This window comes from Pseudomonas sp. ADAK13 (assembly GCF_012935715.1).
Classification (GTDB): domain Bacteria; phylum Pseudomonadota; class Gammaproteobacteria; order Pseudomonadales; family Pseudomonadaceae; genus Aquipseudomonas.
On sequence record NZ_CP052860.1, the window covers coordinates 4,793,597 to 4,848,630 of the forward strand.

General features: G+C 57.3%; 55 protein-coding genes, 1 tRNA gene and 1 pseudogene (1 of these 57 cut by a window edge). 31 read left to right on the forward strand and 26 right to left on the reverse strand.

Annotated features, from left to right (window positions below; translation table 11 throughout):
• The first annotated feature begins 18 nt into the window (after nucleotides 1-18).
• The 7 genes from HKK54_RS22150 to HKK54_RS22180 all read left to right on the forward strand — a co-directional run bounded on the left by HKK54_RS22150 (nucleotide 19) and on the right by HKK54_RS22180 (nucleotide 9,629).
• The gene (locus HKK54_RS22150) at nucleotides 19-2,118 is read left to right on the forward strand and encodes an acetate--CoA ligase family protein (protein ID WP_169387819.1); all 2,100 of its coding nucleotides are present in this window, start codon (nucleotides 19-21) and stop codon (nucleotides 2,116-2,118) included.
• Nucleotides 2,119-2,129: 11 nt separating this feature from the next.
• Nucleotides 2,130-3,740, forward strand: coding sequence for a 5-guanidino-2-oxopentanoate decarboxylase (locus tag HKK54_RS22155; protein ID WP_169387820.1), 1,611 nt, complete (start codon nucleotides 2,130-2,132; stop codon nucleotides 3,738-3,740).
• Nucleotides 3,741-3,752: 12 nt separating this feature from the next.
• Nucleotides 3,753-5,339, forward strand: coding sequence for an ABC transporter substrate-binding protein (locus HKK54_RS22160; protein ID WP_169387821.1), 1,587 nt, complete (start codon nucleotides 3,753-3,755; stop codon nucleotides 5,337-5,339).
• A gap of 157 nt (nucleotides 5,340-5,496) precedes the next feature.
• On the forward strand, nucleotides 5,497-6,456 hold the full coding sequence (locus HKK54_RS22165) for an ABC transporter permease (protein WP_169387822.1): 960 nt from the start codon (nucleotides 5,497-5,499) through the stop codon (nucleotides 6,454-6,456).
• Between the two features lie 3 nt (nucleotides 6,457-6,459).
• Nucleotides 6,460-7,287: an ABC transporter permease gene (locus HKK54_RS22170; RefSeq protein ID WP_169387823.1), complete on the forward strand. Its 828-nt coding sequence runs from the start codon at nucleotides 6,460-6,462 to the stop codon at nucleotides 7,285-7,287.
• Nucleotides 7,288-7,289: 2 nt separating this feature from the next.
• Nucleotides 7,290-8,909: an ABC transporter ATP-binding protein gene (locus HKK54_RS22175; protein WP_169387824.1), complete on the forward strand. Its 1,620-nt coding sequence runs from the start codon at nucleotides 7,290-7,292 to the stop codon at nucleotides 8,907-8,909.
• 9 nt (nucleotides 8,910-8,918) lie between these two features.
• A complete protein-coding gene (locus HKK54_RS22180) occupies nucleotides 8,919-9,629 on the forward strand; it encodes an NAD(P)H-dependent oxidoreductase (protein ID WP_169387825.1) in 711 nt (236 codons plus the stop codon).
• A 107-nt stretch (nucleotides 9,630-9,736) separates the two neighbouring features.
• Here the strand turns inward: HKK54_RS22180 and HKK54_RS22185 are convergent, their stop codons facing one another.
• The gene (locus HKK54_RS22185; protein WP_169387826.1) at nucleotides 9,737-10,819 is read right to left on the reverse strand and encodes a 3-deoxy-7-phosphoheptulonate synthase; all 1,083 of its coding nucleotides are present in this window, start codon (nucleotides 10,817-10,819) and stop codon (nucleotides 9,737-9,739) included.
• A 619-nt stretch (nucleotides 10,820-11,438) separates the two neighbouring features.
• On the opposite strand from HKK54_RS22185, the gene HKK54_RS22190 reads away from it, so the two are divergent.
• Nucleotides 11,439-12,191, forward strand: coding sequence for a carbon-nitrogen hydrolase family protein (locus HKK54_RS22190; RefSeq protein WP_169387827.1), 753 nt, complete (start codon nucleotides 11,439-11,441; stop codon nucleotides 12,189-12,191).
• A gap of 13 nt (nucleotides 12,192-12,204) precedes the next feature.
• Entirely contained in the window at nucleotides 12,205-12,639 is a 435-nt protein-coding gene (locus tag HKK54_RS22195) for a GNAT family N-acetyltransferase (protein ID WP_169387828.1), read from the forward strand.
• 64 nt (nucleotides 12,640-12,703) lie between these two features.
• On the opposite strand, the gene HKK54_RS22200 is transcribed toward HKK54_RS22195, so the two are convergent.
• Nucleotides 12,704-12,946 carry a DNA-binding protein gene (locus HKK54_RS22200; protein ID WP_010173691.1) on the reverse strand — a complete coding sequence of 81 codons (243 nt, stop codon included), beginning with the start codon at nucleotides 12,944-12,946 and terminating at the stop codon, nucleotides 12,704-12,706.
• Nucleotides 12,947-13,027: 81 nt separating this feature from the next.
• Here HKK54_RS22200 and HKK54_RS22205 point away from each other — a divergent pair, with 81 nt between their 5' ends.
• From HKK54_RS22205 to HKK54_RS22230, 6 genes are all read left to right on the forward strand, one after another.
• On the forward strand, nucleotides 13,028-13,393 hold the full coding sequence (locus HKK54_RS22205; RefSeq protein ID WP_010173689.1) for a helix-turn-helix domain-containing protein: 366 nt from the start codon (nucleotides 13,028-13,030) through the stop codon (nucleotides 13,391-13,393).
• Between the two features lie 151 nt (nucleotides 13,394-13,544).
• On the forward strand, nucleotides 13,545-14,186 hold the full coding sequence (gene gacA / locus HKK54_RS22210; protein WP_008436066.1) for a response regulator transcription factor GacA: 642 nt from the start codon (nucleotides 13,545-13,547) through the stop codon (nucleotides 14,184-14,186).
• Between the two features lies 1 nt (nucleotide 14,187).
• Complete coding sequence (uvrC, locus tag HKK54_RS22215; RefSeq protein ID WP_029616035.1) at nucleotides 14,188-16,026, forward strand: excinuclease ABC subunit UvrC; 1,839 nt, start codon at nucleotides 14,188-14,190, stop codon at nucleotides 16,024-16,026.
• 32 nt (nucleotides 16,027-16,058) lie between these two features.
• The gene (gene pgsA, locus HKK54_RS22220) at nucleotides 16,059-16,619 is read left to right on the forward strand and encodes a CDP-diacylglycerol--glycerol-3-phosphate 3-phosphatidyltransferase (RefSeq protein ID WP_003208929.1); all 561 of its coding nucleotides are present in this window, start codon (nucleotides 16,059-16,061) and stop codon (nucleotides 16,617-16,619) included.
• A gap of 63 nt (nucleotides 16,620-16,682) precedes the next feature.
• Nucleotides 16,683-16,758 (forward strand) — tRNA-Gly (locus HKK54_RS22225).
• Between the two features lie 234 nt (nucleotides 16,759-16,992).
• Entirely contained in the window at nucleotides 16,993-18,834 is a 1,842-nt protein-coding gene (locus tag HKK54_RS22230) for a tyrosine-type recombinase/integrase (RefSeq protein WP_169387829.1), read from the forward strand.
• 68 nt (nucleotides 18,835-18,902) lie between these two features.
• Here the strand turns inward: HKK54_RS22230 and HKK54_RS22235 are convergent, their stop codons facing one another.
• The 5 genes from HKK54_RS22235 to mobH form a co-directional block, all read right to left on the reverse strand.
• Nucleotides 18,903-20,825, reverse strand: a complete 1,923-nt coding sequence (locus tag HKK54_RS22235) for an AAA family ATPase (RefSeq protein ID WP_169387830.1) — start codon at nucleotides 20,823-20,825, stop codon at nucleotides 18,903-18,905.
• Entirely contained in the window at nucleotides 20,812-21,321 is a 510-nt protein-coding gene (locus HKK54_RS22240; protein ID WP_169387831.1) for an ABC-three component system middle component 5, read from the reverse strand. Before HKK54_RS22240 ends, HKK54_RS22235 begins: the two co-directional genes overlap by 14 nt.
• A 1-nt stretch (nucleotide 21,322) precedes the next feature.
• Nucleotides 21,323-21,892 (reverse strand): ABC-three component system protein, encoded by a 570-nt coding sequence (locus HKK54_RS22245; protein WP_169387832.1) that lies wholly within the window; start codon nucleotides 21,890-21,892, stop codon nucleotides 21,323-21,325.
• Entirely contained in the window at nucleotides 21,889-22,182 is a 294-nt protein-coding gene (locus tag HKK54_RS22250; RefSeq protein WP_169387833.1) for a hypothetical protein, read from the reverse strand. The genes HKK54_RS22245 and HKK54_RS22250 overlap by 4 nt, the downstream gene beginning before the upstream one ends.
• Before the next feature lie 369 nt (nucleotides 22,183-22,551).
• Nucleotides 22,552-24,270 carry a MobH family relaxase gene (gene mobH, locus HKK54_RS22255; RefSeq protein WP_169387834.1) on the reverse strand — a complete coding sequence of 573 codons (1,719 nt, stop codon included), beginning with the start codon at nucleotides 24,268-24,270 and terminating at the stop codon, nucleotides 22,552-22,554.
• A gap of 229 nt (nucleotides 24,271-24,499) precedes the next feature.
• Here mobH and HKK54_RS22260 point away from each other — a divergent pair, with 229 nt between their 5' ends.
• Entirely contained in the window at nucleotides 24,500-24,694 is a 195-nt protein-coding gene (locus tag HKK54_RS22260) for a DUF7740 domain-containing protein (RefSeq protein WP_034115548.1), read from the forward strand.
• Nucleotides 24,695-24,845: 151 nt separating this feature from the next.
• On the opposite strand, the gene HKK54_RS22265 is transcribed toward HKK54_RS22260, so the two are convergent.
• Together HKK54_RS22265 and HKK54_RS22270 are read right to left on the reverse strand one after the other, a co-directional pair.
• Nucleotides 24,846-25,805 (reverse strand): ArdC family protein, encoded by a 960-nt coding sequence (locus tag HKK54_RS22265; protein ID WP_169387835.1) that lies wholly within the window; start codon nucleotides 25,803-25,805, stop codon nucleotides 24,846-24,848.
• 131 nt (nucleotides 25,806-25,936) lie between these two features.
• A complete protein-coding gene (locus HKK54_RS22270) occupies nucleotides 25,937-26,266 on the reverse strand; it encodes a hypothetical protein (RefSeq protein ID WP_169387836.1) in 330 nt (109 codons plus the stop codon).
• Between the two features lie 456 nt (nucleotides 26,267-26,722).
• Here HKK54_RS22270 and HKK54_RS22275 point away from each other — a divergent pair, with 456 nt between their 5' ends.
• On the forward strand, nucleotides 26,723-27,088 hold the full coding sequence (locus tag HKK54_RS22275) for a DUF3742 family protein (protein WP_169387837.1): 366 nt from the start codon (nucleotides 26,723-26,725) through the stop codon (nucleotides 27,086-27,088).
• Between the two features lie 7 nt (nucleotides 27,089-27,095).
• Here the strand turns inward: HKK54_RS22275 and HKK54_RS22280 are convergent, their stop codons facing one another.
• The 5 genes from HKK54_RS22280 to HKK54_RS22300 form a co-directional block, all read right to left on the reverse strand.
• Complete coding sequence (locus HKK54_RS22280) at nucleotides 27,096-28,652, reverse strand: conjugal transfer protein TraG N-terminal domain-containing protein (RefSeq protein ID WP_169387838.1); 1,557 nt, start codon at nucleotides 28,650-28,652, stop codon at nucleotides 27,096-27,098.
• Nucleotides 28,653-28,662: 10 nt separating this feature from the next.
• Entirely contained in the window at nucleotides 28,663-28,971 is a 309-nt protein-coding gene (locus HKK54_RS22285; protein ID WP_169387839.1) for a hypothetical protein, read from the reverse strand.
• A gap of 3 nt (nucleotides 28,972-28,974) precedes the next feature.
• Entirely contained in the window at nucleotides 28,975-30,357 is a 1,383-nt protein-coding gene (locus HKK54_RS22290; RefSeq protein ID WP_169387840.1) for an integrating conjugative element protein, read from the reverse strand.
• Nucleotides 30,354-31,310: a TIGR03756 family integrating conjugative element protein gene (locus HKK54_RS22295; RefSeq protein WP_169387841.1), complete on the reverse strand. Its 957-nt coding sequence runs from the start codon at nucleotides 31,308-31,310 to the stop codon at nucleotides 30,354-30,356. Before HKK54_RS22295 ends, HKK54_RS22290 begins: the two co-directional genes overlap by 4 nt.
• Before the next feature lie 105 nt (nucleotides 31,311-31,415).
• Nucleotides 31,416-31,670, reverse strand: a complete 255-nt coding sequence (locus HKK54_RS22300) for a helix-turn-helix domain-containing protein (RefSeq protein WP_020300913.1) — start codon at nucleotides 31,668-31,670, stop codon at nucleotides 31,416-31,418.
• A gap of 169 nt (nucleotides 31,671-31,839) precedes the next feature.
• Here HKK54_RS22300 and HKK54_RS22305 point away from each other — a divergent pair, with 169 nt between their 5' ends.
• The 3 genes from HKK54_RS22305 to HKK54_RS22315 all read left to right on the forward strand — a co-directional run bounded on the left by HKK54_RS22305 (nucleotide 31,840) and on the right by HKK54_RS22315 (nucleotide 33,442).
• Nucleotides 31,840-32,097 carry a LasR-specific antiactivator QslA gene (locus HKK54_RS22305; RefSeq protein WP_096116162.1) on the forward strand — a complete coding sequence of 86 codons (258 nt, stop codon included), beginning with the start codon at nucleotides 31,840-31,842 and terminating at the stop codon, nucleotides 32,095-32,097.
• A gap of 365 nt (nucleotides 32,098-32,462) precedes the next feature.
• Complete coding sequence (locus tag HKK54_RS22310; protein ID WP_093432225.1) at nucleotides 32,463-32,711, forward strand: hypothetical protein; 249 nt, start codon at nucleotides 32,463-32,465, stop codon at nucleotides 32,709-32,711.
• Nucleotides 32,708-33,442 (forward strand): zeta toxin family protein, encoded by a 735-nt coding sequence (locus tag HKK54_RS22315; RefSeq protein ID WP_169387842.1) that lies wholly within the window; start codon nucleotides 32,708-32,710, stop codon nucleotides 33,440-33,442. Before HKK54_RS22310 ends, HKK54_RS22315 begins: the two co-directional genes overlap by 4 nt.
• A gap of 38 nt (nucleotides 33,443-33,480) precedes the next feature.
• Here HKK54_RS22315 and HKK54_RS22320 read toward each other — a convergent pair whose 3' ends face one another.
• The 10 genes from HKK54_RS22320 to HKK54_RS22365 all read right to left on the reverse strand — a co-directional run bounded on the left by HKK54_RS22320 (nucleotide 33,481) and on the right by HKK54_RS22365 (nucleotide 43,314).
• Nucleotides 33,481-36,234 carry a conjugative transfer ATPase gene (locus HKK54_RS22320; RefSeq protein ID WP_169387843.1) on the reverse strand — a complete coding sequence of 918 codons (2,754 nt, stop codon included), beginning with the start codon at nucleotides 36,232-36,234 and terminating at the stop codon, nucleotides 33,481-33,483.
• On the reverse strand, nucleotides 36,234-36,650 hold the full coding sequence (locus tag HKK54_RS22325; protein ID WP_169387844.1) for a TIGR03751 family conjugal transfer lipoprotein: 417 nt from the start codon (nucleotides 36,648-36,650) through the stop codon (nucleotides 36,234-36,236). Before HKK54_RS22325 ends, HKK54_RS22320 begins: the two co-directional genes overlap by 1 nt.
• A complete protein-coding gene (locus HKK54_RS22330; RefSeq protein ID WP_169387845.1) occupies nucleotides 36,613-38,130 on the reverse strand; it encodes a TIGR03752 family integrating conjugative element protein in 1,518 nt (505 codons plus the stop codon). Before HKK54_RS22330 ends, HKK54_RS22325 begins: the two co-directional genes overlap by 38 nt.
• Nucleotides 38,120-38,932 carry a TIGR03749 family integrating conjugative element protein gene (locus HKK54_RS22335; RefSeq protein ID WP_169387846.1) on the reverse strand — a complete coding sequence of 271 codons (813 nt, stop codon included), beginning with the start codon at nucleotides 38,930-38,932 and terminating at the stop codon, nucleotides 38,120-38,122. The genes HKK54_RS22330 and HKK54_RS22335 overlap by 11 nt, the downstream gene beginning before the upstream one ends.
• Nucleotides 38,929-39,570: a PFL_4703 family integrating conjugative element protein gene (locus tag HKK54_RS22340; protein WP_169387847.1), complete on the reverse strand. Its 642-nt coding sequence runs from the start codon at nucleotides 39,568-39,570 to the stop codon at nucleotides 38,929-38,931. The genes HKK54_RS22335 and HKK54_RS22340 overlap by 4 nt, the downstream gene beginning before the upstream one ends.
• A complete protein-coding gene (locus HKK54_RS22345) occupies nucleotides 39,567-39,980 on the reverse strand; it encodes a TIGR03750 family conjugal transfer protein (RefSeq protein ID WP_169387848.1) in 414 nt (137 codons plus the stop codon). Before HKK54_RS22345 ends, HKK54_RS22340 begins: the two co-directional genes overlap by 4 nt.
• Before the next feature lie 7 nt (nucleotides 39,981-39,987).
• Nucleotides 39,988-40,359 carry a TIGR03745 family integrating conjugative element membrane protein gene (locus tag HKK54_RS22350; protein WP_060738069.1) on the reverse strand — a complete coding sequence of 124 codons (372 nt, stop codon included), beginning with the start codon at nucleotides 40,357-40,359 and terminating at the stop codon, nucleotides 39,988-39,990.
• Between the two features lie 17 nt (nucleotides 40,360-40,376).
• Complete coding sequence (locus HKK54_RS22355) at nucleotides 40,377-40,616, reverse strand: TIGR03758 family integrating conjugative element protein (RefSeq protein ID WP_169387849.1); 240 nt, start codon at nucleotides 40,614-40,616, stop codon at nucleotides 40,377-40,379.
• Complete coding sequence (locus tag HKK54_RS22360) at nucleotides 40,613-40,948, reverse strand: integrative conjugative element protein, RAQPRD family (RefSeq protein WP_169387850.1); 336 nt, start codon at nucleotides 40,946-40,948, stop codon at nucleotides 40,613-40,615. The genes HKK54_RS22355 and HKK54_RS22360 overlap by 4 nt, the downstream gene beginning before the upstream one ends.
• A gap of 857 nt (nucleotides 40,949-41,805) precedes the next feature.
• Nucleotides 41,806-43,314, reverse strand: coding sequence for an FAD-dependent oxidoreductase (locus HKK54_RS22365; protein ID WP_169387851.1), 1,509 nt, complete (start codon nucleotides 43,312-43,314; stop codon nucleotides 41,806-41,808).
• A gap of 58 nt (nucleotides 43,315-43,372) precedes the next feature.
• Between HKK54_RS22365 and HKK54_RS22370 the strand changes: the two genes are divergently transcribed.
• The 11 genes from HKK54_RS22370 (at nucleotide 43,373) to HKK54_RS22420 (ending at nucleotide 54,262) form a co-directional block, all read left to right on the forward strand.
• Nucleotides 43,373-44,005: a TetR/AcrR family transcriptional regulator gene (locus HKK54_RS22370; RefSeq protein WP_169387852.1), complete on the forward strand. Its 633-nt coding sequence runs from the start codon at nucleotides 43,373-43,375 to the stop codon at nucleotides 44,003-44,005.
• A gap of 147 nt (nucleotides 44,006-44,152) precedes the next feature.
• Complete coding sequence (locus tag HKK54_RS22375; RefSeq protein WP_169387853.1) at nucleotides 44,153-44,755, forward strand: TetR/AcrR family transcriptional regulator; 603 nt, start codon at nucleotides 44,153-44,155, stop codon at nucleotides 44,753-44,755.
• A gap of 386 nt (nucleotides 44,756-45,141) precedes the next feature.
• The gene (locus HKK54_RS22380; protein ID WP_169387854.1) at nucleotides 45,142-45,882 is read left to right on the forward strand and encodes a TorF family putative porin; all 741 of its coding nucleotides are present in this window, start codon (nucleotides 45,142-45,144) and stop codon (nucleotides 45,880-45,882) included.
• Between the two features lie 39 nt (nucleotides 45,883-45,921).
• Nucleotides 45,922-47,136, forward strand: coding sequence for a serine hydrolase domain-containing protein (locus HKK54_RS22385; RefSeq protein WP_169387855.1), 1,215 nt, complete (start codon nucleotides 45,922-45,924; stop codon nucleotides 47,134-47,136).
• A gap of 81 nt (nucleotides 47,137-47,217) precedes the next feature.
• On the forward strand, nucleotides 47,218-47,907 hold the full coding sequence (locus HKK54_RS22390; protein WP_169387856.1) for a response regulator transcription factor: 690 nt from the start codon (nucleotides 47,218-47,220) through the stop codon (nucleotides 47,905-47,907).
• A gap of 50 nt (nucleotides 47,908-47,957) precedes the next feature.
• Nucleotides 47,958-49,112 carry a sensor histidine kinase gene (locus tag HKK54_RS22395; RefSeq protein WP_169387857.1) on the forward strand — a complete coding sequence of 385 codons (1,155 nt, stop codon included), beginning with the start codon at nucleotides 47,958-47,960 and terminating at the stop codon, nucleotides 49,110-49,112.
• A 205-nt stretch (nucleotides 49,113-49,317) separates the two neighbouring features.
• Nucleotides 49,318-49,842: an acyloxyacyl hydrolase gene (locus HKK54_RS22400; protein ID WP_169387858.1), complete on the forward strand. Its 525-nt coding sequence runs from the start codon at nucleotides 49,318-49,320 to the stop codon at nucleotides 49,840-49,842.
• Between the two features lie 224 nt (nucleotides 49,843-50,066).
• The gene (locus HKK54_RS22405) at nucleotides 50,067-50,906 is read left to right on the forward strand and encodes a MipA/OmpV family protein (protein WP_169387859.1); all 840 of its coding nucleotides are present in this window, start codon (nucleotides 50,067-50,069) and stop codon (nucleotides 50,904-50,906) included.
• Between the two features lie 15 nt (nucleotides 50,907-50,921).
• The gene (locus HKK54_RS22410; protein ID WP_169387860.1) at nucleotides 50,922-52,136 is read left to right on the forward strand and encodes a serine hydrolase domain-containing protein; all 1,215 of its coding nucleotides are present in this window, start codon (nucleotides 50,922-50,924) and stop codon (nucleotides 52,134-52,136) included.
• Between the two features lie 331 nt (nucleotides 52,137-52,467).
• Nucleotides 52,468-53,301 (forward strand): oxidoreductase, encoded by an 834-nt coding sequence (locus HKK54_RS22415; RefSeq protein WP_169387861.1) that lies wholly within the window; start codon nucleotides 52,468-52,470, stop codon nucleotides 53,299-53,301.
• 22 nt (nucleotides 53,302-53,323) lie between these two features.
• Nucleotides 53,324-54,262: an AraC family transcriptional regulator gene (locus HKK54_RS22420; protein ID WP_169387862.1), complete on the forward strand. Its 939-nt coding sequence runs from the start codon at nucleotides 53,324-53,326 to the stop codon at nucleotides 54,260-54,262.
• Nucleotides 54,263-54,468: 206 nt separating this feature from the next.
• Here HKK54_RS22420 and HKK54_RS22425 read toward each other — a convergent pair.
• Nucleotides 54,469-54,719, reverse strand: a pseudogene (locus HKK54_RS22425) (DUF2840 domain-containing protein); the annotation flags it as partial.
• A gap of 168 nt (nucleotides 54,720-54,887) precedes the next feature.
• Nucleotides 54,888-55,034, reverse strand: partial view of a class I SAM-dependent methyltransferase gene (locus HKK54_RS22430; protein ID WP_169389328.1) — the end only. The gene runs 474 nt beyond the window's last position; only the last 147 of its 621 coding nucleotides appear in the window; the start codon falls outside the window, past its right edge; it ends in the stop codon at nucleotides 54,888-54,890.

The following is a 55,034-nucleotide window of genomic DNA, read 5'->3' on the forward strand; positions in this document are numbered from 1 at the left end:
TCGGGTGGGAGAACGCTTATGTCCCAGGCTATTCGCGACAATCTCAAGCGCCTGCTGGCGCCCCGTCACCTGGCGTTCGTGGGTGGGCGCAGCATGGCCCGCGCCCTCAAGCGCTGCGCCGAGGGTGGTTTTGACGGCCATATGTGGCTGGTCAACCCGCAACATGACAGCCTCGATGGCATTCCCTGCGTGCGCCGTGTGGCCGATTTGCCGTGTGGCCCGGACGCGGTGTTCATCGCCACCAATCGCGAGCTGACGTTGACCTGTGTCGCCGAACTGGCGGCCATCGGCACCGGTGGCGCCATCTGCTACGCCTCCGGGTTTGCCGAAACCGGCGCCGAGGGCCAGGCCTTGCAGCAACAACTGCTCAAGGCGGCGGGCGAGATGGCACTGCTCGGCCCCAATTGCTACGGCTTGCTGGATTACCTGCACAGCTCCGCACTGTGGCCGGTGGCCCATGGCGGCAAACCGGTAGAGAAGGGCGTTGCGGTGCTGACCCAGAGCGGCAACTTTGCCTACAACCTGTCCATGAGCGACCGTTCGTTGCCGGTGGCCTATATGGCGTCGGTGGGCAACCAGGCGCAATTGGGTGTCGCCGAGTTAATGGATGTGCTGCTGGATGAGCCGCGTGTGACGGCCATCGGCTTGCACCTGGAAGGCTTGAAGAATGTGCCTGGCTTCGCCCGCGCAGCTCACAAGGCGCTGGAAAAAGGCATTCCGATCATCGCCCTGAAAACCGGCGTGTCGCAGATCGGCGCGGAGCTGGCCCTGAGTCATACCAGTTCGTTGTCGGGTTCCGATGCGCTCTACGACAGCCTGTTTGCGCGCCTGGGTGTGATCCGGGTGAGCGGGCCGGTAAGTTTTGTCGAAACCCTGAAAGCGGCGGCCTGCGGCAATTTGCCGGCGGGCAACAGCCTGATCGCCCTGGCCTGTTCCGGTGGCGATGCCGGGTTGATTGCCGACTACGCCGAACGCAACGACCTGAGCCTGCCGAAACTCGATGAAGGCCAGCGTTCGGAGCTGGCGCAGGTGCTGCCCAGTTACGCCAACCTGGTCAACCCGCTGGATTTCACCACGGCCATCTGGGGCAACCGCGACGCCCTCAACAGCATGCTCGACACGGCACTGCGCACCGACGCGGATGCGGCGATGCTGGTGCTCGACTACCCGGCCGAATTTACCGGCGAGCGCAAGGAGTGCGACCTGTTGCTGGAGCTGTTTTGCAGCGCGCTGGCCCGTCACGGCAAGACCGGGTTTGTCACCTCGGCATTCCCCGAGTTGCTGCCGGCCCACGCTCGCGAGCGCCTGCATGCCCAGGGTGTTGCGGCGTTGCAAGGCGTGGAAGACGCGCTGGCGGCCTGGGGCCGGATTGCCGACTACCAGAACAATCGTCGGGCACTCCTGGCGCGGGGTGAGTCGATACTGGTCCCGCTGTGTCCTCAGGCGCTTGAAGCAGACGGGCAGTCGCTCAACGAGTGGGATTCGAAACAGGCTTTACGTGCGTTCGGGCTGACCACGCCGGCAGGTATCTTGAGTACACCGGAGCGAGCTATTGCCGATGCCGGCGTGCTGGGTTACCCCTTGGTGCTCAAGGCCGTCAGCGCCGACCTGCCACATAAAACCGAAGCCGGCGCGGTGGCGCTCAACCTGCGCGACGGCCTCGCCTTGAGCGCCGCGCTAATCCAGATGCGCGAGCAAATCGCGGCCTATGCGCCGGACGTACCCTTCGATCACCTGCTGCTGGAATCCATGGCCACGCCACCATTGGCCGAACTGATTGTGGGTATCAAGCGCGAGAACGACTTCGGCCTGGCGCTGGTGATCGGCGCGGGTGGCATTCTCGTGGAATTGCTCAAGGACAGTCGCAGCCTGTTGCTGCCGACCACCGACGATGCGATCCGCAATGCCTTGCTCAGCCTGCGCAGCGCCGCATTGCTGCAAGGCTTTCGCGGGCGCGAAGTGGTCAATATGGAGGCGCTGGTGGCGGCGATTCGTGCCGTGGCCGACTACGCCTGCGCCAACGCCGGGCAGTTGCTGGAACTGGATGTAAACCCATTGCTGGTCAATGCCCGGGGCGCCACGGCGGTCGATGCATTGATCCGTCTCGCCCAGGCGTGAAGGAGATGACGATGCAAAGCAAAACCTTGACGGGCGGCCAGGCCCTGGTGCGATTGCTGGCCAACTATGGCGTCGACACCGTGTTCGGGATTCCGGGCGTGCATACGCTGGAGTTGTATCGCGGTTTGCCCGGCAGCGGCATCCGTCACGTTCTGACGCGCCATGAGCAGGGCGCCGGCTTCATGGCTGACGGTTATGCGCGGGTCAGCGGCAAGCCGGGGGTGTGTTTCATCATCACCGGGCCGGGGGTGACCAATGCGGCGACGGCCATCGGCCAGGCGTATGCCGACTCGATTCCGCTGCTGGTGATTTCCAGCGTCAACCACACCGCCAGCCTCGGCAAGGGCTGGGGTTGCCTGCATGAAACCCAGGACCAGCGGGCGATGACCGCGCCCATCACCGCGTTTTCGGCGGTGGCGTTGAGTGCCGAGGATTTGCCGGAGTTGATCGCGCGCGCCTATGCGGTGTTCGACAGTGAACGGCCACGGCCGGTGCATATCTCAGTGCCGCTGGATGTGCTCTCGGCGCCGATCAAACGGGACTGGAGCAATGAAGTGGTGCGCCGTCCCGGGCGCGGTTTGCCATCGGCTGAAAGCCTCGATCAGGCCGTGGCGAAACTGGCGGCGGCCAAGCGCCCGATGATCATCGGCGGTGGTGGTGCGCTGTTGGCCGCGCAAGCCTTGCAGCGTTTGAGCACGCAATTGGCCGCGCCGTTTTTCAGCAGTGTGGCCGGCAAGGGGTTGCTGCCGGTGGAGCATCCGCTGAATGCCGGTTCTACCCTGTGCGTGGAGCCCGGCTGGCAGTTGATCGCCGAGGCGGATGTGGTGTTGGCCATCGGTACCGAAATGGCCGATACCGACTTCTGGCGCGAACGCCTGCCGCTGAATGGCGAGTTGCTGCGAGTGGATATCGACCCGCGCAAGTTCAACGATTTCTATCCCTGCGCCGTGGCCTTGCACGGTGACGCCCAATACACCGCGCAGGCCTTGCTGGAACGCCTGCCAGCCGCGCCGCGCAACGCCGATTCAGCCACCAAAGCGGTCGCGGCATTACGCCAGGCGGTCAGCAGCGGGCATGGCCCGTTGCAGCGCATTCACCAGGCCATTCTCGACCGCGTGGCCGCCGAGTTGCCGGCCAATGCCTTCATCAGCAGTGACATGACCCAACTGGCCTACACCGGCAATTACGCCTTCCCCAGCAACGCCACCCGTAGCTGGTTGCACCCCACCGGCTACGGCACCCTGGGCTATGGCCTGCCGGCCGGTATCGGCGCCAAGTTCGGCGCGCCTGAACGCCCTGGCCTGGTGCTGGTGGGCGACGGCGGTTTTCTCTACACCGCCCAGGAACTCGCCACGGCCGTGGAAGAACTGGACAGCCCGCTGGTGGTGTTGCTGTGGAACAACGACGCCCTGGGGCAAATTCGCGACGACATGCTGAACCTGGACATCGAACCCATCGGCGTACTGCCGCGCAACCCGGACTTTGCCGCCCTGGCGCGGGCGTTCGGTTGCACGGTCAGCGAGCCACAGAACCTGGATGAGCTGCAGACGGATTTGCGTAACGGTTTCAAGCGCAACGGCGTGACCTTGATCGAGTTGAAGCATGCCTGTGTGAACCTTTAGAGGAGCAACACCATGAGCGAAAACAACAACAAAATGACTCAAGCGATGCACCGACGGGATTTCCTCAAACACAGCGCCGTCGCCGGTGCCGTGGCCGCCGCGTTTTCCATGGGCCTGCCGCTGCCGGCCTTCGCCGAAGAGGCCGTGCCCAAGCCGGGTGGCGTGCTGCGCATGGGCCTGGCCGGCGGCAGCACCACCGACTCCCGCGACCCCGGGTCCTGGGTCGACACCTTCACCTTCGTCGGCTTTTCGGCGGTGTACAACACCCTCACTGAAATTGCCGTGGACGGCAGCGCCATCCCCGAACTGGCCGAAAGTTTCGAGTCGACGCCCGACGCGCGCATCTGGACCTTCAAACTGCGCCAGGGCGTGACCTTCCACAACGGCAAAAGCCTGACCGCCGAGGACGTGGTGGCCTCGATCAACCACCACCTGGCAGCCAATTCCACCTCGGCCGCCAAAACGGTGATCGGCGATGTGGCCAGTGTCAGCGCCAAGGGCACCGATGCAGTGGTGTTCGAACTGCACTCGGGCAATGCCGATTTCGCCTACGTGGTTGCCGATTATCACCTGGTGATCATGCCCGCCAAGGACGGCGTCGCCGACTGGCAGGCCGGGGTCGGCACCAGCGGTTATCGCCTGAAAAGCTTCGACCCCGGCGTGCGCATGGACCTGGAACGCAACCCCGATTACTGGAAACAGGGCCGCGCACATTTCGCCAGCGCCGAGTTGATCGCCATTGCCGACGGCGCGGCGCGGGTCAATGCGCTGGTCACCGGCCAAGTGGATGTGATCAACAAGGTCGACCTGAAAACCGTGGCCCTGCTCAAGCGCAACCCCACGCTGGTCATCGAAGAAACCAAGGGCGCCCAGCACTACACCTTCCCGATGTTGTGCGACAGCAACGAGTTCAAGAACAACGACATTCGCATGGCGATGAAGCATGCGATCAACCGCGAAACCCTGCTGGCCTCGGTGCTGCATGGCTATGGTCTGGTGGGCAACGACCATCCGATCCAGCCCGGCAGCCGTTTTATCAACGCCGCGCTGGAGCAGCGCACCTACGACCCGGACAAGTCGCGCTTCTACCTGCGCAAGGTCGGTGTGGACTCGCTCAAGGTGCGCCTGCAAGCCTCTGACGCCGCCTATACCGGCGCGGTGGACGCCTCGGTGCTGTTCAAGGAACAGGCACGCCAGGCCGGGATTGATATCGACGTGGTGCGCGAGCCCGCGGACGGGTTCTTCTCCAATGTCTGGATGAAGCAGCCGTTCACCACCTCGTTCTGGTACAGCAGCCTGACCGCCGACCGTATGTTCAGCATCGGCTACGCCAAGGGCGCGGCGTGGAACGAAACCCATTGGGATAACGCGCGCTTCAACCAGTTGCTCAACGCCGCACGGGGCGAGATGAACGCGCCGGTGCGCCAGGAGATGTACAACGAAATGCAGAGCCTGTGCCGCGACGATGGCGGGGCGATTGTGCCGCTGTTTGCCAGCTCGGTGGCGGCACGCTCGAACCGCGTCAGCCATGGACCGCTGACCGCACCATATGGGGAACTGGATGGGTTGCGGCTGATCGAGCGGTGGTGGCAGGCGTGATTCTTGTGCCGGGCGCTATGGCTCAGGCAATGAAGATCAACAGTAGGAGCTGGCTTGCCAGCGATGCAGGCACCTCGGTGTCTCGGGAATATCCAGGCGATGCCATCGCCGGCAAGCCAGCTCCTACACAAGCGTGCCCGATTCAAGGAACTGCACGATGAACAGCCTATTCAAACTGTTGCTCCAACGCCTGGCCCTCGGCCTCCTGTCTTTGTTCGCCGTGTCGGTGATCATCTTCCTGGCCGTGGGCATGCTTCCCGGTGATATCGCCCAGGCCATGCTCGGCCAGTCCGCCACGCCGGAAACCGTGGCGGCCTTTCGCGCCCAACTGGGCCTGGACCTGCCGCCCCTGAGCCGGTTCGTGCAATGGCTGTTGCGCCTGCTGCACGGTGACCTCGGCGCCTCCCTGGCCAACCAGCGGCCCATCGCCGAGCTGATCGGCGCACGGTTGGGCAACACCTTGCGCCTGGCGGCACTGGCCGCACTAGTCTCGGTGCCTTTGGCGCTGGTGCTGGGGATGCTGGCTGCGCTGTACCGCAACAGCTGGTTCGACCGACTGCTCAACACCTCGGCCCTGAGTGCGGTGTCGTTCCCCGAGTTCTTCGTTGCCTACCTGCTGATCCTGGTGTTTTCGGTCAAGCTCGGCTGGTTTCCCAGCCTGTCCAACCTGGCGCCGGACGCGTCATTTGGCACCATTCTCGAACGCTCGGTGCTGCCGGTCGCCACCCTGAGCCTGGTGGTGATCGCGCAGATGATGCGCATGACCCGCGCCTCGCTGATCAACCTGCTGGCCAGCCCGTATATCGAAATGGCCCGGCTCAAGGGCATCAGCCAGTCGCGGATTATCTGGCGCCACGCGCTGCCCAATGCGCTGGCGCCGATTGTCAACGTGATTGCCCTCAACCTGGCGTATCTGGTGGTGGGCGTGGTGGTGGTCGAAGTGGTGTTTGTGTATCCGGGGCTCGGGCAGTTGCTGGTGGACTCGGTGTCCAAGCGCGATATCCCGGTGGTGCAGGCGTGCAGCCTGATCTTCGCCGCCACCTACATCCTGCTCAACACCGGTGCCGATGTGCTGTCCATCGCCACCAACCCACGCCTGATGCATCCCAAGGGGTAGACCATGAGCCTTCTCACACAACTGGTCCGGGCGCCATTGAGCGCGAAGTTCGGCCTGCTGATCATTGTGCTGTACGTGCTGGTGGCGCTGTTTGCACCGGTGCTCGCACCCTATGGCGAAACCCAGGTGGTGGGCGAAGGGTTTGCGCCCTGGAGCGGCCAGTTTTTGCTGGGCACCGATAACCTCGGGCGGGATATGTTCAGCCGCCTGGTATATGGGGCGCGCAACACCCTGGGCATCGCCTTCCTGACGACGGTGCTGGCGTTTATGCTGGGTGGCCTGAGCGGCCTGGTGGCGGCAATCAAGGGTGGCTGGGTCGACCAGGGATTGTCGCGGGTGGTGGACATCCTGATGGCGATCCCGCAACTGATTTTCGCCTTGCTGATTCTCAGCGTGGTCGGCACCAACGCCACCTCCCTCGTGTTGGTAATTGCACTGCTGGACTCGACCCGGGTGTTTCGCCTGTCCCGGGCCGTGGCGATGACCGTGGTGGTGCAGGACTTCGTCGAAGCCGCGCGTTTGCGCGGGGAAGGGCTGTGGTGGCTGGTCACCCGCGAAGTGCTGCCCAACGCCGCCGCGCCATTGATTGCCGAATTCGGCCTGCGCTTTTGCTTCGTGTTTTTGTTTATCAGCGCGTTGTCGTTTCTCGGCCTGGGGATTCAACCGCCCACCGCTGACTGGGGCAGCATGGTCCGCGACAACGCCGTGCTGATTACCTTCGGCGACATCAGCCCGTTGCTGCCGGCCCTGGCGGTGGCGTTGATCACCGTCAGCGTGAATTTTGTCGTCGACTGGATGCTGCACAAATCCAGCGGCCTGAAGGAGTGTTGAGGATGGACAAGCCATTGCTGGAAATCCGCAACCTGCAGATCGAAGGGCATTACGAAGAGGCCTGGCATCCGCTGATCAAGGGCATCGACCTGACCTTGCAGCGGGGCGAGGTGCTGGGATTGATTGGTGAATCCGGCGCGGGTAAATCAACCTTGGGCCTGGCGGCCATGGGGTTTGCCCGGGATGGTTGCCGCATCACCGGCGGCTCGGTGTGCTTTGACGGCATTCAACTGTTGCAGGCCAAACCTGAAGCCTTGCGCAAGCTGCGGGGGCTGCGCATTGCCTACGTTGCGCAAAGCGCTGCTGCGTCGTTCAACCCGGCCCACCGGCTGATTGACCAGCATGTGGAGACCGCCGTGATCAACGGTGGCATCAGCCGTGCCGAGGCCGAACGCGAGGCTGTGGAGTTGTACCGCGTGCTGCGCCTGCCCAATCCGGAAACCATCGGCCAGCGGTATCCCCATCAGGTGTCCGGTGGGCAACTGCAACGGGTGATGACCGCCATGGCGATGGCCTGTCACCCCGACCTGATCATCTTCGACGAACCCACCACGGCCCTCGACGTCACCACCCAGATCGAGGTGCTGGCGGCGATCCGCGATGCGGTGAAAACCTTCGGCAGCGCCGCGCTGTATATCAGCCATGACCTGGCGGTGGTTGCGCAGATGGCCGACCGCATCATGGTGTTGCGCCACGGCAAGCTGGTGGAGGAGGCCGAGACGCGCACGATGCTCAGCACGCCGCAGCAGGACTACACCAAATCCCTGTGGGCCGTGCGCAGTTTTCGCACCGAGCCCAAGGCCTGCCCCGAGCAGCAGGTGCCTTTGCTGGAAGTGCGCCAGGTGTGCGCCAGCTATGGGCATCAGCCGGTGCTGCACGACGTGTCGATGAGCCTGTATCGCGGCCAGACGCTGGCGGTGATCGGTGAGTCCGGCAGCGGCAAAAGCTCCACGGCTCGGCTGATCACCGGGCTGCTGCCAGCCACCGCCGGGCAGGTGCTGTATGACGGTGAAGCGTTGCCGGCGGATTTTCGTCGGCGCAGCAAGGAGCAGTTACGGCGGATCCAGATGATTTACCAGATCCCGGACACCGCGCTGAACCCGCGCCAACGCATCGTCGACATCATCGGCCGGCCGCTGACCTTTTACCTTGGCCTCAAGGGCAAGGCCATGCGCGCCCGGGTCGCCGAATTATTGGAGATGATCGAGCTGGACCCGGCCACGTTCATGGAGCGTCAGCCACGTGAATTGTCCGGTGGCCAGAAGCAGCGGATTTGCATTGCCCGCGCCCTGGCGGCCGACCCGCAACTGATCATCTGCGATGAAGTGACCTCCGCCCTTGATCAACTGGTGGCCGAAGGTGTGTTGAAGCTGCTCAACCGGATCCAGCAGCAGTTGGGCGTGGCCTACCTGTTTATCACCCATGACGTGGCGACCGTGCGCGCCATCGCCGACGAAGTGGTGGTGATGCAGCGGGGAAGGGTGGTGGACCAGGGCAGCCGCAGCGCGATCTTCACCCCTCCGTATCAGGACTACACCGGCCTGCTGTTTTCATCGGAGCCGGAAATGGACCCCGACTGGCTCGACCATTTGCTGGCCGAACGGGCCGCGCTTACTTCTTGAGGAGTTTTTATGAAGGTGTTGATTGTGCATGCCCATCCCGAGCCGCAGTCGTTTACCGCGGCCTTGCGTGACCAGGCGATTTCCACCCTGCAGGCGCAGGGGCATGAGGTGCAGGTCAGCGATTTGTACGCGCTGAACTGGAACCCGGTGGCCAGTGCCTCGGACTTCACCTCGCGGGAGAATCCCGAGTACCTGGTGTATGCGCTGGAGCAGCGACTGGGGGTGAAAAGCCAGTCCATCGCGGCGGATATTCAGCAAGAGTTGGACAAGCTGCTGTGGGCCGATCTGCTGATCCTCAACTTCCCGATCTTCTGGTTCTCGGCGCCGGCCATGCTCAAGGGCTGGATTGACCGGGTGCTGGTGTCCGGCGTGTGCTACGGCGGCAAGCGGTTTTATGATCAGGGCGGGCTCGCCGGCAAGAAAGCGCTGGTCACGGTCACCCTCGGCGGGCGCGAGCATATGTTTGGCGAGGGTGCGATTCATGGGCCTTTGGAGGACATGCTTCGACCGATTCTGCGTGGCACGCTGGCGTACGTCGGGTTTGAGGTGCTGGAGCCGTTTGTGGCGTGGCATGTGCCGTATATCAGCGCCGAGGCCCGGCAGGAATTCCTGCACAGCTACCAGCGGCGACTGGAAGGGCTGGCGGATGACCAGCCGTTGGTGTTTCCCAAATTGGAGCAGTTTGATGAGGCGCTGTATCCACTGTCCTCAACTCAGTGAAGATCCAGTGTGGGAGCCGGGCTTGCCCGCGATGGCGGTGCATCAGTCAGCCTATTAGGTAACTGATACACCGCTATCGCAGGCAAGCCAGCTCCCACATTTGATCTTCATTGTCCGCCGGGATTGTGTGCCCGCAACCGCTCGGCAGCACTGCGCAGCAACTGCTCGGTGCCGTCCCAGCCCAGGCAGCCGTCGGTGATCGACACGCCGTATTTCATTGACGGGCTCAACGGTTGGCAGCCTTCGAACAGGTGGCTTTCGATCATCATGCCGATCAGCGAGGTGTCGCCCTGCAAGCGTTGCTCCAGCACGTCGTTGAACACCGCCGGTTGGCGCAGCGGGTCTTTGCCGCTGTTGGCGTGGCTGCAGTCGACCATGATCCGTGGTGCGACTTTGCTCTTGGCCAGGTCGGCGTGAACCTGGGCCACGCTCTGGCGATCGTAGTTCGGCCCACGGTGGCCGCCGCGCAATACCAGGTGTGTGTCGGGGTTGCCCGGGGTCTGAATGATCGCCGGATGCCCCTGGCTGTCGACACCGAAGTGGCGGTGCGGGTGAGCGGCGGAGCGCATGGCGTCACAGGCGATGGCGACGCCGCCGTCGGTGCCGTTCTTGAAGCCCACCGGCATGCCCAGGCCGCTGGCCATTTCGCGGTGGATCTGCGATTCGGTGGTGCGTGCGCCAATGGCGACCCAGCTTAGCAGGTCATCGAAGTAGCCGGCAGCCATCGGTTGCAGCAACTCGGTGGCGACCGGCAAGCCCAGGCGCAGCATTTCACGCATCAGTTCCCGGGACAGGGTCAGGCCGGCGGCCATGTCGTCGCTGCCATCCAGGCGCGGGTCGTAGGCCAGGCCTTTCCAACCGATGGTGGTGCGGGGTTTTTCGACGTAGGCGCGGATCACCAGCAGCATCTGGTCACTGACTTCATGGGCCAGTTTTTTCAGGTTGCGGGCGTATTCCATGGCCGATTCCGGGTCGTGGATCGAGCACGGGCCGACGATCACCAGCAGGCGTGAATCTTCGCCCTTGAGGATGGCGCGCACGGCTTGGCGATGGGCGTGGATTTGTTCGTTGAGGAACGGGCTCAGGGGCAGTTGGTGCTTGAGCTCCAGAGAACTGGGCAAACGCTGGGTCAGCGTTTCATTGGCGCAGGGCAGGGTAGGAACGGGCAGAGCGGCGATCGAAGAGTTCATATTCTGGCTTCCTGGGCAAGCGGCGGGCTGTTCCCGCACGCTCGGCCCTACTGGGGTGTTCGACAATTGGCCGTATTGGCTACGTGTGTTGGCTTGCCACCAATAGGTGACCGATCGGAGGCGGCAGGCTGTCCCGAACGGAGCTTGCTAAATCGCCAGGCGGTGGAGGTGTCGTAGCGGTAATAGGTGGCGTAGTTCATGTCGTGAGTCCTTTAAGTGTTCGGTGTGTGGCAAAAATAATAAGGGCTGAAAAAACAAAACCCCCGGTCGGGGAGCCGACCGGGGGTTTAGATTTCTCTGGTAGGCGACCCCTTGAGTAGTGGGCGCCGATTTCAGGTATCAGGCGCGCCAGTGGCTAAACCAATACCCAAAATAAAAGCTGACCAGTGCGCTCAAACCGCTCACACGGGCAGCCACGACCGAGCGCTGGGCGCTGGCAGCAGGGCAAACCTGAGTGTGGGTGAGTTGCAACATGGTGTGTCTCCAAATGATGGGTGGAGCTTAACTGAGGCGAGTGGGCGGATTCAATCAGTAATTTCTATCGAGGTTGGGTACTTACGGCTATGACCCAAGTGTCGATATGCTGCACGGACTTCACGATGATTGCCTGGATGCGACCATGACTGCCTTGACGATTGCTGCTGCCCAAACCGTTTCCATTGCGGGCGACTTGCCCGCCAACATCGCGCATCACCTGGCATTCATGCGCATCGCAGCGGCGCACGGTGTGAAATTGCTGGTGTTTCCGGAGCTGTCCCTGACCGGCTATGAACCTGCGTTGGCCGCCGGGCTGGCGATTGCGCCGTACGATGAAGTGCTGGCGCCGCTGCGGGAGATGGCGCGTGAGCTGCGCATCACCGCCGTGGTGGGCATGCCGATTCGCCAAGGGGCGGTGAGTGAGGTGTTGATCGGCGCGCTGGTGCTGGGCCAGGACGGCTCGCTGGCGGTGTACACCAAGCAGCATCTGCACCCTGGCGAAGAAGTAGCGTTTACCGCGGGGCAGGGCGGTGCGGCGCTTGAATGGGGTGGCGACCGGATCGCCCTGGCGGTATGCGCAGATTTCTCCCACGCCAGCCATCCCCGGCAGGCTGCCGAGGCGGGGGCGAATATCTACGCCGCCGGTGTGCTGATCAGCGAAGGCGGCTACGCTCCGGATACTGCCTTGCTTCAGGGCTACGCGGCCGAGCACGGGATGGTGGTACTGATGGCCAATCACGGCGGCCCATCCGGTGGCTGGACGTGCGCCGGGCGCAGCGCAATCTGGGGCGCAGATGGCGGTTTGATCGCAGCCAGCCCGGGTGTAGGCGATGCGTTGGTGATCGCACGTCGCAACACCGCCGGCCAGTGGCACGGGGAACAGGTGGTGATTTAGGGAGCGCAGGCCCATGGCGTTTCAACTGCAGGCAGCGACCAGCCAACACCTGGCCTTCGCCCGAACCCTGACCCATCAGGCCATGGGCAACTATTATCGCCAATACGATTTGTCGTGGTCTGATGCCGGGTTTGATACCGCCTGGGCCGGTCGGGAGAATTGGCTGATCTGTCGCGATAACGAGGTGCTGGGTTTTATCAGTGTCAGTCGTGACCCAAAGGCGCTGTATATCCGCGAATTGCACGTCCTTGAGGCGTTTCGTCATCAAGGGGCGGGCGGCTGGGTCATCGAGCAGATGGTGTATAAGGCGCGCGCCGAGGGGCTGGGTCTTTTACGGTTGACCGTTTTCAAGACCAACCCGGCGCGAAGGCTCTATCAGCGCAAGGGCCTGGAAATCGTGGGTGCGGAGGATTGCTTCTGGCGCATGGAGCGCGATTGCCGCCCGTGATCAGGTGCGGATTTGTCCGATTTCAGGAAAACAGGCACTTGGTTTTAATAAGCGCATACTGACTTCAGGACGTGACTTCCTGCGCCTGCCTCACGATTTCATCATCACCTGGAATAATGATGCCGTCCTTCATGCCCAACAGGACCGCCACCTTGTGGGCTTCTCCACGCCGTCCCTTTTTGCGCCCAGCGAGCACTTGATAAGTGGTTGCCGGGTCTACGCCATGTTCCCGGGCGAACGCTTGAACAGACTTACCTTGATGTTCCAGCCAGGCCTTGGCTTGTGCAGCAGTGCGAATACCGGGCATAGTTCAAAACCGTTCAAGTTTGTGTAAAACGAGATGAGTGTGTCACCTCTTGGGGTGTGCCAAATAGGATCATACATCCAAATGAGTGGAATCGGTTCCCGGTTAAGGCAAGAAAGAGAGCGACTCGGCCTGTCGCAGAAAAGTTTTGGTGAAATAGGAGGTGTAGAGGCGAACGCACAGGGTAAATATGAAAATGGCGGCCGCGCGCCCAAGGCAGATTACCTGTCTCGCGTGGCAGAAAAAGGTGTCGATATCCTGTACGTGTTAACCGGCACGCCGACACCAACCCAACTTGAAAACCTCAGCCAGGTTGAAGAGAAAGTGCTGGGTAACTACCGGGCGATGTTCAAGGAAGACCAGGACGCAATCCATCGCTTGACCTCTACGTTGGCCGAGCATTCAGCCTTGAGCAACGGAAAAAACAGGTCCTCGGCCCAGGATTCCTGACCTTTTACCCAGGAAATCAAGCCGCGAGCCGTTCGGCGACGGTCTGTTGTGCATTGAAACTCTATATATATGACGCTTGCAGCTAGGTCTGCGCCTTGGTTTTTTGCTAAGGTGTTCAGCAACCTATAAGACCATATCGCGAGGTGTCTGCTTGATTAGGGTGCTAGTAGTCGATGACCATGATCTCGTTCGTACAGGCATTACACGAATGCTGGCTGACATCGATGGCCTGCAAGTAGTCGGCCAGGCCGAGTCAGGGGAGGAATCCCTGATCAAGGCCCGGGAGTTGAAGCCCGATGTGGTTTTGATGGACGTCAAGATGCCCGGGATCGGCGGTCTTGGCGCCACTACGAAGTTGTTGCGCAGCCATCCGGATATCAAAGTCGTGGTAGTCACCGTGTGTGAAGAAGATCCGTTTCCTACACGGCTTCTACAAGCGGGCGCTGCCGGCTATCTGACAAAAGGCGCGGGCCTGGCGGAGATGGTCCAGGCCATTCGGCTGGTGTTTGCCGGCCAACGCTACATCAGCCCGCAGATTGCCCAGCAGTTGGCGATCAAGTCGTTCCAGCCCACCAGCGACTCGCCGTTCGATGCGCTGTCGGAGCGGGAAATCCAGATCGCCTTGATGATTGTCGGCTGCCAAAAAGTTCAGTCGATCTCCGACAAGCTGTGCCTGTCGCCGAAAACCGTGAACACCTACCGTTACCGGATTTTCGAAAAGCTTTCCATCAGCAGTGATGTTGAACTGACCCTGCTGGCGGTACGCCACGGCATGGTTGACGCCAGCGCCTGAAATGACAGCCCCTGAAATAAAATTCCTGTTCGATCCGAGTGCGTTTCTTGCTACCTGCAGTGGCCGCCCCGGCGTGTATCGCATGTTCGACAGCGAAGCGCGCCTGCTCTACGTCGGTAAAGCCAAGAACCTGAAGAGCCGCCTGGCGAGTTACTTCCGCAAGACGGGCCTGGCGCCGAAGACTGCGGCGCTGGTGGCGCGTATCGCCCAGGTCGAAACCACCATCACCGCCAATGAAACCGAGGCGCTGCTGCTTGAGCAGACGCTGATCAAGGAATGGCGGCCGCCCTACAACATCCTGCTGCGTGACGATAAGTCCTACCCGTACGTGTTTCTCTCGGACGGCGACTTTCCGCGCCTGAGCATCCATCGCGGTGCCAAGAAGCAGAAGGGCAAATATTTCGGGCCGTACCCCAGCGCCGGCGCCATCCGCGAGAGCCTGAGCCTGCTGCAAAAGGCATTTTTCGTGCGCCAGTGCGAAGACAGTTTCTACAAGAACCGCAACCGCCCGTGCCTGCAATACCAGATCAAACGCTGCAAGGCGCCGTGCGTGGGCCTGGTTGAGCCGGCGGAATACGCCGAGGACGTGCGTCACTCGGTGATGTTTCTTGAAGGCCGCAGCAATGCCCTGGCCGATGAATTGTCCGGCGCCATGGAGCAAGCGGCCAGCACCCTGGATTTCGAGCGTGCCGCAGAACTGCGTGACCAGATTTCCCTGCTGCGCCGCGTCCAGGACCAGCAGAGCATGGAAGGCGGCACCGGCGACGTCGATGTCATCGCCGCCTTCGTCAACCCGGGCGGCGCCTGTGTGCACCTGATCAGCGTGCGGGGCGGGCGGGTGCTGGGCAGCAAGAACTTCTTCCCCCAGACCGGTATAGAAGAGGAGGTCGCCGAAGTCATGGCGGCGTTCCTGGGCCAGTATTACGTCAGCAGCCCCGAGCGCGACCTGCCGAGCGAGTTGATCGTCAACGTGGTGCACGAGGACTTCCCCGCGCTGATCGAGGCGATTCACGAACTGCGAGGCCGCGAGCTGGACATCAGCCACCGCGTGCGCGGCACCCGTGCCCGCTGGCAGCAACTGGCCGTGACCAACGCCGAACAGGCCCTGGGCGCACGCCTGGCCAACCGCCAGCACGTCGCTGCACGATTTGATGCCTTGGCCGAAGTGCTCAAGCTCGACGAACCGCCCCAGCGCCTGGAGTGCTATGACATCAGCCACTCCAGCGGCGAGGCCACCGTGGCCTCCTGCGTGGTGTTCGGGCCGGAAGGGCCGATCAAGTCCGATTACCGCCGTTACAACATCGAAGGCGTCACCCCGGGCGATGACTACGCTGCGATGCACCAGGCCCTGACCCGCCGCTTCAGCAAACTGAAGGACGGCGAGGGCAAGCTGCCGGACATCCTGCTGGTGGACGGCGGCAAGGGTCAGCTGTCCATGGCCCGCGACGTGCTCAACGAACTGGCCGTCCCCGACCTGATCCTGCTCGGCGTGGCCAAGGGTGCCACCCGCAAGGCCGGTTTTGAAACCTTGTACTTGAATGATGCGGCCCATGAGTTCACCTTGAAGGGCGACTCTCCGGCACTGCACCTGATTCAGCAGATCCGCGATGAAGCCCACCGTTTCGCCATCACCGGCCACCGTGCCCGACGTGGCAAAACCCGGCGCACCTCAACCCTGGAAGGGGTCGCAGGGGTCGGGCCGACACGGCGGCGTGACCTGTTAAAACATTTTGGTGGCTTGCAGGAGCTGTCCCGTGCCAGCATCGAAGAAATAGCCAAAGCTCCCGGTATCAGTAAAAAGCTCGCAGAGTTGATTTATGCAAATCTGCACAGCGAGTAGAATGCCTTCTCACCTCGTAGCCAGTTGTGCCGATGAATATCCCTAATCTGATCACCGTACTACGCGTCCTGCTCATTCCGATTTTCATTTTGCTGTTTTACCTGCCGTACGAATGGAGCTACATGGCATCCAGTTCGGTCTTCGCCTTCGCGGCTGCCACCGACTGGCTGGACGGCTACCTGGCCCGCCGCCTGGAACAGAGCACGCCGTTTGGCGCGTTCCTCGACCCGGTGGCCGACAAACTGATGGTAGCGGTAGCCCTGGTGCTGCTGGTGCAGGAACACGGCAACCTCTGGCTGACCTTGCCGGCGGCCGTGATCATCGGTCGTGAGATCGTCGTCTCGGCCCTACGGGAATGGATGGCCGAAATCGGCGCCCGTGCCCATGTGGCCGTGTCCAACATGGGCAAATGGAAAACCGCGGCGCAGATGCTCGCCCTGGTGATCCTGCTGGCGAATCCGTCGGACTTCTCCTTCTGGGTATTGCTGGGCTACGCCTTGCTGCTGATTGCCGCAGGCCTGACCTTGTGGTCCATGCTGCAATATTTGCGCGCCGCCTGGCCGCATCTGCGCACCGAGGTTGAAAAGAAATAAAACTTTTTTGAATCAAGGGGTTGACGGGTGATGAGGATTCTATAGAATGCGCATCACCAAGACGCGGGAATAGCTCAGTTGGTAGAGCACGACCTTGCCAAGGTCGGGGTCGCGAGTTCGAGTCTCGTTTCCCGCTCCAAATATTGCGCTGCAGAGTTCCACTGAATTCTGTAAGTGATTGAAATCAGGACCTTCGGGTCCTTTTTTCGTTCCGGCGGGAACCACTGAAATCCAGCACTATCCGGTGCGTTTAAGTCCCGATTTAAGTCCCGATGGGAATCTTGAATTTGGATGAGTACTGAATCGGTTTGTTGCTGGAACAGGTTGGATAGCGAGATGAGCATCTGGCCCTGACTCTGTTCAGGAGCTCGCTATGACACTCTCGGATATGACCGTTCGGCACGCCCGAATTACCGGTAATGACTACACGCTAGGCGACACGGATGGGCTCGCGCTCAATGTGACAGCCCAAGGTGGAAAAATCTGGCGCTTCAGGTACTACTGGGCGGGTACGCAGAAGCGTATGTCCCTGGGTAGTTACCCACAAATCGGTCTCAAAGAAGCCCGAGCGCGACGTGATGAGGCGCGTGCCTTGGTTGCTCAAGGCATCAATCCCTATGAGTACCGCAAACAGCAACGTCGTGCTGTTCGTACTGCGGCAGAGCATACTTTCGAAGCAGTGTTCAATCAGTGGGTCGAATTTCGCAGGCTGAGCCTGAGGGAAGGCCGCCAGAGCACGCTCTCGCAAATTTTAAGAATCTTCAATAAAGACATCCTGCCATCGCTTGGTGGGCGGTCCGTCTACGATATCAATCGTCACGATCTGCTGGATTTGCTGAGCAGGATCGAACAGCGCAAGGCCTTAACGACAGCTGAAAAGTGTCGGACCTGGTTCAACCAATTGTTCCGATATGCGCTGGTGAAGGTAGATGGGCTGGAACACAATCCGGCTTCAGATCTTGACGTCGTCGCACTCCCCAAGCCCCCGGTAGCGCACAATCCGTTTTTACGTATGGACGAGCTGCCGGCGTTGCTCGCTGCGCTTCGTTGGCACCGTGGAGTAAGCCAAACACGGCTTGGTCTTCGACTTCTGTTGCTGACTGGTGTCCGCACCGGTGAGTTGCGCTTGGCGACACCTGATCAGTTCGATCTGGAACAGCGGTTATGGATCATACCGCCGGAGGTGGTGAAGCAACTCCAGGTAGCGATGCGTAAGCCAGGGAAGCAGACCCAAAATATACCGCCCTATATCGTCCCATTGTCGGTTCAGGCGCTTGAAATAGTGCGCCAGTTGCTCAGCCAGGTTGTCCCGGCGCAACGTTACTTGTTCATGCATCGGAGCGACCTGAGTAAGCGCATCAGTGAGAACACCTTGAATGGTGCGCTGCGTCGAATGGGCTATGCTGACCAACTGACCGGTCATGGTATGAGGGCTACGATCTCGACGGCGCTTAACGAGATCGGCTACCCAAAGGTGTGGGTGGATGCCCAGCTTTCTCATGCCGACCCAGACAAGGTAAGTGCGGCTTACAACCACGCTGAATACGTCGAGCAGCGCCGGACAATGATGCAGGACTGGGCCAACCGACTGGATCTTTGGGGACAGGGCCAACTGAAGGCGGCAAGCTCTCCGCTCACTATTCGTCTGGAGGGGGCTGCTTCGCTGCCCTCGCTCGAAAACGCGAACGTAAATTCTGTTCTGTACAACAGTAGCGCTCCAACGACGACCGCCCCAGTGGCCAGGGTGTTAGTCAGCAGCGAACCGGCCCACATCGTGCACCACAAATCGCCTGTCGTATCCGTTCCAATCCGGACGGAAAAGCCGCAAAAATCCTACGTGTCCGACATCCAGCGTGAGCGCGCAGAGATGCTAGCCACTTATGAGGCTTCGAGTAATTTACCGCTGCTAGTCTTCGCCAAGCTGGCAGGCAAATCCCGTGATCAGATCAATCGGGATATCAAGGCCCGGCGTCTGCTGTCCTTGAGTCTAGGGAATCGCGGTCAGCGCATTCCCGATTGGCAACTTGATCCATTGCGGCACAAGCTGGTTCTCACCGTGTTAAAGCGGTCTCCAGATGTGGATGCATGGAGGCTTTATCGGACGCTCTGTGAGCCCAATGAGCGACTAAAAGGTCGTTCGCCAATCGATGTCCTCACTTCGGATAATTTCGACGTGACCATAGGGATCGTGTGCAGATATCTGGGCTCAAGTTGAAGTGCTGTTTAAGACGGTGACAACGGATGTCACCGCTTGCTTCCATCCTTAGAACTGATCCGATGGCTCTACTGACCTTTTGGCTCTCCAGATAGCTGGAGCGTGTGCATTCCTTTTTCATAGTATGGACCGACACAATAGTCGCTTTCATTTAGCTCGGGGTCGATCATGGATGTGGTCATGATTATTTGATATTTTTGTTCTATTCCTTCGAGTGAGCGAACTAGAAGTCTTTGAAAGTTTTGACTGCGTGCTGGCCCCATCCCCTTATCCTCAATATTGTCCATTAACAGTAAGCGGGGATATCGCATATTTTCATCCCATATTGATTCTTGAAGAATCGCAAGGTGAAAGCTGTTTTTCATAATTGTTTCAGAGCTTGCTGAAAATTTCGACCTGCCGTCGACCAGCATAAAGTCTTTGGCAAAGTCGTATTCAAATTTCCCGGGATCTATGAAGTCGCTTTCAAATCCACCATCTTGTCTGAGAAGGGTAATTGTTCTTTCAGATAGGTTGGATTCTAGTTTTATTTTCCTGGCTTCAGTTAAGTAGCTGTTCTTTTTTATTTCGTCTTTTAAATGTGTTATCTGCGTATTTAGTTTGTCTCTCTCAGATATAAGCTGCTCCACGCTGGAGACAAGTTTTATCTTGCTTTTTAAATTTGTTATGCGTTCTTCGAGAGTGCCGATCCTAGAAGATAGAGTGTAGAGTTTAAGTACTTTGTCCGAACTAAGTGTTAGTGCTGCTTTGTGCTCTGATTTTAAGGTGTTAAGTTGATGGCTTTCAATCTGAATGTATCTATCAGCTTCTTCTAGTCGTGTTCTAAGCTCGGTTAGCACCGACTCGCTTTCGCGTTTTTGAAAATTCAGGTCGTTCAGTGTGGCTAAATAAGAGCTTTTTCTTTTCTCATCGTCAACTTCGGTTTTGCAAAGATGGCAAATGCTAGAGTCGTGAACATCTATAGAGGATAAGCAGCAGGGACAAAACTTAAATCTAACCTCTCCGAAGAAGTCATAGGTCGCCCTCGATTCTTGCAAGGACTTCAGTCTAAAATCAATTGCTTTAATAAAAAGCTCTGACTCGACAATCTCATTAACTAGCTCAACTCGCCTTGAGGTCCGAATGTCGATTTCTTTCGCCAAATTTGAGATCTGCTCTGCAACTTTTACAGCAGCTTCCCTGATTTTTGGACTCGAGTCGGTATCAGGTTGTAATGCTGTGTGTTGTCTTTCTGTTAAGAGTGCGCTAAGTTCATCATTAGAATCTTCAATTTCTTTGTTAAGGTGCTCGGCTCGTAGCACCCCCTCTGTAGGCGATATGTACTTGAAAATGGCTTCGAGTTGGCCATATATTTTGCTGAATTCTGTTTCAGCCTTAGAGAGTTGTTGTCGAAGTCCATACGTTCCTAGGTCATCTACACCAAGAAGGAAATCTCCGATTGCTTGTCGCATACTAGGCTTATCAAAAGCTAGTTCAGCTTTAAGGATCTTATTTACGGGTGTATCTTGGTCTACATAGATTAGGCGTAATATTTGGTGGATTGTAAGGTTGGAATTATCATCAGTTTGGTGATGTGGCCAGCCGAATAATTCAAAAATTTGTTGCGAAAAGCTGTGCTTGTTAGCTGTGCGCATGACGCCGTACTGAACCCACTCAGCATGGTTTTTGAGCGAGCTTTCGTAGTCCCCCGAAAAAAACTGCATGGGGGGCTTGTTTGCCGGTTCAATAGATCGGGAGACTGTTAAAGTATATTCGTTGATTTCAGTCTGGATAATAACACTGTCACATGCAGCAGCTTCTTTGTTCCAGCGCTCTTCTCTGAGATCTCCACCTAGTCCAAAAAAAAGCAAATCCATAATGGTAGATTTGCCTATGCTGTTATCGCCGCGAATTATATTGATGCCCAGATGGAAGTCTTGATCATAAACGGCGCGGCCAGATTTCATGACCAAAAAACGACGGATAAATAAGGTTGGTCTATTTGATGTCATATATATATTCCATTAGTCCCGAGCGTTTTTTCAACCCGGAGTCTCCGTTGAATTCGACTTTTGGCAGCGCCTTTGTAATCACTTTAAAGGCATCACTTTTAAGAAAGTCGTCACTCTCTATGAGCTTTATATAATTTTCTGGGAGAAGCTCGCCATTGATCTTCAGTATTCCATTTTCGAATTCGGCTTTTGAAATTATACCTTTCGCAATCAATTCCAGTGCTGCTGTTTTTTGGAAAGCTTGGAGGTCGTAAAGAACTCGAGCTGGATTGTTAATGTCTTCAAACTGATTTGGGATGGATTTTAAATTCGATTTAAAATCTTTAATGTTAGTAGGCCAGGGTTTTATGTGTTTTATCTGGCTTGGAAATAGATAGTAGTAGTCTAGGACCCTTAGCTGATCCCAGCTTAGAGTGAATTCCGTGGTTGCTTGTAGTATTGCTAGTAATCTGTATAAGCAGTGATTAGCGTCGTACGCAGGGTGATAAATTAACATTTCATATCTCCCAGACCAGATGGCACTTCCCTGTTAAGAAATACAACATTCCATAGATCAAGTGCTGATCAATTGATATGTCGACACAGTTGACTTCGGAAAAAATGGAATTAACGATGTTGTGATAAATAGACTGGTCAATATCTTCGGGGCGAGCACCGGCTTTAATGAGTGGGCGGATTTGCCCATCAAATGCGGCTTTTATTTTTTGAAGTATATAAAAGTAAATGTACTGTCTTCGTGGTGAGAGCTGAGCCTTTGCTGCTATTTTTGCGAACCGGTCTTTATGTTCTATAGCATCCTCCACTAGGTCTTCTCTACCTCCATTGAGAAGTTTTTGTCTTAATCCGACTATTGGTCTACCTTCCCGGTCTCTGAGGTAAGAGTTAAAAAGCTCGATGAAGTCTTTGAACTCTTCATCGCCTTCGGAAAGAAGGCTTATCCTGTCTAGGCCCGCTCTAATGATATTGGGGTCGGGTGCTGCAGCAACGTGTATGTGAGTAATGTTATTTTGATCGCCCCCTATAATTGGGCCTTTTACATCTGAGCTTTTAACAACGATTTTGTTCATTCGGGTTTACCGGTAGTGCGATTTCCACCGGTAATTCCTCCACTTACTTTGGAGTGGGAGACCGTTATAGTGTTTCCTTCCTTTGAATTGTTTTTTGCGAAGTTTATAAGGAGGATACAGATAAAAAATGTTAATACGCTAATCAGGCAGAGTAGTGCGAATAATTGGGCGCTGTTTAGGTTTTTCAATATAGGGGATGAAATTATTGCAGGATAAACAATGTAAGCAACAAAGGCACCTATAGTAGCGCTTCCACCATATTTTAAGGCGGCAACCCAAAACTTTTCCATACCTCAATCCCTGGTTTTTTTGGCAGACTGCCATCATCCCGGACAACTGCATTTTCGTAAAGAGCTAGGTGTTTTTTTTAATTTGTCGGTATTCGCTAGATTCTGCTTCAGAGGTCGATCGCCTTTGCGGTTCTTGGTTGTGAAAGCAAAAACGGTCAGCCCTCGTACCTAATGCTCAGTGCTGTCGAGCCACTTGAAGGGGAGGGGATGACCGTGCTGACGAATGGAGGGCGAAAAAATGTCACCACCATCTTCTATCAAGAGCACAACCGCTCTGCCTAGAGGAGGTGCATTGAGTAAATGAACACGCACGCTGAAGGACGCGCTCGTAACAGTCAAGAACGCTTGGCGCGTGGGCCTTAAGCAAATTCACTCAGAATTATCGATTATGAGAAAAGGATTGTCGCCAGGCACAGTTTCGAACAACAGTTCCGGGTTTACTAAAAAATAACCTTTGAGCTTTGCTCTTTTCCGAGGCCCTTCGACCTGACAGAGCCAGATATTCAAACCATCCCCGCGCTTTTTGTGGGTCTTCAGTTTCTCGAATTGTTTCTGCACCCATCGCCATTCTTCACCTTCGTAATCGGCACCCATGGAGATGCCCGGAAACTCCTGAACATATCGCTGAAAAATGCCAGGCGTGACCAGAAATACGCTGCCACACACCGTGTGAATTTTGGCCTTACTGTCGTTGATGATCAGCTTGTGACTTTGGATGCCTTCTCTGATCCAATTCAGGAATGCCTGGCCAGGGTTATCCGAAGGGGGCGTAGAGGCTTCGAGAGCGCTTGCTGACGGCGCCTCACGTGTTTCGGGTTCTGCCATTTCGAACATGTTCAGCAACGTTCCTAAATAGTCGTTATCTTCCATCGCAAGTGGATCGGATTGCGATGGGTTTTGAGTTGATCTTGTACTGCCTGCCATGGAGGATGCCGGAGCGTTAGTCGAGTGATCATCGGCTGCAACGCTCACCGTTCCGCTGAAAGCCTCGGGGCGATCATCGTTCCCCCAGATCAACGCCGGTTGAACGCGCAAAAACGTAAAGCTCTTCTGCCAGTCCCCCTGCGCGATAAGCGCGGTCCAGATGGCTTTGCCTCCCGGAGTCGACTCGACCAGCCCATGCGACTGCAGTTCGTCGAACACCGCGATGTTGGACGTGGGGATGCCCTCAATCGACTGCGACAGCAGATAGGCTCGCAGTTTGTCCGTGACTGTCTTGCTGACCAGCCAGAGTGCGTCTTGGGTCAGCCATCCCGCGGCACCTGGCTGGTTGAGTTTCAGTTCGTGCTGAACCAGATGACGCAACCCGCTGATCAGGTGGTACTGCAGTGAATGAGTGGGCGCTTGTAATGCCTTGCTTGGGTTGCCGCCGATGTTCTGTGCGGTGGAAACACGGTCGGCCTGCATCACCAACTCGCCGAGCACGCCAGCACGTTCGTACTGACCGGCCAGGACATACAGAAGGCTGGCCCAGAGTGACGGAAAGCCACTGAGCCAGTCCAAGATAGGACGGTCGAGAATTTGGGTGTAGAGCAAGCCAGCGGCGGCGCCGTGCAGGTGATAGTCGCGACCTTTGAGGTAGCGAAAACGGTAGGGCTGATCCAGTGGGCCCTGCCAGGGGTGCCAAGGACTGCCATCCTGACGTTCGACCTGCAGGTCCACGGCGATCTTGCCGATGTCATGCAGCAGCGCGCCATAGGCGATGCCGGCGGACCAGGCGTCAGTCTGGGCGGCCTGGTCTTCGGGCGCAGCGCCGGTGGGAAGCAGATAGGATTGGCGCAGTTTCAAACTACAGGCGGCCAGCTCCAGGCCATGGTCGAGCATGCCACCGAGATACGCATGGTGGTGCGTCTCGCTGGCCGGGAGTTGCTGGACCTGTTCGGCGTAGCGATGGATCGGATTTAAGTAGAGCTGGGTGAATTGGACGTGGGAGAGGGCGGTGTATTGCCAGATGCGATCGAGCAACTGGCGGCGGTGCTCCACTGCTAAGAGGGTATGGGCTGACTCGATGGACAGGTAACCTTCGGCGACGTTGACGGTCGGTGGCGGAGGGGGCTTCTGCCTTTTGTGGCGAAACAGACTGAGCATCGTGACCTCCGGGAAGTGGTTGGGTCAGTGGCCTTTTAGCCTTTTCGGATAGAGCTCTTACCCTTGAGTCCCCATGCCCTTCCAACCCTTACCCGTCCTTTTGGCTCTTGTCCCTTTGTGCGGCAATCGGAATATCGATTTCTCCTGGTGCCGTTTTGTTGGAGGCGCGTGCTAGTACGGAAAAGGGAAGAGTCGGTACACTGCGGTGCGAATTTTCTCGGGTCTTGCCATGAATCTTACTGATGCCACGCTCGTGCTGCTGCTCGCGGCACGTATCCATGGGACAGACGAGGCCGTCAGGGCCTCGGCGAAGAGCGTGGTCAAGAAGTTACCGCGCAGTAAACGCGATCTGATCTACAAGGTGATCGATAGCCGGAGTCCACTCGAACTGGTGGACTTTCTGGCGCAGAACCTAGATGAGTGACAGCTCGCCGTTGGCGTGTGGCCATCTATTGTCATTTACGTGAGGGGCCCGCAGTGTGATGCCGTTTGTTTTCTGGAAACAGAAAAAAGGGCCCAACTTGCGTTGCGCCCTGTGAAGCGATTGTTGGGGTGAGTTTCAGCATAACTAACGATTAAGCTCCGTCGTTCCTGCATAGCGAGTCGTCCAAGACCGCTGGGTTCAGTTGTTGCTCCAGACTGAGCAGATACTCCGATGCGGCTCGAGCTTGGCCGCTGGCCCGAAAGATCGCGCGCTTGTCTGCCTTGAGCAGGCTGAGCCAAGAGTCGATATAGCCCTCGTGCCGCAGCTCTCCCGGAATACCGGCATAAGCGCATAAAAAAGCGGCGCCCATCTCGGCGATCAATTCCTCAAACGCGTAGCCTGGCGAGCCGAACGGGCAGGATGACGTCACTCCCTCACGCTGCAACCGAGAGTGATGTCCGGTCCAGTGCGTCAGCTCGTGAAGTGCGGTGGCGTAGTACCCACCTTCATCGTGAAATTGCGCTTTTGTCGGCAGTTGGATGAGATCCCTGATCGGGTGGTAAAAGGCTTCGTCGGAAGGCCGATGAACGATGCGTGCACCTGAACTTAACAGCAGATTTTCCGCAACGCTATTGGCCTGGAAGGGATCGGTCGGTTCCGTTTCGAGCAGGGTTTGATTGAACATCTCGAGCCCCTCCGTTTGCTCGATGTTGAACAGAAAATGCGTCCTGAGAATGCCGAAGTGAGCGACCTTGGGCTGACCGTTTTCATCGAGTACGGGTTGGCCTGACTCGGTCTGTTCCTCGCGCTCCATCGGCTTGTAGAGCACAGCCAGAGTGCTGTGCTCACCCTTACGGATGTGCCCACCGGCCTTTTTAGCTTGGTTGAAGGTCAGCCAACGATCTTGAGTGAACCCCTGCAACCTGGCCTCGGCCCAGAGCAGCGGTAAATTGATGCCCGAATACGGACGTCGCGTGATGGCATTGATGGGGTAGGGTTGATGACCGATGTAAGCTGAGCCACTTGAGGACCAGGGTTTGATCCAAGGAGCAACGCCTTGGTCTAACGCGGTAACGATCTTGTCAGTTACGTCTTGGTAGATATCGCGCATGGCAATTTCCTCGAAAGAAAAACGAAGGAACGCCTTGCCCGCCGGGGGAGGGTTCCCCGGTGGGTGATGGGCTGGATTGATGCAGGTCTTGCATGCCGTCCGAATGTGGAGGTGGGCGCCGCCCATTGCGCTTAGCGCTGGTGTTCTCCTGCAAGCGCTATCAGTAAGGCGCCAGGCTGACCCGGTTCTTGGAGTAGGCTGAGACTCAATTGCAGCAACGGATCGTGGTCTAAGTAATCGGTTGGTTCAATGTGGACTACCTCGAACAGCACATAGAGCTTTTGTGGATTGGCGAGGTGGGCTTCGAAGGCTGCGCGCAATACGTGGCTCAACCGATCGACCTGCAGCTTCCCAGCGTGATCGGAACGCTCGAGCTGTACTGCGCGTTGCCATGCGCCAGGTGTGAACACGATGGGCAACCGAAGGGTGTTCAGTGCTTCCGGTGTAAGTGAGTCGGGCATGGTATGTCTCCGTTGAAAACGCGAAGAAACCTGTCCCGTGCGGGAAAAGATTTCCCCGCAGTGGGTTGAAGAAAATCAAGAGGATTTTCCTGACGAGCAGAGCTCGAAAGGCGCTCAGGAGAGCAGTAGGCGTTCATCACCGTAGAAACGGTCACCGTGCGAGCTACCGAACGCTAATCGCACTTGGGGAGAGCCATCATCGAAGTGACGTAGCCTTGAAGGTTCTGGCTACCTGGGCGGGGTGCTGTCGATAACAGCGATCCGTACCTTGTATTTAGCCGGACGATTTGTATGGGTCAATGACTGTAGAGATGCTGTTTCACGGGGCTTGTCTTCTGTCTTCCAGTGAAGATTTTTCGTCTGGGCAAACTGATAAACGGTCAGGCACGGGCCGTTTTCAGTAGTAGGCTGTTACTCCTGTCTCCACCATGAAAACGCTCAGAAGAGGGCGAGACCATGCCGACTCAGCAACCTGTTCAGAGTTCACGTGCCCACCGCTGGGCGTACGCCTGTGGTATGTCGGTGAAGCGTGGTTACCGTAGGTTGAAAACGTTTGAATCCCGCGTGGTTGAGCGTGCGGAAACGGCAGGTATGCCCGCAGGTAAATTATTTGTTCGCGGGAGTTTTCTGATTGCCCAGTTAGCTCTGCTCGGAGCATTTCTTTTTGTTAGCTTCTGGTTGTTTATGCTGATGTGCACAATCGTCGCATTAGCAGCTATCCCAGTTCAAGATTCAGACACTCCAGATATTGACGATCTTGATGATCCAATGCATAGAACTTCTTGGCCTGAGCGGTACGATAAATGGGGTTCTCTGAAGTAGCCTGTGGTTATTTTGAGCTCGATTTACCCGAAACAATTCTTGCACCGCTCATCAACTGAGAGGTTCCGTTAGAGCTCGCTGTCTGTGCAGCATGGGTTCCCCTGCTGAGCATTCCTTCTACGCCTGAACCTACGCTATATCCGGCCCAACTCATGGTGGCTAGAAAAACCATCGGCAGCACGATGAACATCGCCCCCATCACATACTCAATTACCTGCGCGGTGACGGTTCCATCCATAAATCCGGATGTCGGCAGCGACAACAGCACCTGATTGGACGCCGAAACCTGGTTGTACAAGGTGTCGAGCATGCTGGAGTCGACCCAGCGGGCCAGTTCCCACCAGAAGGTCAGCATGTGCAGTGTGAACAGCGCGAACGTCACCGTCATGACGGTCTTCAGCTGGTAGGTACTGACTAACAGAATCAGCGGCAAGCTGATGATGACGCCCATGATCAGGAAGGCCTGCACCATTGGCAGGGCGGCGCGTAGTGCATTCATCGCCGGGAAGTTGCTGAAGGAGCCGAGGGCCAGCCCGGTGTTGGTGGCGAGGTTATTGAGCCCCTGATTGATCGAACCGCCACGAGCGCTGGAACCATAGTCCTGGTACACCTGTCCGGGCGACATGGACATCGATTGCTGGCGCGGACTGACCAGTTCGCGCAGGGTGGCATCCTCGATCTCGTTGCTCGAGCGGCCAGTCAACCAACCTTTGAGCTGAGTCAGCAGCGAGGGATCAACCTGCTCGACCAAGCGCTCGCGCAAGCCAACACCGCTGTCGCTCCACCACTGCTTGCAGGTGGGATAGCCCGCGCCATTCTCCAGCCGCGGCAGGGAAACATCGCGGCTTTCGTCATACGGCCAGCTGACGCGCGGTGTGCGTGAACGATCCGTATCGTAGTAGCCGGGCGTGTCGAGAAGATAGCTTGAGCCGATCCAGGACGCGTCGTGACTTTGTGCCTTGTCCAGTTGCGGGCGATTGGTGAACAGCCGGGAACGAGAGTAGCCATAACAGTCGCGAGTGAAGTCGGCGACTTCCTGCAGGAGGACCTGGCTTTCGATGCGCGAACTGTCGATCTCCATGCGCATCTGCCGGATATCCGGCGCGCAGGGAATGGAGGCGGTGGCCGCTGCGGTGACCCCTTTGCTCAAGGCATGCACCAGAAACCACCAGATCGGCACGTTGGCGGAGCGTTCGCCAATGGTATTGAAGGTGGTCCCCCAGGCAGTATCCGCCGGCTTGGCCACACTCACGCCGCAGCGCTGACTCGCCGCATCATCGAATGCCATTGACGAGAGGCTCAATGGAAAGACCGGCGCGCAGCCGAACAATACGACGATGTAGGCCAGCCACAACCGGTTCTCGATCCGCGGCACCGAGAGCAATCCCTTGTTTCCCTCATCCGCGCCTTGCTGACGGGCCGACAACCATTCCTGCAGGATGATCGCGCCGAAGGGCGCGGCAAACAACCCGGTGTCGGACAGGACACCCCAGAGGCCGTTGTTGATGATCCAGGCCAGGAGAGAGAGGTAAAACTCCAGGTAGCTGTTGGTGCTCATAAGCATGGGGGTGACCTCACAGTCGGGTGAGTTCGACGCAGGTAAAGAGTACGAGCCCTAATGCTCCGATGCGTTTCACGCGCAGTCGATCCTGGGGTCGATGTCGGTAGTGCCAAAGCAGATCCCACCAGAGCGCAAAGAGGGCGCCGTAGAGCAGGGCACGCCACCACCGCAGATAGGGCAGTACGGATTCGAATGCGTGCTGCCAGGCCTCGAAACTACTCAGCGCAGCGCGGCCGATCCATGCGACCAGTGCGGCGGTCAGGATCATCACCGCGGCAATCCCCAGGCTCGAAAGCAAAGTGAATAGCGGTGAGCGTTTCATGGCTCACTTGCGCCTGGCGTCAGCGTCATTGAGCCGGCCCGGCTCAGGGTCGCCTTGCTCGACGGTGCGCGAAGCATCGGCACCGCCGGCATGCCGATCGAGCACCAGGCTGGCGGTATTGGTGGCGAGTATCTGCCGGACCTGCAGTTCGGTTTGTAGCAGGCGTATTTCGCGCTCTAGAGCGTCGATGTTTTTCGTCAAGGCGCTCTGAGCCGGCTCGGCTGAGGCGATGTTCGGTTCGTGACTGCCCGCCAGCAGAGTACGCAATAGCAGCAACGCTTTGTCGAGCACACTGGACAAGGCCGTCTCACTGGCCAGGCGCCGCGCCAACAGATCCTGATCGGGGTCGTCGCGCAGGGCTTCGACTACGCCACGGGTTACCGGCAGCATAGGGCTCGAGGCTTTCGCCAGGTTGTCAGGGGTAGGCGACAGTGAGCCGGACAGCAGCCCTTGCAGGGCCTTGAGACGTTCGCTGTAGGCCTCCTGGATCAGCGGCGTCAATCCGCTGCCAGCGGTCGCACGCAGGGTTTCGCAGGTATCGCAGGTCGTGACTTCAGTTTCGCCCAGCACGCGAACGGCCCATTCGGATTCCTCCTGGGGCGAAGCCCAGGTCTGGCAAATGGCCCCACCCAGGCAATCGCTATTACTAATCGAGGCATTGTCATCCATCGACCGGTTATGCAGCAGGTTGTAGCCCGTGCGCACTACGTCGGCGGTCACCCGAATGGGCGTCTGCCCATCACCACCAGCCTTCGAGCCGCCGACCCAGGACACCCCCTTGTTGCCGTTATGGGCCTCGGTGTTTTTCACCGCGGCCACCGCATCACCGCCGGTTTGCTCCAGATTGCCCTGCATCTCCTGGTTCTTGGCCAGCGCGCCCCAGCCGGCTTGACCGACCTTGTCCGCCATCTTCTCGGCCATGGCCTGGCAGGTCAGCTTCGAGCGGTCGAAGTCGATACGCCCCTGCATCACCCCGTTGCTCAACAACTCATAGAGGCCGGGGTTGGCGCGTTGGATGATCAACGCCGGCAGCGACATCACGGCTTGGGTCGCGTTCTGCACGATGCTGCCCATGATCTGCTGGAAACCTTCGGTGACGCCGTTCAGCTGGTTTTGCAGGGTGTTGGTGAGGCTCATGTTTCCGCACATCATGTTCGCTCGCCATGACCCGCCGACACCGAGACCACTGGGTCGGTAGAGCGAGCTCGGTGAGCCGACTGCCGAGCCGCCACCAATGGTGTACATCACTCGGTCGTCGAGTACTTCACCTTGAGTACCCAGACGGTAATCGCCCTCGGCGGCGTAGGCATGTGTGGCAATGGCGAGCAGTCCACAGAGCAACAGACTCATCGTGCCCAACCAGGGCCGCGCGAGAAGCCGACTCATGAAGCACCTCCTTCGAAGTCGATGCTGAACAGGAAGGTCTGTCCCTCACGTTTGCAGCAGCTATAGGGACGCCACAGCGACCAGGCGTAGCCGCCATCCGCGCTCTGTACCGGATCGCTGGGGAAGATGGCGCACGTGGGCTGCACCTGGGGGTAGAGCAATTGCCATTTGTGGGTCGAAGCGTCGTTTTCAACGATCGGGCCAGGCGGCCAGTAGCCGTCGCGTTTGGCGGGCGTGAGTGGTAAGTACACATGCGGCTGCCAGTTGTGGGTAATCACATCGCCGGCGCGTTGCGCCATGACTGCGGCCGCCTTGAAATCGTCGGGCTGTACCAGAAAGCCCTGCCGGGGATAAACGTTGCCCCACATGTTTCCCGAGACCTGACGACCAATTTCACGGATCCCCGGCATGAGCGATTCGGGGTAGAAACTTTCTGGGATGCCATGGCGCCAGGCCAGTGAGTCCAGGGTACTCAGGTAGTAAGGCATTAATGCAGTTGCACCGCTGGCGCAGGCATAGCCGGATTGCGAAGCCAGTTGCGTTGCGACCCAGCCACCGGGGTGGCCGATGCCATCAACGTTCTTGAATCGAGGCAGGTTGTCGCGGCGGGCGTTCGGCGTGATCAGGTTGCCGCCACCTTCTGCACCGCTGATGGGAGCGGAGAGGGTGGTCATCTTGGTCCAGGGGTTATTGCCGGTGGTGGCGTAGCTCGAGACGACCAGTTCAGGAATGAAATGACGAACCTTGGTCGAGGTTTTGACTGTGCAGCCGAAGGGCGTGCAGAGGAGCCAGAAACAAATGCCGACGACCCTGTATTCGAGACAGTTTGGCGAAAGCACGGAGGAGGTGATGCTGACGGTGTCCAGCGCCATGCTTGGGCCGCACGCCAGCAGAATGCTTAGCGCCAAGGGCCGTAGTTTTGTGGGCGGAAGTGACGAGCAGGCAACAGGCATTATCCAGGCTCTCGGTGTATGGCCTGGGCAGGTTCGGTTAGGGACTGAAGACTGTCAGTGGGAATTATGAAGGCGGATCTATCGGATTTGTGAGGCGTGGGTCTATTATTTGACGTGAAGGGAGCTGCGCAGGGTATCGGCGTCTACAAGTAGTTGATCTGTGGTGATTTCGAAAATATTGGCGAGTTTGCACAGGACCAACAGCGAGGGGTTGCCCGCGCATCGTTCGATTTGGCTGACGTAGGTGCGATCCACCTCGGCCATGAGCGCCAGCTGCTCCTGGGTAAGGTTCTTTACGCGCCGCATCCAGCGGATGTTCTCCGCCAGTTGCAGACGAAGTTGTTCGTAGTCTTGAGTCATGCGCGCAAATTGCGCCTTGAGGGACTCTCAATCCACGGGATATAGTCTACATTGGCATTGAATTAGGCCATTTGGTGCCCATGCCTGTTATCGAGCGTTCATTTGGTGTCGTTAAGATTTCGAGGCTGGGTCCAGTGTCTAACAATAAAATCAGAAATCTAGGGTGCGTATGGACGAAAACTACATTTCAATTCCCGCGGCGGATGATTGCCCAAGTCTTCTGACACCTTGGGGCAGCGAATTTTCGCCGATGATCGAGCGTGGTGTGCAATGTGCCCAGGCTTGGCTTGAGGCAACGACCGATATTCCTTTGTGGTGGGAACTGGCGCAAACGCGCAAGACCTTTCCTGTCGGTGACTGCCAAGATGCCTTCGAAGCCGGTTTTCTGTTGAGAATTCAGCAACGGCTTCGGAGCGTGTCACAGTAACCCTGTTGCTTAATGGGCGATTGCATCGTCTTGATCGCCCGTTTGCACTCAACCTGGCTGCATCGACACAGACCATGCAGTTTAAGAACGATTGCCGCTTCGCTGGCGCGTTTTGTCCACCGGCTGAACAACTCGTGGGGGATTGTGCTTCCCTTATTTGGGCGCTGCACCAAGGGCGGCACTTGCTTCAAATGCCACCGGTCATGCATCGAACGTGAAAATCTCTTGAAAGGTATGGTTCCAGACGCCATTCCTCTAGAATGGAGGCTGACAGAAGTAGCTTTCGCCCTGTTACAAACAGGTTTACGTAGCTAAGATTCTGATTAAGTGCAGATTCTGCACGCTCTGAGAACGTGGAGCGCGATATGAAAGCCAAACGAGTGTTGAGTGACGATCTGGTGAGCCGACTGGAGGATAAGATCCCGGTCATGGCTGAAGGCGCCATCAATACCGCATATATCAACGCCCTGGCTGCCGGCCGCAGTGTGATGGAAGTCATGAACGGCATGCTTGTTGAAACGACTGCTGACGGTAAGCACAAAGTCATTCGGGTGGCCAAGCCCAAGCACAAAGTGACGCAGGGTGGCGTAATCAAGGTGCGCCGCTGCTCATGACTGTCCCTCGGTTGAGGGTCTTTGCTGGACCCAACGGCTCCGGCAAGAGCACGATGAAAAGTGCCATCCCTTCCCACCTGATCGGTATCTACATTAACCCGGATGAAATCGAGAAGGCTGCCAAAGACAGCGGTCGTCTGGAGTTCAGTGATTTTCAACTGGAAGTTGAGGGTGATGATGTCCTCGGTTTCATTAGGGAGCATCGGCTGGTCAGGTCTGCCCGGCTCGATGAGGAGGCGACCAACATAGGCTTTAGCAGCAACGGCCTGAATTTCCAGACGGTCGCGATGAACTCCTATTTTGCCTCCGTGCTCTCTGACTTCATCCGGAACAAGCTCCTCGAAGACCAGCTGTCTTTCACCTTCGAAACGGTGATGTCTAGCGACGACAAAATCGCTTTTATGCTCAAGGCGAGAGAGTCTGGATACCGAACCTACCTGTACTTTGTGGCAACTGAAGACCCTGACATCAATATCAACAGGGTTAGGAACCGTGTCGCGGCAGGTGGGCACCCCGTTCCCACAGAAAAAATTGTCCAGCGCTACGGCCGTTGCCTGAGCCTGCTGCCTGTGGCTATTGCTGCTTCGGACCGGGCCTACATCTTCGATAACTCCGGTGCCGATCTGGTGCTGCTGGCCGAAGTTACGGATGGGACGGACCTTGAGTTCAAGGTTGATGAGGTCCCTGACTGGTTCATGGATGCCTACGTTGAAAAGGTGTCCAACGGCTAGCTGCCGGATTGGCCAAAGCTGGGAGCGCCACACCTCCCTTATATGGGCTCTATTCCTCGCGCGCTATCGATCCGTTCAGCTACCCGGTAAGCCGCTTCCAACTCCGAGCAGCCGTTCTCCTGCATCAGTGTCCAGCGTTCGGCTTTTTCCTCGGGCTCCGTCATGGCCAGGGCGAGGTAGAGACTCGGCGGAACGGCTCGGAACAGCGTTTCAAGCTTTTTCGACAGCACGACCCCCTCAGTGTATTTCCCCGGTTCCTTGCTGGCGGAGAGCAACAAGGCTTTCTGCGCTTGTGAAAGCTTCTTGAACCGTGCGATCTCTTCGATTTCCGCGGGCGGCATGTTCAAACAAATCCACCATTCGATCATGTTGAGCATGGTCTGCGCGGCAGTGGGAAAGTCGGCAAGGTTTTGCGTCGCCAGCCAGAACCAGGCGCCAAGTTTGCGCCACATCTTCGTTCCCTTGACCACGAACGGTGCCAGCAACGGGTTCTTGGTGATGATATGGCCCTCGTCGGTGACCATGACGATTGGTCGGCCCAGGTACTGATCGCGCTCGGCGAGGTTGTTCACGGTGTTCATCAGGCTGATGTAGCTGATGGACATCTGCGCCTCGTAGCCTTCGCGAGCGTAAGTGGCGAGATCGACAATGGTCACATCGCTCTCGGGCCAAGACGTGCCCTCGCGGTCGAACAGTTCACCTTCGAAACCCTGGCAAAACACGTCGATGGACTCGCCCATTTCCTGGGCACGCTCACGACGCTTCTCCGGCAAGTGCGTGTCAGCAGCGACGCGCAGCAAGGCGTCGCGCACGTCGTGAGTCAGTACCTGGCGACCCGCCGTGCCGCAGGTCTGCGCCGCATCGAGGATGCACTCGCGGATCAAGCTGCGATCGGCTCGACTCAGGCGGGCTTCTTCCTTGGCCTCGCCACCGGTGATCATCAGGCGAGCGGTGATTTCCAATTCGCCAAGAACATCGCGTTGGTCTTCGCGACTTGCTACCACCTCATCGTCCAGCTCATCAATCGACAGACTCGCCACCTGATCCGGTTGCTCGACCAGGCGCCAGGCATCGGCGAACGGGGCGAGACTGACCGAGGCTCCCGGTTTCAATTGGACCTTGTTGACCGACAGGCCCTGTGTCGCGAAGTAGTCGCCCTGCAAGCCGAATGAGTTGCCGGCTTCGACGATAAACAGGCGAGGGCGGTACACCGCCATGACCTGCATCAGCAGGGTGACGAGGGTCGCCGACTTGCCGGCACCAGTGGGGCCGAACAACAGCAGATGACCGTTCATGGCCCGGTCCAGGCGTGATAACGGATCGAAACTCAACGGCGAGCCACCCCGATTGAACAGGGTGATGCCCGGGTGGCCGGTGCCGGTGCTGCGACCCCACACCGGAACCAGGTTCGCCAGGTGCTGGGCGAACATCAGCCGCGTGTACCAGTTGCGCGTGTCGCGGGCCGGGTTGTAAGCCATCGGTAGCCAACGCAGGTAACTGTTGCAGGCGGCGACTTCATCGCCTTCGCGTACCGGTTGCAACCCCGCACCCAGCAGCGCGTTGGCCAGGCTGACCGAGCGCTGGTGCAATTGCTGCTCATCGTGACCGCGCACGTAAAACGCCAGGGTGCCCCGGTACAGCTTGTGCTGGCGGCCGATGATCGCGCGAGCTTCTTCGACATCCTGACGGGTCTGGGTCGAGGCCAGGTTTTCACCGATGGCCTTGCGGGCCAGGCGGTTCAACTGCTCCTCAAGTACATCCTGCGGTTTGACCACCAAGGTCAGACTCATCACCGTACCTTCGGGTAACTGGTCGAACAGTGCGTTCACCGCATCGCCCTTATGGGTTTCGCCGGTGAGTTGGCCAATCAAGGGTGCCCGCCGCAGTTTGTCCACCATCATCACCCGGTGGGGCTGATCGTCGAAAAACCAGAGTCCGCATTGCACATCCGAGCGCGGTTCGTTGAAGAACAGCCGCTCGGCAAAGTCGTGATCGAAGGGCAGTTCCAGCGACTCGCCATCGCCCGGCTCCGGATAGACTACGCGGCGGTAGAACTCCTCGGGTGCTTCATCGGTGAGCGTGGGGGCCGGATTGAACCAGGGCAGCAGCCAGGCATACAGACCTCGGCCATCGACTCGCGTCGATTGCACCCCGCATGCCTGCAACGAAGCCGCAATACGTTCGCAAGCCTGATGCAGGGATTGCACTGGGCTGAGTCCCGTCTCCTCATCGCCAGACTCGAGCCAGCGATAGACCACCAGGCGCACCCGACGGTTATTGCCACGCCAGGGCAGGCGCGTCACCACTTTATCCTCAAACAGACCACCGGGCTTGGCGATGGCCTTCAGATGACGGCGGCTAAGCTCCAAATACGCCTCGGTGAAGACCGTGCCTCGCGCACTGTCCCGGATATAGTCGGTGAGTCGGGTCAGATAGGGGGTGAAATCGTTGTCGTCCTGGCAGAAAAACTGCGCTATCCAAGGCGCTTGATCCAACTCGTCAAAGCTATCCTGCAGGGCATCCTCGAGGGCATCGCGGGCCGCCATCAGCCAATCGGGTTCGCGCCCTTCGGTGCCGATGGGCAGCAACTCGAACACCGCGCCCACCGAGCGATTGTCATCGAGCAGAAAACACTGCTCGGTGTCGAGGTACTCGACCCACGGCAGGTGATCGGTGAAGCTGGGGTTGTGCGCGTAGAGTGCGGCTTCATCGGCCAAGGTCGCGCGCGGGCGCGATGGGTTGCGCCAGGCTTTCCACGCGGGAGCGTGGTTACCCGAATCGCCGGCACGCACTACAAGTCTTCCTGACGTTCACCCGGCAATGCGTACTGCACCCGTTGGTAAAACGGAAAGACTGTCGAGTAACCCGGAACTGGTGCCTGCTCGGTACCACTCAAATGCGGATACACGTACAGCACCAGATCGGGATTGGGCAAGCGAGGGAACAGGTTGCGGATCTCGTTCGCTGCTGTGCGCGTGTACGGTTCCTGTAGAGCAACGGAGAAATCTGCTTGAGCCAAAGGGCGGCGTAACTGCTGCCGAGCATCCAGCACTTGCTGCTGAGTGCCTTGCGAACCGGCGCCGTTCCAGATGTCCAGCATGGTTTGCTCGCCATGGGGCAGAAGCGTCTCCTTGTCGGTGGAACACCCCGCCAGGACCCAGCAGAACACGCTAATCCAGGTCAGGCAGAGAGGCAGGGTCTTTTTCATGGCGAACGCTCCGGCCCTTGGGCTCGTAGTCGATGGTGATCTCATGGTCGAGGTGCAGGGCGACTTGTGCTGCCGGTGGCACGTACACGGCAGCAAAGGCTTCGCCATACAGTTTGTTGATCCACTCGCGGATGTCGCTGACCCCACCACTGAGTATTGAATTCAGTGCGCTATTGCCACTGCTGCTGGTGACTCCGAGCGTACTGCCGCCCGAACTGATCACGTTGCTGTTGTTTTGCTCATTCCCGAGCAAGGCAGCGACACCCGCGCCGGCCGCAGTGATCAGGCTCTGGCTGCCGAGGTACTGCTGGGCGTTCGAGCGGCGCTCACCGGCAATGCAAGGAATGCCATACGGATCAGATAGGTAACCGAGTCCACCGCGGATCTTGTCGGTGTTTGAGTTCTGGGTGGTGGAGGCATTGCGGCTGGCTACCGCCTTCGGCTGAGGCACCGTGCGGATGGTGCCATCGGTAAATACAAAGGTGATCGACTCGACCTGTCCGCGTACGCACGACAGGGTCCAGTCACCGGAGGCTGTGCCGCTCATCACGGCCCCCGTGACGTCCGGCAGATCGATGCCGTTGGCAGTCAGGTTCTCCGGACCGACCAGCACCTTGAAGGGATAGGGATCGTTCACTGTGCCGTCCACCGGGACTCGGCCGATCAGCGCGGTCATGGCGACCGAGCCCATCAATGTCGCGTTTTCGGGAATGGTGTAGACCGGCTTCGCACCTTCGGTACGATCAGCGGATCGTGTCGGGTCACGCTCACCCTTGGTGACTGCCTGTAGCTGTTTCTGGCTGCGATCAATAGCGTTATCTTTCAAGCCGTTCAGTGAGTTGAAGGCGGTAGGCAGACTCAGTGCGGGGGAGGTCTTGGTTTTGTCTCGGGCGTCGGTGGACAGAGCATCCGAGGGTTCAATCCACTGCAGCGCATCATTGGCAGAGTGCCGCCCTTCAAACTGAGCACCGTCGCCGGGCTCAAGTCCCAATCCGATTGGCATATCCTTGCCTTTGCCGGTCAGTCCCGACAACTGATCCTGCAATTGCGTCAGCAGACCGCGAGCCTGACGACTGTCTTGTTCCGCTTTGAGTCGGGCCTCGTTGGCTTGGCGGCGGCCTTCGTCGACCTGCTGGGTCACGCTGCCAAGCGCCGTCTGGATACGCGAATCGACGCTGTTTTCCCGCTCGCGCAGACGGTTGTTCTCCGTCTGCAGTGAATCGTTGTGTTTCTTCAAGCCGAGCATGTCGCTGCGCATGGCTTTCACCTGGCCGACCAGGGTGGCGACCGTGTCGCGTGGGGTATCGCCCGCAATGCCGAGCGACTTGGCTTGCTCGGTGGATAACTGAATATTGCCCTGATCAACCGGGTGCTCTGGAGAGGGCGTGCTGCCGCCCGCGACCCAGGTTTTCAGGATGATCAACACCACGGCCAGCAGCGCAGCCGGTACCAGCCATTTGAGCAAGGCGTTAGCCTTCATCGTCAGCACCTCGCGCAACGGGCGGGAGCAGCACAGCGTGTTCGAGACCCGCGCCGCGGGTGACGAGGTAGGCAATCGTGGTGTCTTCAGCGGTGCCGACCGGTCCGAGGAAAGCATGTTGGAAGGCCACAGAGAACAGCTTGGCCTGAAGCCGACGCGGATCGAGTTGCATCGTCTCTGAACCACGATTGCGCAACTTCACCGCCGTTACCCAGTAATCACCGAGTTGCCAGGCAGCGATGGGTGTGTTGGACACGTTTTCGGTCGGCAGTAGGGTCGGCAGTTCGGTGCGTAACTTGAGCGGCACGCGGCGTACGCCGGGCAGGGATTCTACAGTGCGCAGCGGCGCGTACAGGCTCTGTGCGGCGTAGCGGGTCAGCGCGACTGGGATCGGCGTACGATCTGGAGCAGGGACGGTGCTAGATTCAGCCTCGGTGGTTTGCCCCTGAGCATTCTTGATAATACGTACGGGCTCCAGCGGTTGATCGCCGGGAGTGGCCGCGATATCCAGGAGGATAATCTCGCCCGTCGTGACCGATTGCAGTTGCAGTCGGGTCGGGGCAATAGCGTCCGATGCGCGCAGGTACAGCGTGCCGCCGGTTGATTGCACGCGCAGCTTGCCCGTCAAGGTTGAGGGCACGCCGACGCGAACAGCCTCATCGATAAAGACCACTCGTTCCTGATTGATCACCAGCGGGACCGCGAGCGGGAGGCGTTCCCAGTGCATCAGCTCGACGGCCTGCGCTGCAGCTCCCCATAGCATCAGTGCGACGGTTAGTCCCAGGGTAGAGATCCGCTTCATGGCTCACCTCCAGGCAGGGAGATTTTTTGCGGAGTGCCTTGATAACAATCCAGTGCCAGCCCCCACTTATTACGCTCGGGATCCAGGTCAAAACGCACTACGCGTAATGGATACCTCACCACCACCCGCTTCACCGGTTCGGCGGCGTAATACTCATCGGCATTGAGATCGAGCTTGACTAGCCAGCTGTTGCGGTCGAGTTGCTTGACCCTGAGTTCCGGATCTTCGCTGTAACCTCGCCCCAGGATTTCGTAGACGCCACGCACCCGCTGGCGCAGTTCGCCAGCGGCCTTGCGGTACTCGTAGTCTCCGTCGAGGAAGGCCTTGCAGGAGGGTGTCAGGTAGGACTGCAAGCCATAGATAGCGCGGCGATAATCCTGCTCTCCATCTGAGGGCCAGCGGTTGAGCTGACCAAAGATATACAGGGCAAAGGCATAGACATTCTCTGAGGGAATATCCCACCACTTACGCGTGCTGCCCGAGCGCAGATCCGGTGGTACATGCACGGTCAGATCGGTCGGTGCCGAGCGCCAGCCGTACCAGAGTCCGGCACAGAGCAGGGCGAGGACCATCACTGCCAGACGCAGGCTGAAGATATGGGCCTGTTGCGCGTCCACCTTGTTCCGAAAGCGACTCATGGTTGCCACCGGGACAGGGCAGGGCGCAGTCGACGCGAACGGCGAACCGTCCAGGCACCGGAGTGAAGGATCAAAGTCCCTCGACCTAGGCGCCAGCGGCTGGCGAGTACCCATTCGAGCTTACGGTACAACCAGGTCTCGGGGCGAGCCCGTTTGGCTCGACGCAAAAGCGTACCACCGGCAAATAACACCACCGCCATACCCGCGATCATGCTGGTCGGCGCCACGGCAATGGAAGCGGTGGCGATCGTCAGAGGAACGCCCAGCAGCAGGCCAATGACGGCGCCGGTGCCAAGCGCTACCCACATCTCATCATTGGTCAAACCGCGTAATACGGCAGGATCACGATTGAGCCGCTCCGGCAGAAAGACCAAGGTGCCGTCGGCAAGGCGTTCGATAGTGTCGTTCATGCCAACCTCACAGAATCGCGGCGGCCTTGGTGAGGAACCAGATGATGATCACTACCAGCAGGGCTCCGATGCCGACTACGGCGCCGAGGTCTTTCCAAGTCTTGCGCTGGTTCTGCACGTCGGCATAGACGGTCAGGGAATGCCAAGCCACACCGAGAAAAGCGAGCAGGGCGATTAGCAGGCCGAGCAAGATGCCGCCGTCGTAGGCGTAGTTTTTGATCGTCTCGATCAATCCTGAGCCTTCGCCACGAGAAGGGGCTTCCATGGTGGGGAGCTCGGCAAAAGCCAGGCTTGGACCGAGCACCAGGAGCAGACCGATCAAGCGCTGGCTCGCGCGATCCCGTAGGTTGTTTTTCAGAGGGGCAAGACACTTGAGCATGACGGCGATCTCCTGGGTTAGGAAAGGGTGAAGAACATCAGAACCAGCAAGATGAGCAGCACGCGCGCGGCGCTGCCGCCAAACGCGCCGAAGCGCACACTGCCTGTTGCCCATCCCCGGTAAGCCGTCCACATCACCCAGGCACACCACAGCAAAACCAGGACGAGAACCAGGGACAGCCAGAGCGTCGAACTGCTCTGCAGTGAGAAGCCGGAAGCGCTTTTAAAGGCAGCGGTCTGCGCGTCCGTCATGCTCATGGCGACGGTTCCACGGACGGGATGTCGAGGCGGTAATCGCCGACCAGATCACCAGGATCGTGAGGTTGAGCACGGGAGGGCGACAGATAGTTCTGCATTCCTTGGCGAATGCGTTGGATGTCCTGAGACAGGCGGGGATAGTCGAAGCGATAGCGTTCGTTTAGTTCAGAGGTCCTGGCTACCTTAGCTCGCGCCGCAAGGCGCTCAATAGTGTCTAGTTGCCGCTGGATAAGGCTGAGTTGATCCTGCTCATGAGCAGATGCGGCATAGCTGATGCCATCGACGACAACCAGAGAGAGTAGTAAGAAGCAGCGAAAGACGGTAGTTTTCATAATGCTGGCCCATATGGATCTGGGAACAGAATCAAGTCAGAGATCGAATTTTTCCTTAGGAAACCTGAGGTCTGATGAATCGCTTTTTTTCGCGGGTGGGCTGAGAACTCTTATATTATGGCTAATATTGTCGGTTAAACTTTGTCGGGGAAGTTTTGAGGTTTTAGTCACTCTCCAGTCTGCATGAACTTCGCTGATGACGATATCGTGCACGATGCGCTTCGCTTGGCTTATTCTTATGAGTACACAGACCCCCCCCTCTCAGCGTCGGAACCATAAGGGACTTGAGAAGCCAAATTAGATCGTCGATTACAAAAAAGAGCGGAGAAACACAGCATGAGCATTGACCGCTATTGACGTGTTCAACTCATGGGCGGCTGAAGACCAACAACATCCGGTTTTTTCAGATGATGTTGCGAGAGCCTTATGGGCCGAGCCGTCAAGTACGTTGTCAATGGAGAAAAAGCCTCGAGAAACGGAATGGAAACATCATCAAAGCATTTCCAATGGTTTTAAGTGATTATTTGGCCTTATTATTGCGGTCGGGTTTGATAGGTAATTTGAAGCTGGCCCTTCAACCAGAGCGCCGTCGGGATACTGCAAATATTTAAGGCCGGCATCCGGTAACAGCATCGCTATATTTGGTGCTAACGTGGATAGGCATAATGCGATTTCAACAAAGCGCCGCTGATTGGGAATACGAGCTATTCGCTGAACAGTTCCACGCAGGCGTGCGAGTGAAGGCTTACATGCTGACCCTGCGGCAGTTCCTAAAAGGCACAATATTTGTCTAGTTCCTCGTGGGCCTGCCAATATCTAAGTTTCAAGGCCGGCGGAGCAAGTTGTAGATAAATCCTTCACTTTGCTTTCGCGCTGAACCAACGACACAAGACTTCCTCCAATCCGTTCATGTTGTTCCCCTCTCCAGTCCAGGCAAGGCAGGCATCCGGCCGGATCAGCATTGAAAATCTGGCGTCAACAAAAACGCAACGTACCCTCTGGGTGCAGGCGGCAACAAGTTTGGAAAGCGTCCCCCCGGTTGAGGCATCGAGCAGAACACCCTTGCCGTCCTGCATGAGATCGTAGAGCGGGGTGACGGCGGCGTCGTGGTGTATCGACTGGTTGCCCATCAAGCGGCCGACCTCATCGTGCTCCTGTTCCAGGTCATACCGGGTGGCCAGGCCACTCATCATCGCGCCGATCAGTTGGCTCACGTCATCCAGTTGCATGAGCGTCGTCATGAGGTCACGCAGCGCGCCAGACTGAGGATCGGGCCGCAGTAAGGCAACTTGCGCGAGGGTATTGGCCAGCACGGCTTCGGCAACTGGGCGTCGTTCAGCGGTGTAGGTGTCCAGGAGGCGGTCGGGCATCTCGCCGCGAATCACCGAGGCAAGCTTCCAGCCCAGGTTTGCAGCATCTACCAGCCCGAGGGTCAGGCCCTGGCCGCCAAAGGGCGAGTGCACATGGGCGGCGTCGCCGGCCAGCAGTATCCGGCCTTGACGGTAGGTGTTTGCCAGGCGGGTGTTGTCTGCCCAGCGGCTGGCGCTTTGCAGGCTGTTCACGCGGATGTCTTGGCCGCTGACCCGGCGAAGCACGGTTTCGATTTCTTCATGGGTGACCGCCGCCTCACGATTTGCCGGGGGGCCGGTGAAGTCCAGCATGAACAATCGACCGGGAATTGGGCCGTAGGAAAATACTCCCCCGGACGTCCGACGCCAACCAATGGGCAATAGGCATTCAGGACGATCGACTTCGGCGATCACTTGGTAGAACGTGGAGGTAGGTGCTGTGCCGGGAAATTCGAAGCCGGCCACTTTTCGTACCCGACTGCGTCCTCCGTCGCAGCCCACCAGGTAGGCGCAGTGAACCTGGTCTGCACCGTTGGGTGTTTGCCACGTCACGCTGACGCCCTCTGTCATCGGTTTGATTTCAGTGACATCACACCCTCGGCGCACCTCAATCCCAAGGCTGCGGGCACGCTCGGCGAGCATCGACTCCAGAGCCTGTTGATCTACGGCATGAGCGCGCCGTGGCGGCTCGAGTTGGGCCAGTTTCCGGATAGGCAAGCCAGCAAAATGCCCACTGAATTTGGCCGCCCGGCCCCGCAGATCGGCGCCGGTCTGGGTGCTGAACGCCTGCATCCGCGCGAGGCTGTCAGTCTCTGCGCGGATAATGGCCGCGGCCATGCCCCGGCGTTGCAGTGCTTCGCTGCCAAGCGGCACCAGCGACATCGCCTTCATCCCCTGGCTCGGTGCGGCCAGGCGTTCAAGCACAAGGACTTGTACGCCCCCCAGGGTCAGTTCGATAGCGGTCAGAAGCCCAACCGGACCGGCGCCTACAACCACGGCATCAATGTAGTTTATCATGTACTTTATCCAAATATATACTAAGTACATAATTTGTTGCATGAAGGGAGTTCTGTCAATGCCATCCGGTCGTCAATCTCGCAAGCGCCTTGCCACGCGGCAACTTATCTCCAATGTGGCCACGGGTCTGTTCCTTGAGCGCGGCTTTGATCAGGTGACCGTGGATGAGATCGCAACCGCTGCCGACGTGGGTCGGATGACGGTGTTCAACCACTTTCCACGCAAGGAGGACATGTTCTTCGACCGGGACGAAGACGGTCGCGAGCTTTTGCGTGAGGTGTTGCGCCAGCGTGACCCAGGCGTCGGGCCGATCGAGACGCTGCGTTTGCTGGCTCATCAGTTGGTCGCGCAACAAAGCCCTTACGTGCGCTTTTCTGCCGGGAGCCAAGGTTTCATAGCGACCATCGAGGGCAGCGAAACCCTCAAGGCCCGGGCCCGGGCGATACGTGGGGAGGTGGCGAACGTGGCCGCACTGGCGCTGTCGGAGTGCGTAGGGCGAACCCCTGGTGACCCAGACGCCCACTTGGTGGCCGACTTGCTCCTGGCAACGTGGACCGTAGCCCTTATCCAGGCCCACGGGGCCTTCCGACAGAAGGGAGATGCCGAGGGCGCGAAGGCCGTTTTCCTTTCCATCGTCGACAAAGGGTCCGTGGGCTTGAGCGTTGCAATGGCAGGCACGCCTTACGCCTGAGCACCTCACTTCGCCCGCACAAAGCGGTACGCGAGCCCCTTTGTGCGCGCTCGTCAGGCAAATCTTATATTTCAGTAAAATATTTGGTTGCTGATTAAATTCGTTTAAGATTTGACCAATTGACTGAGTATAAAATTTGGGGAAGTCGTGAGCGGATTGCGTGAAAGGCAGAAGGAGCAGCGCAGGGAGGCGATCCTGGTCGCGGCCATCGATCTCTTTGATAAAAACGGTTACAGCGCTGCCACCGTCGAGCAGATCGCCGCGGCGGCTGGCGTTTCCTCTCCAACGGTCTTCAACTATTTTGGCAGCAAGCAGGAAATCCTGTTCGCGCTGGTGGACAGGGCGGACCGAGCCGCTGTCAGCCGGGCCCGCCTGCGAAGGCCACAGTTCGACAATGCCATTGATGCACTCTGCAACCTCAACGCGGCCATCATGGAAAGCGAGCTGGCCACGCTGCCTATTTCTATTTGGCGCGAGCTGATGACGTTCGGTTTTCAGAGCCCCATTTCCGCAGGGCTGAGTCTGTTCGATCAGTACCTGGCCAAGGAGGCTGCCGAACTACTGCGGGATCTGCAGGCGCGAGGTATGGTTCGCGCAGATTTTGACGCCGACTTTGTGGCCAACTTCTTGAACGACCACTGCATTTTGCTTTTTGCCAAGTACGTTCAGCAGGAGGCGCCGAATATGGACGCCCACCTCGCCCATGTGCGCCAACTGGCGGAACTGGTTTTCTCCGGGCTAAAGCCTTAGGCCCCAAGGGCTTTCGTACACGTTTCCCCTCCCTGCAAGTCTCCCTGCGCTGCGGTTTTGACCGCCGTTGAGGGAGCGCTTTGTCTTTAGTCAGGTATTTTATTTTACTTGACTAAAAAATTACACCGAGATAAAAATACTCACCGTGAACGCTCGGGTGCATGGCAGTCATCCCGATCAGCGAAAAGGCGGTAATGGTCATCGTTTGTCAGCGGTGGCGCGTTCGCGTGGATTATTAAAAGTTATCTGAAACTTATAAAAATGGTTTTTCCCTTTCAAGCGCCTTTGAATGCGCAGAGGTATCGACTCGCCCTTAAAATAATTAATAGCGCCCTATGATTTAGTAACAATGCCCACCCTGACAACAATAATTAGAGGATGAGTGGATGATGAAGATGACACTTGTAGTACTCGTGGCTGCGGGTTTACTGCCCCCGAGCGTTTATGCAGTTGAGTTGAATGATGAGTTGGCATTGGATGCCACGTTCAGCTTGCTGAGCCAGTATCGAACCCGTGGTATTTCACAAACTCAAAATGATCCCGCCGTTCAGTTCGATGGCATGCTTTCCAGCAACACCACGGGGCTTTACCTCGGAACATGGACATCCAATGTGAATTACGGTGGCGGCTCCAATGTTCGACAGGAGCTGGACTACTATGCCGGTTGGTCTGTGCCCTTCACCCAAGACATCAATATGGACGTGGGTTACATAAAGTACACCTATACCCGGGGCAATGAAGCCAACTTTTCCGAGACCTACGGGATATTGACCGCCTATGGTTTCAAAGTGGCGGCGCAATACTCGGAAAATGCCTTAAGTTTTGATAAGGGGCAAAGCACGATGTATACGTGGGTGGGCTATGAGCATGATATTCCATATGGCTTGAAACTTGCTACTCGCTACGGAAAAATGGATTTCAAGGATCCAGTTTTTTTCAGTGCTGACGGTTCTACTCGGAATTTGTATCACGAGTGGGAAGTAAAACTGTCTCGGATTTATTCAGGCTTGAACTGGGCGCTAAGTTATGTTGATACCGACCTTTCCAAGCATGAGTGTTACAACACCATCGGCTTTGGTGATGCCTGCACCGCAACGTTGGTTGCAAGTGTCAGCAAAAAGTTCTGATCCGAGATATTTACCGTCAACTATGCTCTGGAGTATTTCATGAAATTTATACCTATTGCCTTCGCAGTCGTGCTGGCGTTCACCGGTGGGGTTCAGGCCGAGACTTTGAATCGCGCTAACAATACGGGTGAGTTTGTTGGCAACCTTTTCACCGGAGCCGAGCAGTATTCTAACTTTTATCGGCTGGAAGAGATTTTCCCTTCTGACAAGACACAAAAATCCAGCCATCCGGTTGAATGGCCGGAGGGTAAAGCAATCAGCCTACCCAAGGAGTACACCTATGACGGCCGTCGTCACCTGACCCAGGACTTGCTCTCGCAGACCGAAACTTCCGCTTTGCTGATTATCAAGAACGGCCAGGTCCGCTATGAAAATTACTGGCTGACCGGCGGCAAGGAGCGGCACTGGACCTCGATGTCTGTCGCCAAGAGCTTTGTGTCCGCGCTCTACGGCATCGCGATTGCCGAAGGGACCATTAACAGTATCGAAGATCCCGCCTCCAGGTATCTCCCTGCCTTGAAGGGTTCTGCCTATGACGGCGTCAAGCTCAAGGACATTCTGCAGATGTCATCCGGCGTTCATTGGGACGAGGATTACGCCAATGCTGACAGTGATATCGCGCACCTGGGGCAGGTGATGGCCACCGGTTCGTCGCTGTTGGATTTCGTGAAGACACTGAAGCGCGAATTGCCGCCGGGAACCTTCAACCGCTACTGCTCCGCAGACACCCTGGTCCTGGGTTTGGTGCTTGAGGCGGCTACCGGGAAAACGCTTGCGGCGTATACCCAGGAAAAACTGTGGGCGCCACTGGGAGCCACCCAGGACGCCTACTGGATCAAGGACAATTTCAGCCATACCTTGGCTTTTGGCGGTTACAACGCCACGGCTCGTGACTATGCAAGGCTTGGCGAAATGTATCGCCTGAACGGTAAGTTCAATGGCAAGCAGATCGTTCCGGCCAGTTGGGTCAAGGCTTCTCTGACCCCGGACGCTGCGCACCTGGTCCCGGGTAAACGCAGCAGCAGTGACAGCACCATGGGCTACGGCTATCAGTGGTGGCTGCCGGAAGGGGAAGAGCATGACTATTCTGCTATCGGCATCTTTAACCAGTTCACCTATGTAGACCCTGGCCACAATACGGTGATCGTCAAGTTGTCGGCTTCACGTAACTACGCCGAAACCGACAACGAGTCTTCCTGGCGGGAAAAAGAAACCATCGAGCTATTTCGACAGATTGCCAAGCGTATTGATTGATACCGTATCGAGTACCGCTGATTAATGTGGGGCAGATGACTGCCCCGTTTGAATCAGCGCCATCACCCATTGAGGTTACACATGATGCACAAGCGAATATTAATAGTGGAGGATGATGCTGATGGTGCCAGTATATTAGAGGCCTACCTGAAAAAAGATGGCTTCGAGGTTTTCCTGGCAGAAGATGGCGCAAAAGGGTTAATGCTGTTTCGACAACTGGCACCTTCATTGGTATTGCTGGACATGATGCTGCCCAAGATGAGCGGGGCAGAGTTACTTTCAGAAATCAGGCGTGCTGGAGATACGCCCGTCATCATGGTGACCGCCATTGGTGACGAACCTGAAAAAATTGGCGCCTTGCGCTATGGGGCTGATGATTATGTGGTTAAACCCTGTAATCCCCGAGAGGTGGTGGCCAGGGTCTATGCCGTATTGCGCAGGTATTACGGAAGTTCCAATGCCAAGAGCCTGATTGAGTGCGATGGTGTGTGGGTTGACAGTGACAGCGTTATCGCCGGTGTGCGCAACCCCAATAACGACTCCGCTACGCTGGACCTTACCCGCTCGGAGTTTCTGTTGCTGGCGGCGTTGGTTCGAACACCTAACAAGGCGTTTACCCGCGAAGAGCTTCTGGAGATATGCATGCCTGAAAGTGATGCATTGAGCCGGGTGGTGGATGCCCATGTGCATAACCTGCGCAAGAAGCTCGAAAGTGCCGGTGTTGTTGATGCGTTGGTCACCGTTCGTTCTGTTGGGTACAGGTTTAAATAACCGAGGTTATGATGAGAGCAAGCCCGCTTTGGTTATGGATTGGTTTGAGGATGACGCTTCTTGCCGTGGGTACGGTGATCACAATCACGGTCTGCGTCTATTCCTATTTTTGGATTACTGAATATCAAACTCAACAGTCCATGACACCGGACGATCGGTCCAAGTACATCTCCGCCCTGGGGGATGTTGAACATAATCAGGCTCGCCTCTGGGACATTGTTCAGCGCTATTACGATATAGGTGATTTTATCTCGGGTGCGAGCAACCATTCGAGTTGGTGGGTCGTGTTCATTTTCTCGGTGATCGTTATCCCCATTACCATCATCATTGGCCTCCTGTTGTCCAAACCGCTATCGGGTCAGTTCGGCAAGCTTGCCGAGGCGGCAAAAAAAGTAGCGAGGGGGGACCTTGCGGTACGGGTTACCGGAAACAAGCGGCAGCCGACGGAAATGCAGGCGTTGTGTGAAAACTTTAACAGCATGGTGGAAAAGCTTTCCCTGTATGAGAAGGAGGTCAAGGAGTCCAGTTCCAATTTGGCCCATGAGTTGAGAACGCCGCTCAACGCGGCCCTGGGCAGAATCCAAGGCATGCTTGATGATGTGTTTCCGCAGTCATCGGAACAGCTGAGGTTGGTACAAGACCAATTGCAGAATCTGAACACGCTTGTCGGTGATCTCCATCTACTCTCCCTTGTACACGCAGGCGAATTTAAAATTCACGCAGCGTCGCTTTCATTAAATAGGCTGATTATGGAGCGTCTGGCCTGGTTTTCACCCCAGTTTAAAAACAATGAAATGAACATTGTCACGGCGCTGGAGTTTACCGATTCCATTGAAGGTGATCGGGGGCGGCTGGGACAGTTGGTCAATATTCTGATAGAAAACGCAATCAAGTATGCATCCGAAGGCCGGGAGCTTGCCGTGGCCACCTATGGTGAGAACGGCATGGCGTGCCTGGAGTTTCTGGATAAGGGCCAGGCCGTCGACGAAAAAGACCTGCGCAACATGTTCACCCGATTTTGGCGCGCCGAACAATCGCGGGCGCGGCTTACCGGTGGTGGGGGGCTTGGGCTTTCGATCGCGCAGGCGATTTGTGAAGCGCACGGCGGGAAAATTCAGGCCCTCCACAGGCCTGCCGGCGGTTTGACGCTAAAAGTGCTTTTGCCTTTAAGGCCGCCTGCCGTGAACTGTTACTCCCGTCGTTGAATACATTTTTTCGTTATTGATCAGATCTTAACAAAGCCTGAACAGCCTCTTCAGTATCAACCCTCAGAATGCCGTTATCACATACGGCAGAGCAAAAAGCGCGTCGAAGTGTCACAGTTCATTCTTGGAACATTATAAAACTGTGGCCCCTCGGCAACGTTGACCTGTCGGATTAAAACCCATTCTTTTCAGGTCAATGACAGCCATGAAAAAACAAGCTTCCTTCGCTGTTGCCGCGGCCATTCTTTTAGTCGTTAGCGGCAACTGCTTGGCGCAAGAGATCAGCGGGGCAATTGGCGGTACCGGCCAAGGTGGCTATACCGGTCGCATAGGTCTCGGTTTCGATTGGGGGCGCAGTTGGCTGCAAAGCGAGACTGGCCGGCTGACAGGCTATTGGGATGCCGGAGTGACCCACTGGGAAGGCGGCCGGCAGGCGTCGGCCCGCACCTCGTTCTCGTTCGCCCCGGTGTTTGTCTATGAATTCACAACGCTGTCGACCATCAAGCCGTTCATCGAGGCCGGTGTTGGCGTGTCGCTGTTTTCAGGCACTCGGGCAGGCGATCGTCATCTTGGCTCTTCCTTCAACTTTGAAGATCGGCTGGGCGTGGGTGTAAAGTTTGCCAATAACGATCGAGTGGGACTGCGGGTGATTCATTATTCCAATGCAGGGCTGAAAGAGCCGAACGCGGGCATTGAGTCTTATGCGTTGTTCTATGCCCATGTTTTTTAAGAAAGGTTGGCGCAGCGGCTTGTTGATATGAACGTAAAGTCAATCTTCAAGTTAGTCACGCTGTTTGTCGTGGGTGTCCTAGTACTGACCAATTGCACCGAAAAGAAGGGCTGGCGAGGTCGTCCTTTCCTGCATATAAGCAGCGCGGACCTGGAACCGTGGGCAAAAGCTTTTGACGATCAATACGCTTTTAATCAACACCGTATCGACACTGGAACTTCCTTATGAAAAGCCACACTGCTTCCCCCGCGTCTCACCTTGGGATTATAAAAACGCTGGTAATTTGCACGAGCCTTATTGCGCTGCCGCCAGGTCATCTGCTGGCTGCTGAAGAAAGTGCTTCGCAAAGCCTTTGGGGCGACAAAACCGACATTACCTTGGGGTTAGGGGCTGCCGTCACGCCACGTTTCATGGGCGCCAATCACTACCGCAGTGTGCTGTTGCCGACCTTAAGTATCCAGCGCGGGATTTTCTTTGCCGACAGCCTGCGTGGGCTGGGCGTGCAATGGCAAAGCCACTCGGGGTTCGCTGCCAGCGCTGCATTCAACTACGACATGGGGCGCAGCACTAAAAACAACGGCATTCGCTATGGCTCAAGCGAGCTCAAAGGCATGGGGACGGTTGGCGGCGCGACAGTGGCCGATATCAACCTGAGTCAGCAACTCCTTCCATGGCTGTCAATCAATGGCGAGGCCGAGTTGCGCACGGGCGGTGAACATCGTGGCAATCGTTATCGGTTGAGTGTCGAGGGGCTTGTTTTCCACGGCAGCGCGGACACGGTCACGTTGGATGTTGATGCCCATGCGGGAGATGGTCGTTATAACCAAACTTATTTCGGCGTTTCCCAGGAACAGAGTCAGACCGCCAGCTTCAAGCGCTTCAACTCCGATGCCGGAATCTATGCCTATTCTGCCGCGCTCAGCTGGCAGCACACGTTCGATAACCATTGGTCCGGAGTGATCAGCGCAGTTGTCACGCAGTACACCGACCAAGCCCACGACAGTCCGTTGGTACAAACCGAGACCGGGGCAATGGGCCTGGCTGCCATCAATTACAGCTTTTAACAGAAGTCAAACATCATGAAATCAGCCTCTATAGCCTTGGCGCTAATGCTCGCCTTGAGCGGTACAGTCCACGCAGAAAGTGTTAATCGAGCCGCTAATACCCGCGATTTCGTCGGCAAGCTGTTTACCGGTGCCGAACAATATTCGAATTTCTATCGGATGGAGGCGCTTTTTCCTTCCGAATTGGTTCAGAAGTCCAGTCAGCCGGTGGAGTGGCCATCGGGCGCATTCGTAGAGTTGCCCAAGGAGTACAGCTTTGAGGGCCGTCGCCACCTTACCCGAAACCTGCTCAAGGACACCGATACGTCGGCCTTGCTGGTAATCAAGAATGGCCAGGTACGTTATGAGCACTATTGGCTCACGGGAGGGAAACAGCAGCACTGGACATCAATGTCTGTAGCGAAGAGCTTTGTATCCGCGCTCTATGGTATCGCGGTTGCGGAGGGCACTATCCATAGCATCGAAGACCCAGCGTCAAAGTACCTTCCGGCGTTGAAAGGTTCCGCATATGACGGCGTCAGGCTCAAGGACATTCTGCAGATGTCGTCCGGCGTTCGGTGGGACGAGGATTATTCGAACCCCAACAGCGACGTTGCCCGCCTGGGCGGCGTCATGGCCTCTGGCTCGTCCTTGTTGAATTTTGTAAGGACACTGAAGAACGAACGCCAGCCCGGCTCCTTCAATCACTATTGTTCGGCCGACACGCTGGTGCTTGGGCTGGTTCTTGAAGCGGCTACGGGTCAATCCCTTGCTGCTTACATGCAGGAAAAGTTGTGGCAGCCTCTGGGCGCCACCGACGATGGTTATTGGCTGAAAGATAACTATGGGCATACGTTGACGTTCGGTGGATACAACGCCACTGCGCGTGATTACGCGCGGCTGGGAGAGTTGTATCGCCTCAACGGCAAACTCAACGGCAAGCAAATTGTTCCTGCCGAATGGATTAAGGACTCCCTGACTCCGGATGCCCCTTACCTAATGCCCGGCAAGCGAAACAACAGCGACAGTACCATGGGCTATGGCTACCAATGGTGGCTTCCAGAGGGGCAGGAGCATGACTACTCTGCCATCGGCATTTTCAACCAGTTCATCTACGTCAGCCCAGACCAGCAAACCGTGATCGTTAAGCTATCGGCCTCGCGTAACTACGCCAAAGCGGATAAGGAGTCGTCGTGGCGCGAGAAAGAGACCATCGAGCTTTTCCGGCAGATTGCCAAGAGTATCGATTGAAGCAATTGTTTAGGCTTTGGTAGTTTTGGATTGGGCGACCACCCCCTTTTTTTCACCATGACTCCAGCACCGAAATTTTCTGCACTACGCCACTGCAATATAAAGTAGGCATATTAATGATTTGGGTGGTTTATTCTATGTTAGTGCTTTCCGAAACCTGACCTAACTTCCAACCACCTGACTCCTATCCGACCAATGTTGCGTGGTTAAAACGCTCACCCATTTAACTGTTGACTCTGATAGGAATATGCAATGTTCAGAGACAAACCGGCATAGTTGACCCGTTTTTAGATAGATATCATCGCCTCGTACCTACTTATTGGAGTTCATCATGAACAGCAGAAAAACTTTATTCATCACGGGGGTGAGCAGTGGCTTTGGACACGCTCTGGCGCAGGCAGCTCTAGCAGCGGGCCACCGTGTAATCGGTACCGTGCGTAGTGAAACCGCCTTGCAGGACTTTCAGGCGCTCTCCGTGGATCATGCTCATGGTGTAATTCTGGATGTCACTGATTTCGCCCGGATCGACAGCGTAGTCGCTGCTATTGAAGCAACCTACGGCCCGGTCGACGTGTTGGTTAACAACGCCGGCTACGGTCATGAGGGCATCTTCGAAGAGTCGCCGCTGGAAGAGATGCGTCGCCAATTCGACGTCAACGTGTTCGGTGCGGTAGCAGTGACTAAGGCTTTCGTGCCTTATTTTCGTAAGCGTCGTGCCGGTCACATCCTCAACATCACCTCCATGGGCGGCACAATCACGATGCCGGGTATTGCGTACTATTGCGGGAGCAAGTTTGCTCTCGAAGGTATTTCCGATACGCTGAGCAAGGAACTTTTGCCTTTCAACATCTTTGTGACCGCCGTGGCGCCTGGTTCGTTTCGCACTGACTGGGCCGGTCGTTCGATGCAGCGCACTCCGAGGAGCATTGCCGATTACGACGCCAGCTTCGATCCGGTGCGCAAAGCTCGCGAAGAGAAGAGCGGAAAGCAGCTAGGCGATCCGCAAAAGGCTGCGCTAGCGATGTTGCAAGTTATTGCCAGCCCGACGCCACCGGCACACTTACTGTTGGGCAGTGATGCGCTGGGTCTGGTACGTGAAAAGCTGAATCGCGCGGCCAGTGAGATTGATCAGTGGGAAGCACTGACCCGTTCAACCGACGGTTGAGTGGCAGGCAGAGGGGACACCAATGACTCAGGCTGGTCCACGCACCTCAAGCATGGTGCATTTGATGGAAAAGCTCGCGCCAGTCGAGGGCTACAATCTGAGCGAGTTGGAGGATATACGCTTTTTGCGTTCAAACCGCCCGCTGGTTCGCACTCCGGTTTTGTACGACCCCGGTATAGTGATCCTGTGCCAAGGGCGCAAGCGCGGCTATTTAGGCGATGATGTCTACATTTACGATGCCCAGCACTACCTGGTGGTGTCCGTCCCTGTAGCTTTCACAATAGAGACTGATGCCAGCGAAGCGGAACCGATGCTAGCGGTCTACATGCGCCTAAATTTCCGGCTTGCCAGCGAGCTGATGCCGCAAGTGGATGAAGCTCTGGGGCCAAGTGATGCTCAGCCCAAGGGCATGTATGCCTCACCAATGGACGATTTGCTGCGCACCTCGACGCAGCGATTTCTCGAGGCGATGAGCAATCCGATCGAAGCGCAAATACTCGGGCCGTCACTGGTGCGCGAGATCTACTACCGGATCCTAACCGGCGAGCAGGGTGGCTCAATGCGCGCCGCGCTCAATTGTCAGGGGCATTTCGGTAAGGTCACTCGCGCGATCCGCAAGATCCACTGTTCCTACCAGGAGCGCCTGGATGTTGTGTCCCTTGCTCAAGAGGCGAATATGAGCGTGCCCAGTTTTCATCTGCACTTTCGCAGAGTGACGGACCTGTCACCGATGCAGTACCTGAAGTCGACGCGCCTGCACCAGGCGCGATTGCTGATGCTACGCAACGCAATGACTGCTTCGACGGCTGCGTTCAATGTCGGCTACGAAAGCGCCTCGCAATTCAGCCGCGAATTCAAACGTTTCTTTGGGCGAACGCCCCACGCAGAGATCGAATGGATGAATGCGACCTATGCACTGCCTGCGCCGTCTACGCCGTCTATTTACGTCTCGTCGCATTAGGAATGGGTCTACCCATTGCACCATCGTCTTGGGCGTCCCGGGGGGGGGCAGGGTCAGGGTCAGCAGGATGTGCTGCCCAGACGCTTACGAAGGACGCGCGAAATTGGCAATTGCTAATCGAGTACGCGGCGGGCGGGGCGCGTAATAGCGCCGTGCTTGGAGTGGCTGTTCAAACGTCAGTAACGTCGAAGGTCATTCGGGGGGCCACCTTCCGCGTGCAGCAGGATGCGCGCGCCGGGTTCTACGCCGGGAATGCGCTGCACCTCGTCCAGCGGCGTGCAGGCCCGCATCACCATGAGCTGCCAGCGTAGCGGATGCGACGGAAGATGAATGCAGGCAGGAACACCGAGCTGCGCCGCCAGCGGTCAAGCTGGCTGGTGCGCACCGGGTTGCCGAAGCGCATATAGAGGTTGATGCGCTTATTCACATAAGCGAGCGCCACACGGGTCAACTGCATCTTGCTTGCGTGGCCATTGAAAGCGTGCTACGAAGCTGCCACCGCTGCCTTTGTTGGTATTTGGTCCTGAGTATTTGTAGTCATGATGTCTACTCCGGGAACTCCCGATCCAGCATGGCGCGCAGCATTTCGGACACAGTGTTACGGGGACTGCCCCCTGGACGTTGCTCAGCATTTCTCGCAAACCACATTAATGAACGGCAGAGAGCCGCCACCTGGCGTCGGCTCATCGATCTCGGAGAACTCGAACAGGCCGTGCGGGCCGAACTCCCGCTCAATCGAGGCAGCATCGTAGAAGAACATCGTCAGGCCAGG

Bases quoted from the DNA above. Each gene is read 5' to 3' on its own strand.
- HKK54_RS22150 (WP_169387819.1), top strand. From the start codon at position 19: ATGTCCCAGGCTATTCGCGACAATCTCAAGCGCCTGCTGGCGCCCCGT.
- HKK54_RS22155 (WP_169387820.1), top strand. From the start codon at position 2,130: ATGCAAAGCAAAACCTTGACGGGCGGCCAGGCCCTGGTGCGATTGCTG.
- HKK54_RS22160 (WP_169387821.1), top strand. From the start codon at position 3,753: ATGAGCGAAAACAACAACAAAATGACTCAAGCGATGCACCGACGGGAT.
- HKK54_RS22165 (WP_169387822.1), top strand. From the start codon at position 5,497: ATGAACAGCCTATTCAAACTGTTGCTCCAACGCCTGGCCCTCGGCCTC.
- HKK54_RS22170 (WP_169387823.1), top strand. From the start codon at position 6,460: ATGAGCCTTCTCACACAACTGGTCCGGGCGCCATTGAGCGCGAAGTTC.
- HKK54_RS22175 (WP_169387824.1), top strand. From the start codon at position 7,290: ATGGACAAGCCATTGCTGGAAATCCGCAACCTGCAGATCGAAGGGCAT.
- HKK54_RS22180 (WP_169387825.1), top strand. From the start codon at position 8,919: ATGAAGGTGTTGATTGTGCATGCCCATCCCGAGCCGCAGTCGTTTACC.
- HKK54_RS22185 (WP_169387826.1), bottom strand. From the start codon at position 10,819: ATGAACTCTTCGATCGCCGCTCTGCCCGTTCCTACCCTGCCCTGCGCC.
- HKK54_RS22190 (WP_169387827.1), top strand. From the start codon at position 11,439: ATGACTGCCTTGACGATTGCTGCTGCCCAAACCGTTTCCATTGCGGGC.
- HKK54_RS22195 (WP_169387828.1), top strand. From the start codon at position 12,205: ATGGCGTTTCAACTGCAGGCAGCGACCAGCCAACACCTGGCCTTCGCC.
- HKK54_RS22200 (WP_010173691.1), bottom strand. From the start codon at position 12,946: ATGCCCGGTATTCGCACTGCTGCACAAGCCAAGGCCTGGCTGGAACAT.
- HKK54_RS22205 (WP_010173689.1), top strand. From the start codon at position 13,028: ATGAGTGGAATCGGTTCCCGGTTAAGGCAAGAAAGAGAGCGACTCGGC.
- uvrC (WP_029616035.1), top strand. From the start codon at position 14,188: ATGACAGCCCCTGAAATAAAATTCCTGTTCGATCCGAGTGCGTTTCTT.
- pgsA (WP_003208929.1), top strand. From the start codon at position 16,059: ATGAATATCCCTAATCTGATCACCGTACTACGCGTCCTGCTCATTCCG.
- HKK54_RS22230 (WP_169387829.1), top strand. From the start codon at position 16,993: ATGACACTCTCGGATATGACCGTTCGGCACGCCCGAATTACCGGTAAT.
- HKK54_RS22235 (WP_169387830.1), bottom strand. From the start codon at position 20,825: ATGACATCAAATAGACCAACCTTATTTATCCGTCGTTTTTTGGTCATG.
- HKK54_RS22240 (WP_169387831.1), bottom strand. From the start codon at position 21,321: ATGTTAATTTATCACCCTGCGTACGACGCTAATCACTGCTTATACAGA.
- HKK54_RS22245 (WP_169387832.1), bottom strand. From the start codon at position 21,892: ATGAACAAAATCGTTGTTAAAAGCTCAGATGTAAAAGGCCCAATTATA.
- HKK54_RS22250 (WP_169387833.1), bottom strand. From the start codon at position 22,182: ATGGAAAAGTTTTGGGTTGCCGCCTTAAAATATGGTGGAAGCGCTACT.
- mobH (WP_169387834.1), bottom strand. From the start codon at position 24,270: ATGCTCAGTCTGTTTCGCCACAAAAGGCAGAAGCCCCCTCCGCCACCG.
- HKK54_RS22260 (WP_034115548.1), top strand. From the start codon at position 24,500: ATGAATCTTACTGATGCCACGCTCGTGCTGCTGCTCGCGGCACGTATC.
- HKK54_RS22265 (WP_169387835.1), bottom strand. From the start codon at position 25,805: ATGCGCGATATCTACCAAGACGTAACTGACAAGATCGTTACCGCGTTA.
- HKK54_RS22270 (WP_169387836.1), bottom strand. From the start codon at position 26,266: ATGCCCGACTCACTTACACCGGAAGCACTGAACACCCTTCGGTTGCCC.
- HKK54_RS22275 (WP_169387837.1), top strand. From the start codon at position 26,723: ATGCCGACTCAGCAACCTGTTCAGAGTTCACGTGCCCACCGCTGGGCG.
- HKK54_RS22280 (WP_169387838.1), bottom strand. From the start codon at position 28,652: ATGCTTATGAGCACCAACAGCTACCTGGAGTTTTACCTCTCTCTCCTG.
- HKK54_RS22285 (WP_169387839.1), bottom strand. From the start codon at position 28,971: ATGAAACGCTCACCGCTATTCACTTTGCTTTCGAGCCTGGGGATTGCC.
- HKK54_RS22290 (WP_169387840.1), bottom strand. From the start codon at position 30,357: ATGAGTCGGCTTCTCGCGCGGCCCTGGTTGGGCACGATGAGTCTGTTG.
- HKK54_RS22295 (WP_169387841.1), bottom strand. From the start codon at position 31,310: ATGCCTGTTGCCTGCTCGTCACTTCCGCCCACAAAACTACGGCCCTTG.
- HKK54_RS22300 (WP_020300913.1), bottom strand. From the start codon at position 31,670: ATGACTCAAGACTACGAACAACTTCGTCTGCAACTGGCGGAGAACATC.
- HKK54_RS22305 (WP_096116162.1), top strand. From the start codon at position 31,840: ATGGACGAAAACTACATTTCAATTCCCGCGGCGGATGATTGCCCAAGT.
- HKK54_RS22310 (WP_093432225.1), top strand. From the start codon at position 32,463: ATGAAAGCCAAACGAGTGTTGAGTGACGATCTGGTGAGCCGACTGGAG.
- HKK54_RS22315 (WP_169387842.1), top strand. From the start codon at position 32,708: ATGACTGTCCCTCGGTTGAGGGTCTTTGCTGGACCCAACGGCTCCGGC.
- HKK54_RS22325 (WP_169387844.1), bottom strand. From the start codon at position 36,650: ATGAAAAAGACCCTGCCTCTCTGCCTGACCTGGATTAGCGTGTTCTGC.
- HKK54_RS22330 (WP_169387845.1), bottom strand. From the start codon at position 38,130: ATGAAGGCTAACGCCTTGCTCAAATGGCTGGTACCGGCTGCGCTGCTG.
- HKK54_RS22335 (WP_169387846.1), bottom strand. From the start codon at position 38,932: ATGAAGCGGATCTCTACCCTGGGACTAACCGTCGCACTGATGCTATGG.
- HKK54_RS22340 (WP_169387847.1), bottom strand. From the start codon at position 39,570: ATGAGTCGCTTTCGGAACAAGGTGGACGCGCAACAGGCCCATATCTTC.
- HKK54_RS22345 (WP_169387848.1), bottom strand. From the start codon at position 39,980: ATGAACGACACTATCGAACGCCTTGCCGACGGCACCTTGGTCTTTCTG.
- HKK54_RS22350 (WP_060738069.1), bottom strand. From the start codon at position 40,359: ATGCTCAAGTGTCTTGCCCCTCTGAAAAACAACCTACGGGATCGCGCG.
- HKK54_RS22355 (WP_169387849.1), bottom strand. From the start codon at position 40,616: ATGAGCATGACGGACGCGCAGACCGCTGCCTTTAAAAGCGCTTCCGGC.
- HKK54_RS22360 (WP_169387850.1), bottom strand. From the start codon at position 40,948: ATGAAAACTACCGTCTTTCGCTGCTTCTTACTACTCTCTCTGGTTGTC.
- HKK54_RS22365 (WP_169387851.1), bottom strand. From the start codon at position 43,314: ATGATAAACTACATTGATGCCGTGGTTGTAGGCGCCGGTCCGGTTGGG.
- HKK54_RS22370 (WP_169387852.1), top strand. From the start codon at position 43,373: ATGCCATCCGGTCGTCAATCTCGCAAGCGCCTTGCCACGCGGCAACTT.
- HKK54_RS22380 (WP_169387854.1), top strand. From the start codon at position 45,142: ATGATGAAGATGACACTTGTAGTACTCGTGGCTGCGGGTTTACTGCCC.
- HKK54_RS22385 (WP_169387855.1), top strand. From the start codon at position 45,922: ATGAAATTTATACCTATTGCCTTCGCAGTCGTGCTGGCGTTCACCGGT.
- HKK54_RS22390 (WP_169387856.1), top strand. From the start codon at position 47,218: ATGATGCACAAGCGAATATTAATAGTGGAGGATGATGCTGATGGTGCC.
- HKK54_RS22395 (WP_169387857.1), top strand. From the start codon at position 47,958: ATGACGCTTCTTGCCGTGGGTACGGTGATCACAATCACGGTCTGCGTC.
- HKK54_RS22400 (WP_169387858.1), top strand. From the start codon at position 49,318: ATGAAAAAACAAGCTTCCTTCGCTGTTGCCGCGGCCATTCTTTTAGTC.
- HKK54_RS22405 (WP_169387859.1), top strand. From the start codon at position 50,067: ATGAAAAGCCACACTGCTTCCCCCGCGTCTCACCTTGGGATTATAAAA.
- HKK54_RS22410 (WP_169387860.1), top strand. From the start codon at position 50,922: ATGAAATCAGCCTCTATAGCCTTGGCGCTAATGCTCGCCTTGAGCGGT.
- HKK54_RS22415 (WP_169387861.1), top strand. From the start codon at position 52,468: ATGAACAGCAGAAAAACTTTATTCATCACGGGGGTGAGCAGTGGCTTT.
- HKK54_RS22420 (WP_169387862.1), top strand. From the start codon at position 53,324: ATGACTCAGGCTGGTCCACGCACCTCAAGCATGGTGCATTTGATGGAA.